The organism is Mycobacterium sp. E1747, from assembly GCF_001667775.1.
Classification (GTDB): domain Bacteria; phylum Actinomycetota; class Actinomycetes; order Mycobacteriales; family Mycobacteriaceae; genus Mycobacterium.
Genome location: NZ_LZJI01000232.1, coordinates 1 through 57,671, shown reverse-complemented (window position 1 = coordinate 57,671; position 57,671 = coordinate 1). Strand labels below are relative to the sequence as shown.

Sequence of the window (57,671 nt, the reverse complement as noted above, 5' to 3'; positions counted from 1 at the left end):
TTGAGCACGCCCGACAGGTGGCCGTCGACGAAGATCCACGTCAGGATGCCCATCGTCGACCCCAGCGTCAGCGCGCTCATCAGCACCGCCTTGACCGGCAACACCACCGACCCGAACGCCAGGAACATCAGCAGCAGCGTGGCGCCCAGCAGCAGCACCAGCATCAGCGGAGCCTTCTCGAACAGGCTGTGGATGCTGTCCTGCTCCAAGGCGGGGGTGCCGCCGACATAGAGGTTGAGGCCCTTCGGCGGATTTATTGCCCGCAGCTCGCTGATCTTCTTGGCGGCGTCGTTCTTATTGACCAGTCCGTTCTGGATCACCCGCACCGAACCGTCCTTGGGCACCGTCGTCCCGTTCGGGCCGGCGACGCAGGGGTTGCCCGCGATCGTGGGGCAGGGTCGCTCCTCCCAGGTCTTATCGGTGAACCCGTTGACCCCGGCGATCCGGTTGCGGATGTCGGCGACCTGCTGGTCGGTGACCTTGCTGTGGTTGGTGCTCTGGATGACGACGGTAAGTTGCTCGGTGCGGTAGCCGGCGAAGAGCTTGTCGAAGTGCTCCTGCGCCTGGCGCACGGGGTTGGTTGGCGGCAGGTACTTCTCGCTCATACCGCCGAACGACAGGTTGCTCAGCGGAATGACCAGCAAAATCATGCCGACGGCGATCGGGATGGCGAACGCCAGCGGCCGCTTCATCACCCAGTTGACCAGCTTGCCCCAGAAGCCGGCCTCGACCTCTTCGCGGGTCTTGGTCTTCTGTAGCCGGTCGGCCAGCCAGTTGAGGTAGGCCCGCGACCACTTCCAGTTCCGCAGGAACGGCACCCGGAACGCGGTCCGCACGCCCAGCGCGTCGACGTGGCGCCCGAGGATACCCAGGCAGGCCGGCAGGAACGTGATCGACAGCAGCGCCGCGAGCCCCACCGCGGCGAAGATCGCGTAGGTGAGCGAGTGCACGAAGCCCTGCGGCAGCACCAGCAGGCTGGCGCTCGACGCGATGATCAGGACCGCCGAGAACGTCACGGTGCGCCCGGCCGTCATCACGGTGCGGCGCACGGCGGTCTCGGTGTCGTAGCCCTCGGCGATCTCCTCCCGGAACCTGCTCACCACGAAGAGCCCGTAGTCGATCGCGATGCCCAGGCCGATCAGCGACACCACCGGCTGGGCGAAATAGTGCACCGGCCCGAAGACGGCGACCAGTCGCAGAATTCCCAGCGAGCCCGCGATGCTGAGCCCACCCACGATCGCCGGTAGGCCCGCGGCGACCGCACCGCCGAACACCAGGAACAGGACCACCGCCACCATCGGGACCGCAAGGACCTCCATGCGGCGCTGGTCGGTGGCGATAGTGCCGGTCAGGGCGTTAGCAATGGGTTCGAGGCCAGCCAGTTGCACCGTGCCGCCGTCGAGGCTCTGCAGGTCGGGCGCGATGGCCTTGTAGTTGTTCAGGATGCTGTCGTCGTCGTCGCCCTTGAGCGGGATGGACACGAAGGTGTGCTTCCGGTCCTCGCTGACCATCCCCTTGATCAACGGGTTGGTGCTGTCGGGCGCGGCCAGCCAGCCGGCCCAGCCGACGACCTGGTCGGCGTGGTCGGTCTTGAACTTGTTGAGCTGGGCGACGGTCTTGTCCCGCCACGCCGCGTCGTCCACGGTCTTGCCGTCCGGGGCGGTGAAGGTGGCGACGATGTGGCTGGTGCGGTCACGGCCGTAGGTCTGGTCGCCCAGCACCGAGGCCTTCACGGATTGGCTGCCTTCGTCGTAGAAGCCGCTCTGTGTGACATGCTTGCCCAGGCTCATCCCGAAAACCCCACCCAGCAGGCACAGAGCTACCGTGACCCCGATCACGATGTACCGATAGCGGTACACAGTTCGACCCCACCAGGCGAACACGCAAGCTCCTTACTGGATCGTTAACGACCCGCGTGGTGTCTTTCGGTTTCCAAGCCAGTGTCACACACGCGCGGTCAACAGAGCGGACAGCGGCCGGAACGGCTGCAGCCATGCTCCCTGGTCAGGCAGCGAATCTAGGCCGATTCGCGGCAACGGCTCCCGGAACACACCGCTGATGTCTTCCAGGTCGACAAAGTCCAAGGTATCCGACGCTAGCGCCCAACTCGCATGTTCGCGAAATCCGATGACTTGGACGGCGACTCCGCTGCGAGCTATCTCCTCCAGCGGTTGACGAAACGCCTGCCCGTCGGCCGACGCCACCACCAGCGCCGCCAGCCCCTGGCTGCGCCGCAGCTCGATGTGGGCGAGCATGTCGCGGTCGACGTCGCTGTCCTCGTCGATCTTCGGCTTGGCGAACACGGCGAACCCCACGTTGCGCAGTGCGTCCACCCAGGGGCGAACGACGTCGGCGCTGCCCGGCGCGATGTTGGTGAACACCGTGGCCTCGGGCTCCACCACGACGCCCGGCCGGCTCGCGCTGACCTCGGCCGTGCGCGCCAGCAGCCAGCGCCCCAGGGCGTCGAACCGCGGGCGCTCCAGCGCGGTGGGCCGCCGGCCGAGGATCGAGCCGAGCCCCATGTCGAGATTAGGCGCGTCCCACACCAGCAACACGCGGCCGCCCGGCGGGGAGAAGCCGCCCAGCGACGCGTCGTCGGACAACACCGCCACCGGTTCGGCTGCCGCGGTCTGTTCTTCCGTCAGGCTCATGGTCATCGCCTACTCATGTCGTAGCCAGATGAATTCGGTGACGGCGCTGCCCGCCTCGTGGGCCTTCGTCTCGTATTTGGTGGTAGGCCGTACCACCGAGATCGGGAGCCTGGCCGCGGGATTGGCACGCCGCAGCCGCGGCTCGGCATCGCCGACGGCGCCGATGTGCTCGGCGTAGCCGGGGTGGTCCGTCGCCGCATGCAGGACACCACCAGGGAGTAACCGGTCGGCGATCAGGCCAACCGTCCCCGGCTGCAAAAACCGGCGCTTGTGGTGGCGGGCCTTCGGCCAGGGGTCGGGGAAGAAGACGCGGACCCCGGTCAGCGAGCGCGGGGGGATCAGCCGCTGCAGCACGTCGACGCCGTTGCCGCGGATCAAGCGGATGTTGGCGACCCCGTCGCGGTCGATTGCGCATAGCAGTTGCGCCAAACCTCGCTTGTAAATCTCCACCGCGATCACATCTATATCGGGCTCGTCCTTGGCCATCGCCAGCGTCGAGATGCCGCTGCCGCAGCCGATCTCGAGCACCAGCGGCGCCTCGCGGCCGAACCAGGCGCGGGTGTCCAGTGCCGGCTCGCCGCCGCCTTCGCCCGACGGGGTACCGACGGACAGGCCCAGCTCGGGCCACCGCCGGTCCCACGTCTGCCGCTGGGCGTCGGAGAGGGCGGAGCGGCGGGAGCGAAACGTTGATGCCGGGAGATACCGCGGGTCGCGACGGTCGTCCGAATCCTCCCGCGGCGCGGCGCGACAAACTGCCGCCCCGGGTTGCACATGCATTTGTCCATGGTGGCGCATAAACGAGTGCTGTAGCCGCCCGTGGTCCAGATTGATACCCAACAGTTGCCTTCAGCTGGTAACAGTCAAACGGTGGCTCGCATCAAAGTGACGCAAGTGCCACCATTCGGTGGGACCCGATCGGCCCCCGGGTCGGATCCATCGAACCGAACGCGAGACATGAGGGGACGATGACGGGACAAGGACACCAGGAGTTCGTCGACGAGTTGGCGCGCTTCGCCGCCGGCCACCCCGACCCCCGCGTGGCGGCGGTCGCCGAGCGAGCCGCCGCGCGCGTGGGCGTGCTCGTTCGCGGGCGCCCCGGCGTGGGGCGTGACACCGTCGCCCGCGCGCTGGCCGGCGCCGGCGCGGCGGCGGGGATCTCGGTGACCACCGCCGATGACGCCGACCTCGTGGTGTACGTGACCACCGAGGTGGTCAAGCCGGAAGACGTCGACGCGATCGCCGCCGCCGGACGCCCGGTGCTGGCGGTGCTGAACAAGGCGGATCTGGCCGGCTCCCTCTCGGGCGGGGACGGGCCGATCGCGGCGGCGCGGACCCGCTGCGCGGAGCTGGCCGCCCGGGTCCGTGCGCCCATGGTGCCGATGTGTGGCCTGCTCGCGGTGGCCGCGCTCGGCGAGCTTGACGACGCGTTGTGGGCGGCGCTGCGGATGCTCGCCGGGCATCCCGGAGCGGCCGAGTGCCTCGACGGCTCGTTCGCCGGGTTCCTGGCGGCCGACAACCCTTTACCGGTCGACGTGCGGCTGCGCTTGCTGGACACCCTGGACCTGTTCGGCATCGCGCTGGGGGTCGCCGCGGCCCGGCAGGGCAGGACGGCCGCCCAGCTGCGGGCTCTGCTGCGCCGGACGAGCGGGATCGACGCCGTCCTGTCCCACATCTCGGTCGCCGGCGCCGAGGCGCGCTATCGGCGGGTGTGCGACGCCGTCGCTGAGCTGGAGGCACTGGCGGTCGGCGACGAGGCGATCGGCGCGTTCCTATGCCACGACGACACCGTGGTCGCGCGGATGGCGGCGGCGGTCGATCTGGCCGAGGCGGCCGGGCTGGACCCGGACATCGCGAGGCCCGCCGACTGGGACCGCGACCCGTCCGCGCACCTGCCGCGGGCGGTGCGCTGGCAGCGGTACAGCCGCACGACCTCCAGCGAGCTGCACCGCTCCTGCGGCGCCGACATCGCGCGGGGATCGATGCGGCTGTGGTCGCGGGCCTGCGGGTCGCTGCCTGGGGACTGGCGGTGAGCGCCGACACGCCCGAAGATCCGGTCGCCCAAGTGGACGCTCTGGTGGCGGGCGTTGGACCGGAGCTGGATCCCCCCGCCGTGCACCGCCGCGACGTGGTGCTGGTGACCGGACCGTGGCTGGCCGGCGTGAGCGCGGTGGCCGCGGCGCTGCGCGAACGACTGCCTGAGCACAAGTTCGTCGAGTCGGCCGAATTGGGGCCCGGCGACGTGCCATTGGCCGTGGTGTTCGTCGTCTCCGCGGCGGCGCATCTGACGCCGTCCGACTGCGCGCTGCTGGACGCCGCGGCCGCGCACACCGACGCGGTGGTGGCGGTGGTGTCGAAGATCGACGTGCACCGAGGCTGGCGCGACGTGCTGGCCGCCGACCGCGAGACGCTGGCCGCCCACGCGCCGCGCTACGCCGGGGTGCCCTGGGTGGGCGCGGCCGCGCTGCCCGACCTCGGCGACCCGATCGTCGACGACCTGGCGGAGACCGTCTCGGCCCGGCTGGCGGACTCGGAACTCACCCGCCGAAACAGGCTGCGGGCCTGGGAATCTCGGCTCACCACCGTCGCGCAGCGGTTCGACCGCCAGGCCGACGGTGCGGGGCGCCGGGCGCGGGTGGACGCCTTACGCGACGAGCGCAGCACCGCTCTGCGGCAGCGGCGCGAGGCGAGGACCGAGCGCACCGTGACGCTGCGCGGTCAGATCCAGCAGGCGCGTGTCCAGCTGTCCCACCTCGCGCGTAACAAGTGTTCGTCGGTGCGCACCGAGCTGCAGGAAGACGCCGCCGGGTGGCCCCGGCGCGACATGCCCGGCTTCGAGGCCCACGCCCGTGGCCGGCTGGACGAGGTGGTCGCCGAGGTGAACGAGGGCACCGCCACCCATCTCGCCGATGTCGCGCAGGTGGTGGGCGTCGCGACGGCCCTGCCGTCCCTCGAGCAGCTGCCGACGGTCGACGTCGCGCCGCCGCCGCTGAAATCGCGACGGCACGAGACCTGGCTGATGATGCTGCTGGGCGCCGGGTTCGGCCTGGGTGTGGCGCTGACCCTGAGCAGGCTGATGAGCGGGCTGGGCGCAAGACTCAGCCCCGCCCTGTCGGCGGTCGCCGAGGTCACGTGCGTGGCGATCGGCCTGGCGGTCACGTGTGTGGTGATCCACATCCGCAGCCTGCTGCGCGACCGGGCGCTGCTCGACCGCTGGGCAGGCGACGTGACCTCCTCGCTGCGGTCGGTGGCCGAGGAGCTGGTCGCCACCCGCGTCCTGGTCGCCGAGTCGGTGCTGAGCAAAGCGGTGCTGGCCCAGGACGAGGTTGAGAACGCCCAGGTGAGCGACCAGGTCAATGCCATCGACCGCGAGCTGCGCGCCCATGCCGTGGCGGCCTCGCGGGACGCCGCCGCGCGCGACCGGGAGCTGCCCACCGTGCTGGCGGCCCTGGACGCGGTGCGTGCAGAACTGGGCGAAGCGGGTATATCTACATCCGACGATTCCGATTTGACCGTGGAAAAAGCCGTGGCGGACGAAGTGACCGAAAAACCAGCCTCTTACAGCGGTGATCCGGACGCTGGGGAATCTTCTGAATCGTTGCTGTGAGAAGGCTTATACCTGCCCGAGGCTTCCCCGACAAGGTGCTCACGATAACCTGTAGCTAACGCCACCATCGAGCAGCTGTGTGGTCGAGCACATACGCAATTGAAGAGATGTACGAGTACGCAGAAGGATTCAGGAGATTTCGATGACCTCAGCGACCATTCCCGGATTGGACACCGCGCCCACCAACCATCAGGGGCTGCTGTCGTGGGTACGGGAGGTCGCCGAGCTCACTCAGCCTGAGCGCGTGGTGTTCACCGACGGCTCGGCCGAAGAGTTCGATCGGCTGGCCGCCGAGCTGGTCGAGGCGGGCACGTTCACGAAGCTGAACGAGAAGAAGCACCCCAATTCCTACCTGGCGTTGTCCGACCCGTCGGATGTCGCGCGGGTCGAGTCGCGGACCTTCATCTGCTCCGAGCGTGAGATCGACGCCGGCCCCACCAACAACTGGATGGACCCGGCCGAGATGCGGTCGCTGATGACCGACTTGTACCGCGGCTGCATGCGGGGCCGCACCATGTACGTGGTGCCGTTCTGCATGGGCCCGCTCGGCGCCGACGACCCCAAGCTGGGCGTGGAGATCACGGATTCCGAATATGTCGTCGTCTCCATGCGCACGATGACCCGGATGGGCAAGGCCGCGCTGGAGAAGATGGGCGACGACGGGTTCTTCGTGAAGGCGCTGCACTCGGTGGGCGCCCCGCTGGAGCCCGGCCAGAAGGACGTGCCGTGGCCCTGCAACGACACCAAATACATCACCCACTTCCCGGAGACCCGCGAGATCTGGAGCTACGGCTCCGGCTACGGCGGCAACGCCCTGCTGGGCAAGAAGTGCTACTCGCTGCGCATTGCCTCGGCGATGGCCCACGACGAGGGCTGGCTGGCCGAGCACATGCTGATCCTCAAGCTGATCTCCCCGGAGAACAAGGCGTATTACTTCGCCGCCGCCTTCCCGTCGGCGTGCGGTAAGACCAACCTTGCGATGCTGCAGCCGACCATCCCGGGCTGGCGCGCCGAGACCCTGGGCGACGACATCGCCTGGATGCGCTTCGGTAAGGACGGCCGGTTGTACGCGGTCAACCCGGAGTTCGGCTTCTTCGGGGTCGCGCCGGGCACCAACTGGAAGTCCAACCCCAACGCGATGCGCACCATCGCCGCGGGCAACACCGTGTTCACCAACGTCGCGCTCACCGACGACGACGAGGTGTGGTGGGAAGGCCTCGAGGGCGAGCCCGACCACCTGATCGACTGGAAGGGCAACGACTGGTACATCCGGGAGACGGAAACCAAAGCGGCCCACCCGAACTCGCGGTACTGCACCCCGATGTCGCAGTGCCCCATCCTGGCGCCGGAGTGGGACGACCCGCAGGGCGTGCCGATCTCGGGGATCTTGTTCGGCGCCCGCCGCAAGACCACGGTGCCGCTGGTGACGCAGGCCCGCGATTGGCAGCACGGCGTCTTCATGGGTGCCACCATGGGCAGCGAGCAGACCGCCGCCGCCGAGGGCAAGGTCGGCACGGTGCGCCGTGACCCGATGGCCATGCTGCCGTTCCTGGGCTACCACGTCGGTGACTACTTCCAGCACTGGCTCGACCTCGGCAAGAACTCCGACGAGTCCAAACTGCCGCAGGTGTTCTTCGTCAACTGGTTCCGCCGCGGTGAGCAGGGCGAGTTCCTGTGGCCGGGCTTCGGTGAGAACAGCCGCGTGCTGAAGTGGATCGTCGACCGCATCGAGCACCAGGCCGGCGGCCAGGACACCCCGATCGGCATCGTGCCGACCGCGGCCGACTTGGACCTGAACGGCCTCGACGTCGGGGCAGAGGACGTCGCGAAGGCGCTCGCGGTCAACCCCGCCGAGTGGCGCGAAGAGCTGCCCTTGATCGAGGAGTGGTTCGAGTTCGTCGGCGACAAGCTGCCCACCGGTGTCAAGGACGAGTTTGAGGCGCTCAAGCAGCGGCTGGCCGACGCCGGCTAGGCCTTCTCGAAGGCGGCCGGTTCCGCCCGGATCCTGTCGATCTGGTCGAGTGCATAATTGACCATTTCTGCGACGGTCATGGCCGCCCCCTTTGCGGCCAATGACTCGTACTCCCGAACGCCGAGGGCGGCGCGCAGGTGTGCGACCGCGCCGTTGATTTCCGGAAACGCGTGCGACGTCAGCGGCGCAGCGGCGAATCCGCTGATGGTGGCCGCCGGCGCGAGATGGCCGAGGCGGTCCAGGTATGCCGCGAGGACCGCCAGCGGACTGCGGATCAATGCAAAACTGCCCGAATCCAAGAAGTTTCGCATCGACACGGTCACCAGGTCGAGGGCATCCGCCGGGTTGCCCTGCGAAACGGCCAGCCGGGACAGCATAAGCGTCTGGTGCGACTCCTGTTGGCGGTTACCGCTTTCGCGCGCGATCGTCAGGCCGCGGGCCAACACGTCGTATGCCTGCGTCGGCTCGGCCTCGGAGTTGGCGTACCCATATGCCAGCAGAGCCTGCGATCGAACGTTCGGGTTGTCCGAGGTCTCGGCGGCCGCCAGGAGCTTTTGCGATGCTGCGACCGCGGCCGTGGTTTCCCCGCTGATGATCAACGCGTAGACCAGGCAGGCGTGCACCAAGGTGTGTGGGTGGGGACGTCGCTCAATAATGTTGCGGCACCAGTCAACCCAGCGTTCCGGCTGCCCGGCGACGATATTACCGACCGCCAGCATCGGCTCGAGCGCCTCCGCAATCTCGTCGTACCTCCCACTGATGATCGCAGCCTTCCCGGCCTCGCAATAGCGGAAGTAATCCTCGATGCGACCGGTGGCGTAGCACTGCACGGCGGCCAGGTACAGGTGCACCAGCCTCGGGTGGTCGACGGCTTTCGCCGGCTCGATGAGTTCCTCCGCCCACTGAACGGGCTCGTACTGCTCGAGGCACAGCCCGAGAACCGTTGCGTACCAAGCGATCGCGATGGCGGTGTCGAGATCGCTGGCATCGGCGGCCCATCGGAATGCGCTGCGCAGGTTCGGTAATTCATCGGTGAACCAGATGTAGGACTCGCGCTGTCGGGCACTGTCCCACAGCCCCATGACGTCGTTTTCCCGGCCGGCGAAGTACCGCGCGTGCGCATCGCGGGTGTCGTGCGCTTCACCCGCAGCGACGAGCTGTTCCTCGGCGAACTGCCGGACGGTCTCCAGCATCGAGAAGCGCGTTCGCGACGTTGAGCGATCGGCCGCCAGCAGCGACTTGCGAACCAGGGCGTGCAGCAGCTCCAGGGTGGTCAGGTCGTCATCGGACCCGGTGACCGCGCAGGCGGCCTGAAGGTCGAAGCCACCCGCGAACACCGAGCAGCGTTGCAGCAGAGCCTTCTCCGAATCGTGGAGCAAATCGTAAGACCACTGGACCATGTGCCGTAAGGTCTGGTGCCGTTCCAGCCCGCGCCGGGACCCGACGAGTAGCCGGAACCGGTCGTCAAGCCGGTCGCGCAGCTCGGTCGGGGACATGGACACCATCCGCGAGGCGGCCAATTCGATGGCCAGGGGTATCCCATCCAAGCGGCGGCAGATCTCGATGACTGCGGCCGCATCGTCGCCACGGGTCAAGGACACACCCCGCGCGAAACCCTGTGCGCGTTCAATGAACAGCGTCGCCGCGGGCGACGCCAACCCGCGACCGCGGTCCAGGGGGGGTACCGTCCACACTTGTTCATCGCCCAGCGACATGCCCTCGCGGCTGGTGGCAAGGATCGTCACGGTCGCCGAGTGCTTGAGGATCTTTTCAATCAGTTCAGCCGCTGCATCCAGGACGTGTTCGCAGTTGTCGAACACCAGCAGCCGCGACCGGCCCGCCAAGGCCATCGCGATGCTGTCCGCCAGACTCATCTCCGGCTGCTGGATGATGCCCAAAACGGCCGCGGCGGCATCGGGCACCGCGGCCGGATCGCTGATGGTTGCCAGCTCGATGAGGAAAGCGCCGTCCACGAAGTCGTTCGCCAGGCGGCTGGCCACCTCGAGCGCGAGTCGTGTCTTGCCGACGCCACCGACTCCGGTCAGCGTGACGAGCCGATGGGCTTTGAGCGCCGTCTGCACCTCGACGATGTCCGCTTCCCGGCCGATGATCGTGGTTGCCGGCGCTTTCAGGTTCCCCAGGACGGCGTCGAAGGCCCGCAGCGGCGGGAAGTCTCTGCTGAGCCCGGGTGCCCACACCTGATGGATGGCAACGGGTTTGGCGATGTCGCGCAGCCGGCGCGCACCCAGGTCGACCAGGTCAACCCCGGTGAGGAGTTCCGCTGTAGCGCCGTCGAGCAGGATCTGGCCGCCGTGTCCGGCCGACGTGACCCGCTCTGCGCGATTCAGAACCGCACCGAAGTAGTCGTTGCCACGCAACTCCGCCTCGCCTGTGGCGATGCCCATCCGCACCGGGAGCCGCAGGCCCCGCTGTGCGGCGACGGCCGCGTCCACGGCGTCCTTCGGGGAGCGGAACGCCGCGCACACCCCGTCCCCGGTGTGCTTGAAAAGCCAACCGCGATGTGCGGCCACGGTTTCCCGCAGCAGGTCGTCATGAGTGGCCAGGGACGCCCGCATCTCGTCGGGGTCGGCCTCCCACCGGCGCGTCGACCCCTCCATGTCGGTGAAAAGGAACGTCACCACGCCCGACGGGGGGCCCGGGGTGGTCTGGCCCTCGGTCAAGCCCATTGACGCACTGTAAGGCAGGTGCACGGCAAGGAGAAGGGCGAACCCGACCACTTGACACCCGTCAAGTTTTTCGGCGGTACAGTCTGCGCATGCAGATTCGCGAGTACCTCGGCACCGGCAAGCCGGCCGTCATTCTTCACCCGTCCGGCACGGTCATCACCTTCGACGAGCTCGAGGCGCGGGCCAACCGGCTGGCCCACTACTTTCGCCGGGCCGGCCTCGTCGAGGGCGACGCCGTCGCGATCCTGATGGAGAACAACGAACACATCCATGCGGTGATGTGGGCGGCGCGGCGCAGCGGCCTGTACTACGTGCCGATCAACACCCACCTGACCGCAGCCGAAGCCGCCTACATCATCGACAACAGCGCGGCCAAGGCGATCATCGGGTCGGCGGCGCTGCGTAAGACGTGCGAGAACCTGGCCGAGCAGCTACCACGCGGCCTGCCCGAGCTGCTGCTGATCGCTGACGAGGACCTCGCGGGCTGGCAGCGCTACCCCGAATGCGTTGCGGGCGAGCCCGACACCCCGATCGACGACGAACGCGAGGGCGACCTGCTGCAGTATTCGTCGGGCACCACCGGCCGGCCCAAGGGCATCAAACGCGAACTGCCACACGTTCCGCCGTCCGAGGCGCCGAGCATGATGTCGGCGCTGGTGAGTTTCTGGATGGACCCGGACTCGATCTACCTCAGCCCGGCGCCGCTGTATCACACCGCACCCTCGGTGTGGTCGATGAGCGCGCAAGCCGGCGGGGTCACCACGGTGGTGTTGGAGAAATTCGACGCTGAAGGCTGCCTCGACGCCATCCAGCGTCACCGCGTCACCCGCGGCCAGTTCGTCCCCGCAATGTTCACCCGCATGCTGAAACTGCCTGAGGCGGTGCGGAGTTCGTACGATCTGTCCAGCCTGCAGCGGGTGATGCACGCGGCGGCACCGTGCCCGGTGGAGATCAAGAAACAGATGATGGACTGGTGGGGTCCGATCATCGACGAGTACTACGCCTCCTCCGAGGCGCACGGGTCGACGTTGATCACCGCCGAAGAGTGGCTGGCGCACCCCGGTTCCGTCGGCAAACCCATGGTGGGTGCCGTGCACATCCTCGACGAGAACGGCAACGAGTTGCCGTCCGGGCAGGCCGGTGAGATCTACTTCGAGGGCGGGAATTCGTTCGAATACCTCAACGACCCCACAAAAACCGCGGCCTCCCGCGACAAGCACGGGTGGGCCACCGTCGGCGACATCGGCTACCTCGACGAGGAGGGCTACCTGTACCTGACCGACCGGCGCCATCACATGATCATCTCGGGCGGGGTGAACATCTATCCCCAGGAGGCGGAGAACCTGTTGGTCACCCACCCGAAGGTGTTGGACGCGGCGGTATTCGGGGTTCCCGATGACGAGATGGGGCAACGCGTGCTGGCCGCCGTGCAGACCGTCGACCCCGACGACGCCACGGACGAGTTCGCCGACGAACTGCTGGCTTGGCTGCGAGACCGCTTGGCGCACTACAAGTGTCCGAAATCGATCGCGTTCGAGACGCAACTGCCGCGCACCGACACCGGCAAGCTCTACAAGAACGGGCTGATCGAGAAATACTCGGTGTGACCCCGATGCTCTCGGTGGTGGACCTGGCGAGCCCGCCGGATGCCGGCCCCGCGTCGCCCCCGGGGGTGATCCTGGCGCACGGCGCCGCTTTCGACCTCGCCCGTTGTGAACCTTGGCTGGACGCAGCGACTTTCACCCTCACCGAGGACCACTACGACGACCGGCGGGCGGTCACCGTCGAGTCGGTGCCCAACGCGCTCGCCGAGCTCACCGCGCGCTGTCACCGTTGGCCGCACGCCAGCAGCGTCTGCGACGACGTGCTACGTGGGGTGGTCCCCGGCGGCCCGGCGCTGGCCGCGGTGGTGACCGAATCGCTGGCCTACTCGACCTTGCAGGCCGGCCCGGAATTCGCGCGCTGGCTGGGCGAACGCGGCCCGGCCCGAGTGCCCGACATCGCCGACCCGGTGCTGGCCGAGCGGGACGGCGACACCCTACGCATCGCATTCAACCGGCCGCAGCGCCACAACGCGTTTTCCACCGACGCCCGCGCCGCGCTGCTGGAGGCGCTGACCATCGCGCAACTGGACCCATCCGTGGCAGGGATCGTGTTGCGCGGCAACGGGCCATCGTTCTGCAGCGGGGGAGACCTCGCCGAGTTCGGCACCTTCGCCGACCCGGCGAGCGCTCATCTGGCCCGTACCCGGCACAGCCCCGCGCTGGCGCTCGACGCGCTCACCGCCCGGCTCGGTCGCGCCTGCCGGGCAGAGGTGCACGGCAGCGTGCTGGGCAGCGGGCTGGAGATGGCGGCATTCTGCGGATTGGTCGCCGCGCGGGAGCATTCGGTGTTCGGGCTGCCCGAACTCCAGCTGGGGCTGATCCCCGGCGCCGGCGGGACGCTGAGCGTCACCCGCCGGATCGGCCGGTGGCGCACCGCCTATCTCGTGCTGTCCGGGCGCACCATCGACACCGGCACCGCGCTGGCCTGGGGCCTGGTGGACGCGACGTACGCCTAACAAGCGGCTAAAACGTTGTCAGAAGCCGGAATACGTCGTGGTGGTGGTCGACGGCAGGTTGGAGACGGCGATCACGCCGATGGCCACGTAGAGGATCACCATGACCACGGCGAACACGGCGCCGGCGACGGCGCCGATGATGGCCCACTTCTTGGCGTTGTCGGCGGCGGCCTGCGCCTCGGCGTACCGTCCCTGCGACCAGAGTCCGGACACCTTGGTGGAGTACACGATCGACACGATCCCGAACGGCAGACAGCACAGCACGGTGCACAGGATGGCCCAGACGAGGTAGTTGTCCGGCTCCTGCTGGCCCGGCCAGCCCGGTTGCGGCGCCTGCCAACCCGGCTGCTGGCCCGGCCAACCCGGTTGCGGCGCCTGCCAACCCGGCTGCTGCCCCGGCCCAGCCGGGGGCGGCCCCTGCCATTCCGGCTGCTGACCCTGCCATTCCGGCGAGCCTTCGTAGGGCCCTGGGGGATAACTCATGGCAGCCGACTTTCCTTCGTCGCAGTAACTTTTACTCCCGCGCCGCTTTGCTGGTGCCAGAAGTCAGGCAAATATACAGCACACCAGGGCGTCAGGCCCGCACATTCTCGGTCTCCTACTCAGATGCCACCGCGCGCGACGAGCTGCGCGGCGATCACGTTGCGCTGAATTTCGTTGGTGCCCTCGCCGACGATCATCAGGGGCGCGTCGCGGAAGTAGCGCTCCACGTCGTATTCGCAGGAGTAGCCGTAGCCGCCGTGAATCCGCACCGCGTTCAGCGCGATCTCCATCGCCACTTCGGAGGCGAACAGTTTGGCCATGCCCGCCTCCATGTCACAGCGCTCGCCGCTGTCGTACCGCTCGGCGGCGTAGCGGGTGAGCTGACGGGCGGCGGTCAACTTGGTCGCCATGTCGGCCAGGTAGTTGCCGACCGACTGATGCTTCCAAATCGGCCGCCCGAAGCTCTCCCGCTGCTGCGCGTAGGCCAGCGCGTCCTCGAGCGCCGCCGTGCCCACACCCAGAGCCCGGGCGGCGACCTGGATACGGCCCGTCTCCAGGCCCTTCATCATCTGCGAAAAGCCTTCGCCCATCCGGCCGCCCAGCACCGCCGACTCCGGCGCCCGGAAGTCGTCGAAGGACAGCTCGCAGGATTCGACGCCTTTGTAGCCCAGCTTGGGCAGGTCCCGTGACACCGTCAGGCCGGGGCCGTGCTGGACGAGCACGATAGAGATGCCCTTATGGCGCGGCGTGGCGCCCGGATCGGTCTTGCACAGCAGTGCGATCAGATCGGATCGCCGGGCGTTGCTGATCCATGTCTTGGCGCCGTTGATGCGCAGGCCGCCGGGCCCGCCGTCGGCGCCCCCAACAGGCACCGCCGTGGTCGTCATGTTCTGCAAGTCCGACCCGCCGCCCGGTTCCGTCAACGCCATCGTGGCCCGCAGCTCGCCGGTCGCCATCGCCGGCAGGTAGGCCCGCTTCTGTTCCTCGGTGCCGAACAGCGTCAGCAGCTTGGCCACCACGGTGTGCCCGCCCATCGCTCCGGCCAGGCTCATCCAGCCGCGCGCCAATTCCTCGGTGACCCGCACGTAGCAGGGCATGGACACCGGCGAACCGCCGTATTCCTCGGGAATCGCCAGGCCGTAGATGCCGATCCGCTTCATCTGCTCGATCCACGCCTCGGGATAGGTGTTGGCGTGTTCGACCTCGCGGACGGTCGGTTTCACGTCGCGGTCGATGAACGCCCGCACCGTGGCGACCAGCATCTCTTCTTCGTCGTTCACTTGCGAGTACCCTATCGAGTCGTGCCGAACGTCGACTTGACGTGCAAAAACGCGCCCGTTCGCAGCACCAGGCCGACGTTGGGGTCTGATCCGCGTTGACCCTCGGTGCCACAGCCTGCCAGCATGTGGCGTTGTGACTAGTGACGGGTATGCGCAGATCCGCGCCGGCGGACCTTACTTCGACGATCTCTGGGTCGGTCAGGTCTTCGACTGGGCGCCGGCGATCACGCTGTCCTCGGGATTGGCCGCAGCGCACCAGGCGATCGTGGGGGATCGGCTGCGGCTCGCCTTAGACGCCGGCCTGTGCGCCGCCGTCACCGGCCTGGCCGGCCCGCTGGCGCATCCGGCGCTGGTCTGCGATGTGGCGATCGGGCAGTCGACGCTGGCCACCCAGCGCGTCAAGGCCAACCTGTTCTACCGTGGGCTCACGTTCCACCGGTTCCCGGTCATCGGGGACTCCCTGCACACCCGCACGGAAGTGGTTGGACTGCGGGCGAACTCACCCAAGCCGGGCCGTGCGCCGACGGGGCTGGCGGCGCTGCGGATGACCACCGTCGACCAGGACGAACGGCTGGTGCTGGACTTCTACCGATGCGGCATGCTGCCCGCCGGCCCGGACTGGCGGCCCGACGAGGCGCCGCACGACGACCTGTCCGCCATCGGGGCCGACGCGCCCGGCCCGGTCGACCCGACCGCGGATTGGGACGGCGAGGCGTTTCGGACCGCGGTGCCCGGACCGCACTTCGACCCGGGCCTGGCCGGCGCGGTGCTGCATAGCACCGGCGACGTGGTCAGCAGCGCGCCGGAGCTCGCCCGGCTCACCCTGAATATCGCTGCCACCCACCATGATTCGCGCGTCGGCGGGCGCCGGCTGGTGTATGGCGGCCATACCATCGGGCTGGCGCTGGCGCAGGCGAGCCGGATGCTGCCCAACCTGGTGACGGTGCTCGGCTGGGAATCCTGCGATCACACCGGTCCCGTCCATGAGGGCGACACCGTCTACAGCGAGTTGCACGTCGAGTCCGCCGAGCCGACCCGGCAGGGCGGCGTGTTGCGGCTGCGGTCGCTGGTCTACGCCGTGAGCGACGCCGCGGGCGAGCCGGACCGTGCGGTGCTGGACTGGCGATTCAGCGCGCTCCAGTTCTAAGACCGCCACGCGCACAATGGCAGACGTGAGCGCGGCGACGTCGACGTGGGGGAGCAGCGGGCTGGCTTACCTGACCGGCCTGCCGGACGGGCCGCCCGACTTCTCCCGGGCGAACGTGCTCTCGCATGCCCAGCGGGTGGCCACCGCCGTCGGCGAGCGATTGGGCGTCGCGATCGACGCCGCCGACCTGCTCGCCGGGCGGGCCGCACTGCTGGGCCTGACCCGCGGCGGCCGGGTCTCCGCCGGGGGCGCAACCCGGTTGCTGGCGGCCGCCGACGGTTGGTGCGCGGTCACGCTGTCGCGCCCCGACGACGTCGCCGCCGTCCCCGCGCTCGTGCAGGCCGATGGCGTGGGGGCGGACCCTTGGCCGGCGTTGCAGCGTTGGGCGACAACGCGTCCGCGCTCGGTGGTCGTCGAGCGCGCGGCCCTGCTCGACATCCCGGCGGCGGCCCTGGGCGAGGCCGCGGCCGCAGCGCCGCTAATCCGGCCGAGGGGCGCCCGCGGGCCGGTGCGCGACGTCGGTGGCCTGCTGATCGCCGACCTGTCCTCGATGTGGGCCGGCCCGCTCTGCGGGCAGTTGCTGGCCCTGGCCGGGGCGAGGGTCGTCAAAGTCGAGAGCCCGCGCCGCCCGGACGGCACCCGCGCCGGCAACCGGGCGTTCTTCGATTGGGTGAACGGTGGAAAGCTTTCGTATTGCGTCGATTTCGACACGCACGCCGACGAGTTGCGCGAGCTGCTCACAGTCGCCGACATCGTCATCGAGGGCTCGCGACCCGCGGCGCTGGTGCGGCGCCGGCTCGGGCCGGACGACATCGAGCCGGGGGAGGGGCGAATCTGGTTGCGCATCAAAGGCTATGCCGACACCAGGCCGGCGTTCGGTGATGACGCCGCGGTGGCCGGCGGCCTGGTCGGCGTCGGCGCCGACGGACCGGTGTTCTGCGCCGATGCCATCGCCGATCCGCTGACGGGGCTGGAGGCGACGCGGGTGGTCGCCGATTCGCTAAGCCGCGGTGGTGGCGAACTCATCGAAGTTTCGATGGCGGCGGTCGCCGCCGGCTATGCGGTGCTGCCGACGCAAGCGTCGGTGTCGAACCGGCCTGCGCCGCCTCCGCGGGTTCCGCCGGCGGGGCGCCCGGCGGCACCGCTGGGCGCCGACAACGAGGCCGTGCGCCGGATGGCGGCCGAAAGGAGTTGCCGGCGATGCTGATTCGGCGCGCGACGCTGCTGGACGGGACGACCACCGATATCCGGCTCGGCGACCAGATCGACGAAATCGGCGACGGCCTGGTCGCCGAGAGTGGCGAGGGCGTGCTCTACGCCGGCGGGGGCACCGTCCTGCCCGGCCTGCACGACCACCACGTGCACGTGCGCTCGGCCGCCTCGGCGTTGGATTCGTTCTTCGTCGGGCCGCCCGGTGTCAGCACCAAAGCCGAACTGACGCAACTGCTGTCGAACGCGACGCCGGGCCCCGACGGTTGGATTCGTGCCATCGGGTACCACGAGTCGGTCGCCGGCGATCTGGACCGGGACGCGCTGGACGCCGTCGTGCGCAGCGTCCCGGTGCGCATCCAACACCGCAGCGGTGTGCTGTGGATCCTCAACTCCGAGGCGCTGGGCCGGATCGGGCTTTCCGAACATCCCGACGGGCGCCTGCGCAGCGCCGACCACGGCTGGTCGGACCTGCTGCAGCGGCGCGAAAGCGACCTGGCGGAGCTGAGCCGGCGAATCACCGCGACCGGCGTCACCGGCGTCACCGACGCCACCCCCGACCTCGACGCCGACGACCTGGCGTCACTCGTGGTGGCGCACCGGCACGGCGAGTTCCGGCCGCGGCCGAGTTTCCTGGCCCCCGGCAAGATCATCCTGCACGACGACCGCCTCGACCTGGATGCCCTGACGGACTGGATCGCCGGCCACCACGGCGCGGGAAGGCCCGTCGCCGTGCATTGCGTGACCGCGCCGCAACTGGTGGTCGCCATCGCCGGCCTGCGGGCGGCCGGCAGTCACCCACACGACCGCATTGAGCACGCCGCCGTCGTGCCACCCGACAACGTGGCCGACCTCGCCGAGCTGGGTGTCACGGTGGTGACGCAACCCAACCTCGTCGCCGAGCGGGGCGATCACTACCTCGCCGACGTCCCCGCGGCCGAGCATCCGCAGCTGTGGCGGGTCGCCTCCCTGCTGGAGGCGACGGTCCCGGTGGCCCTGTCCACCGACATGCCATTCGGCCACGGCGACCCCTGGACGGCGATGCGCGCCGCCGTCTACCGCACCACCCCCAGCGGTGCCGTGCTGAACGCGAACGAATGTGTTTCCGCTCGAGAGGCTTTGACGATGTTTCTCGGCCGGCCGGACCGGCCGGGCCGGCCGCGTACCGTGGCGGTCGGGGAACCCGCGGACCTCTGTGTGTTGAGCGAGCCACCGGCGACCGCGCTGGCCGAGCTGGACGCCGGCATGGTGGCCGCCACCATCATCGGCGGCGAACTCGTCTACTTCTCGATGTGAGCGGGAACGCCCAGCGGCTCGCCGCGCGGTTGGTCGACACCGCGCTTGGCAGGATCCGCGTGCAGGTCAGCCCGGGCACCGGCCCCGCGGTGCTGCTGTGGCCCAGCCTGCTGACGACCGGGGACCTGTGGGCCGGCCAGGCCGCGAGGCTCGGTGCCAGCCACCGCCTGGTGCTGATCGATCCACCCGGTCACGGCGGCAGCGAGCCGCTGCGCTCGGCTTCACGTTCACCGACTGCGCCCGCTGCGTCGTCGACGTGCTGGACGGGCTCGGCATCGACAAGGCCCACTTCGTCGGGAATTCGTGGGGCGGCACGATCGGCGCGACGTTCGCGGCCCGGCATCCCGGCCCCCGCTGACGCGGTCGGCCCTGCGCGCATTCCTCGGCCCGACAACGCTGCGCACGCGGCCGGACGTCGTCGAGGCCGTGCGCGCCAGCCTGCGGGCGGTCAACATCGATTCGGCCCGCTGGGCGGTCCGCAGCGTGGTCCCCGCCCGGCCCGACCCGCACGCGCTGCTGCGAACGATCTCGGCCCCGGTCCTGGTGGTCGCCGGCGCCGAGGACGCCACCTTCCCCGTCGCGCAGACACGGGCCATGGCGGAGTCGATCCCCGACGCGTCGTTTCGGGTGCTCGACGGCATCGCGCACCTCGCGGCGCTGGAAGACCCCGCCCGCGTCAACAACCTGCTGCACGATTTCTTGCTCTGACCACCGCGGTGAGGCCCCGGTAGTCCCGCGGACAATCCGCGGAAATACCCCTGAAACGCGCCGCACGTAGCTTCGGAACCGAAGAGCCGATCGGGAGGCGACATGGGAGGACGATTGAACGAGGCCGGCCGAATGCGCGCCGGCCCATCAGCTGAGCGGTGACCGACGATGGCGCCGGCGCCGACGAAAACCCATTGCCCGTATTGCTCATTGCAATGCGGTATCACGCTCGACGTTTCGGGGAGTCGTATCGAACTCGCTCCCCAAGGCGAGTTCCCCACCAACCGTGGCGGGCTGTGCGCCAAGGGCTGGACCGCGGCTGACCTGCTGGGACATCCGGAACGGCTGACCGGCCCGCAGGTCCGCGACGGACGCGGCTCACCGCTGCGACCGGCGACGTGGAACGAGGCCTTGGAACGGGTTGTGGCGGCGTTCCAGCGGGCGCAGCGCGACCACGGACCGGACGCTGTGGGCTGCTTCGGCGGCGGGGGATTGACCAACGAAAAGGCTTACCAGTTAGGCAAATTCGCGAGGATTGCGCTGCGAACTTCGGCGATCGACTACAACGGCCGGTTCTGCATGTCGTCGGCGGCCGCGGCGACAAACCGCTCGTTCGGTATCGACCGAGGGCTGCCGTTCCCGCTGGCCGATATCGCGCAGGCGGAAGTGATTCTGTTGGTCGGCAGCAACCCCGCCGAGACGATGCCCCCGGCGATGCAGTTCTTCGACGAGGGACGGGCCAGCGGTGCCAAGCACATCGTCGTCGACCCGCGGCGCACCGCGACCGCCGCACGCGCCGACCTGCACCTTCAACCGGTCCCCGGCACCGACCTCGCCCTGGCCAACGGCATGCTGAATGTGATTGCCCGCGAAGGCCTTATCGACGAGCGATATGTCAATGAGCGCACCGCGGGATTCGAGGCGGTGCGCAGGGCGGTCCGCCTCTACTGGCCGGACCGGGTGGAACGGATCACCGGTGTACCCGAGAACGACATCGTTACCGCGGCCCGCATGCTCGCCAAGGCCGATCGAGCGATGATCCTGACCGCCCGCGGTGCCGAGCAACACAGCACCGGCACCGACACGGTGCAGGCCTTCATCAACCTCGCGCTGGCGTTGGGGCTGCCGGGGCGCCCCTACAGCGGCTTCGCGACCATCACTGGCCAGGGCAACGGGCAGGGCGGTCGCGAACACGGGCAGAAATGTGACCAGCTACCGGGATATCGCAGACTCGACGACCCGATCGCTCGGAGCCACGTGGCACGGATATGGGGCATCAACCCGGCCGACCTTCCGTCGTCGGGCCGGTCGGCGTACGAGATGCTCAGCGCTATCGGGTCGGCCGGCGGGGTGCGCGCGCTGTGGGTGCTGGCGTCCAATATCGCGGTGTCGGCTCCAAACGCATTGCACGTGGGCGACAAGTTGAAGGACCTCGACTTCCTTGTGGTGTCCGACATCTTCCTCTCCGAGACCGCCGCCCTCGCAGATGTGGTACTGCCCACCACGCAATGGGCCGAGGAGTCGGGCACCATGACCAACCTGGAGGGCCGCGTGATCCTGCGCCGCGCGGCTGTCGCGCCGCCCGGCGACGTGCGCTCAGATCTTGACGTGATGGCTGATCTCGCCAAGCGCTTAGGTGCACAGGGCTTTTCGGCCGAGCCGCAGGAGGTGTTCGAGGAGCTGTCTCGGGCGAGCCAGGGTGGGAAGGCCGACTACCGCGGAATTAGTTACGAGCGAATTGCCGCCGCCGACGGGGTGTTCTGGCCGTGTCCGTCCGCGATGTACCCCGACACCCCGCGACTGTTCGTGGAGGACTTTCCGACGCCCGACCGGCGGGCACACTTCCACGCCACCGAACACCGCGCCGCCGCCGAATTGCCCGACGATCAATACCCGTACTACCTCACAACCGGCCGGGTGTTGCGGCACTACCAATCCGGCACCCAAACTCGCAGGGTCGCAAAGCTTTCCGAGGGCGCATCGGACCCGGTGGCCGAGCTGCACCCCACGCTGGCCCAGCGCGTCGGAGTCGGCGACGGCGACCAGGTCCGCCTGGCCACTCGCCGGGGCGAGGTCGTGATGACGGCCCGCCTGGACAGCGGCATCCGGCCCGACACCGTCTTCGCGCCGTTCCACTGGGGCGGCGCGTCGTGCATCAACCGGCTGACCAATCCCGCGTTGGACCAAACGTCACGGATGCCGTCGTTCAAGGTTTGTGCGGTCGCGGTATCCGCGGTCGCGACTCCGGTCAATCCGGGCACTTCAAAGGAGGGAGATTACCCGCATGGGTGACGAGAGCACGCCCCGATTCCTACAGGGGGCCTTCACGTTCAACGGCAAGGGCTACGATGCGCCCGCACTGCTCGACGCATCACTGCGCTACGTCGTGCCGGCCGGCGCGATCGCCCAGCCGGTCTATTTCCGCGGCGGCAACAGCACAGACGAGCTGATCACCATCGTGACGATGCGTGACGGCGCCCCGATGCGCTACTTCCCCATCGGTGCCAAAGATGCCGTCCACGTCCCCCTACGCGTGGTCGAGGACCTGCTCGCCGACACCGTCCTCGAGGTGTTCATCGCCGCGCCGGACGGACTGAGCGGCACGGTGTTCGTCGACATCGGCCTGGTCGAGATCTAGCCGCGCCGAGGATCATTCATGACCACACTCTCAGAACCCGAAACCAACGGTCACCGTCCGCAGGCACTGGCCTCCCTGGTGGTGGTCGGTAACGGCATGGCGGGCGCGCGTGCCCTCGAGGAAATCCTCGCCCGGGGCGGCAACGAGCGTTTCTCCATCACCGTGTTCGGCGACGAACCGTATGGCAACTACAACCGGATTCTGCTCTCCAACGTGTTGGCGGGTTCCGACGACGCGGGCGAGATCTACCTCAATCCGCTGGACTGGTACGCCGACAACGACATTGACCTGCGCGCGGCCGTGCGGGTGGTGCGCGTCGATCCCTTCGCGCATCTGGTGCATGCCGACGACGGCACCACCGTGCGCTACGACAAGCTGGTCCTGGCCACGGGCAGCCGGTCGTTCTTCCCGCCGGTGGACGGCATCTGGCTGGACAACAAGACGCTTGCCCCCGGCGTGTTCGGGTTCCGGACCCTCGACGACTGCCAAGCCATGATCGAATTCGCCGAAGGGCGAAGCCGCGCCGCCGTCATCGGGGGCGGGCTGCTGGGCCTGGAGGCCGCGCGCGGCCTGCAGAACCGGGGACTGCAGGTTGGTGTCGTGCAAGGCGGCGCGACGCTGATGAACGCGCAACTCGACGACCAGGGCAGTGGCATCCTGCGGCGCCTCGTCGAGGCGTTGGGCATCGAGGTGCACACCGGCAAGAGCACCACCCGGATGCTCACCGAGGGCGGGCTCCCGTCGGCGATCGAGTTCGACGACGGCAGCCGGCTGCCCTGCGACATGGTGGTGATGGCGGCCGGCATCCGGCCCAACGTCGGGCTGGCCGTGCGCGCTGGTTTGACGGTGGAACGCGCCATCGTCGTCGACGACCATATGCGATCGGTCGACGACGACGACATCTACGTGGTTGGCGAATGCGCGCAGCACCGCGGTCAGGTCTACGGCCTGGTCGCGCCGCTGTGGGAGCAGGCCACTGTGCTTGCCGACCACCTCACCGGCGCTAATCCCCGTGCGGCATACCATGGTTCGCGCACCGCCACCAAGCTCAAGGTCGCCGGGGTGGACGTGGCGGCGATGGGCATCAAGAGCCCCGAACGCGACGACGACGAGTTCGTGCAGTATTCCGAGCCAAGGCGTGGGGTCTACAAGACCGTGGTGGTCCGTGACGACAAGCTGGTGGGTGCCACGCTGGTTGGCGACGTCAGCAAGGTGGCGTTTCTGATGCAGGCCTTCGACCGCGGCCTACCGCTGCCGCCCGAGCGGGTATCGCTGATGTTCGACATCGGCGGCGCGCCCGACGCCGCTACCGGGGCCGCCGAATTGTCCGACGACGCGCAGGTGTGCAACTGCAATGGCGTGAACAAGGCCGCGATCGTGCGGTGCGTCAAGGATGGGCAAACGTCAGTCGAGGGCGTGATGTCGGCTACTCGGGCCGGCAAGGGATGCGGCTCCTGCAAGGGCCTGGTCGGCCAGATCGTCGAGTGGGCCGCGGATGGAGCCGTTTCGCAAGACGACGCGGCGAACTGGTACGTGCCTGCAATCCCTTACGAGAAGCCCGAGCTGATGCGCCGGATCCGTGAGCTCGAGCTGCACTCGGTGTCCTCCGTGTTCGCCGCGCTGGCGCCGGAAGGCCGCGAGGACGCCGGGTCCAAGATGGCGCTTTCTTCGCTGCTGCACATGATGTGGGGCGACGAATTCGTCGACGAACGCGATGGCCGGTTCATCAATGACCGGGTGCACGGCAACATTCAACGCGACGGAACTTTTTCGGTGGTGCCCCAGCTCAAGGGCGGGGTAACCAGCTCCGAGCAGCTGCGCAAGATCGCCGACGTCGCCGACAAGTATCGGATCCCGATGATCAAACTCACCGGCGGCCAGCGTATCGATCTGCTGGGTGTGCGCAAGGAGGACCTGCCTGCGGTCTGGGCCGACCTCGGGATGCCGTCCGGCTACGCCTACGGCAAGAGCTTCCGTACCGTGAAAACCTGTGTGGGAAGCGACTTCTGCCGTTACGGGCTGGGTGATTCGACGGCGTTGGGGATCGCGATCGAGGAGCGCTTCCAAGGCATCCCCAGTCCCGGCAAGATGAAGTTGGCGGTGACCGGCTGCCCGCGCAACTGCGCCGAAGCGCTGTGCAAGGACGTCGGCGTGGTCGCGATCGAAGGCGGGCAGTGGCAGATTTACGTCGGCGGTGCGGCCGGCGCGCACGTCCGCAAAGGGGACCTGCTGACCACCGTCGACACCCCGGACGAGGTCATCACTCTGACGGGCCGCTTCCTGCAGTACTACCGCGAGAACGCCAACTGGCTGGAGCGCACCTACGACTTCGTGCCCCGGGTCGGCATCGACCGGATTCGCGAGATCGTCGTCTCCGACAGCGACGGCATCGCGGCCGACCTGGATGCGAACATGCAGAAGTCGGTCGATTCCTACCGCGATCCGTGGGGCGAGAGCCGAGACCGGGTGATTCCCGGCCAATTCCGTTCGTCGCTGCCGTTGGTCCCGCTGCCACAGGTGCCGGTGCGATGAGTGAGGTCAACCTGGGGTCGGTGGACCAGATACCGGTGGGCGAGGGCCGGACCTTCGTCGTCGACGGCCGGCAGATCGCGGTTTTCCGGTTGCGGGACGGCTCGCTGCGCGCGCTGGACGCCGTGTGCCCGCACCGCGGCGGCCCGCTGGCCGACGGGCTCGCCGACGCCCATGTCGTCATCTGCCCGCTGCACGGCTTCACCTACGACCTGTCGTCGGGGTGCGAGGTCGCCAACGGCGGGGAACCGGTCACCGCCTATCCCGTCCACGCCGACGACGGGATGGTGCACTTGTCCGTCTCCGGCAAAGTTCACGCTTGATTGCTGAACCGTTCCGCTCCCTGACGCGTACACCAAAGGCGGTGGATTAGCCGAACGAAGATCGGGGTATCGGTGGAATGCTGGCGAGCGCGGCACGCGTCAGCGTGCAGGCTGTTGCTGGTGCGTCGTCGCAACGTCCCTTACCGGGACCGAGCATGGGTCGCCCGGTCGGGCAGGACGCGAGGGACGTGAATGCTGGGTCATCTCTACGATCAGGCACTCGGCGGCGAGCGATGTTGGATTCGTCACGACGACGGGGAACTGCGGCCACTTCCGGCGCACCGCTGGTTGGGGGTGCGATGTCCCGACGATGTATGTCCCGGTGATGGATCTGAGGACGCCTTCGACGAAGCCGTCACCCAGATGTGCACCGGGCCGACAATCGAATTGGGTTGCGGCCCTGGCCGATTAGTGGCGCGACTGATTCAGCGGGGGATACCGGCCCTGGGCATCGACCGCTCCGTGACGGCGATCCGGCTGGCGGGCCGCGGCGGCGCACCGGCCCTGTTGGGGGACGTGTTCGACCCGCTGCCCGGCATGGGGCTTTGGCAGACGGTGTTGCTGGTCGACGGCAACGTCGGCCTTGGCGGGGACCCGTGCCGCATCCTGGGACGGGCGGCCGAGCTGCTGGCGCGGGGTGGGCGGTGCGTCGCCGAATTCGACGCCGAGAACATCGGGATCCGGGCGCGCTGGGTTCGGCTGGAGTCCGCGTGCGAGGTCGGCCCCTGGTTTCGGTGGGCGTCGGTGGGCGTGGACAGCGCCGCGGCGCTGGCCGCGCAGGTTGGCCTGACGTTGACCGGTTTCCGGCTGATCGGCGGTCGCGTAATCGCGTGCCTGGCCGCCATGTGAGCGTGTCGCGGCCGGCCTCATCGCCTTTTCAGTGGCTTTTCAGTGGCAATCGCCGCCGCCGCCCGCGCCACGCGGAACCCGCACACGGGCAACCACGGCGCGGGGGCCTTCCCGGCGTCGGATGATGGGTCTACGCAAACGTCAGTTTCGGACCTGGCGCCGGGGGTACGCTGCCCTGACACGACGGCAAGGAGGCCGAGCATGACATCGTGCGCGAAATGGTTGCTGCGGGCGCGTCCCGGTGACTACGCGCTGGCCCTGAGCGTCGCGGGTGCTTCGCTGCCGGTCGTCGGCAAGCACCTCGAGCCCCTGGGCGGCCTCACCGCGATGGGCATCTGGGGCGCCCGGCACGCCCCCGACTTCCTGTCCGGGCTGACCAAGCCGCGGCAGGCGAAGGAAGCCGCCGAATCGCTCCGCCGCGACAACGTCAGCATTCAGGACGTATCCGTCGCGGCCCTGCGGGGCATCGTGTCGGCCGCCGACCTGGAGCTGGAATGGCCTGCGGCGGTGCGGACGCCGCCGATTTGGGACGCGATGCGTCAGCGCCGCTACCTCCACCGTCGTGCGGTCCACTACGGCGACCACCCCGCGCAGGTGCTCGACGTCTGGCGCCGCAAGGACCTGCCCGCGCAGCCCGCGCCGGTGCTGATCTTCGTCCCAGGCGGTGCCTGGGTGCACGGCAAGGCGATGGGTCAGGGCTCGGCACTGATGTCCCGGTTGGCCGAGCAGGGTTGGGTGTGCCTGGCGATCGACTACCGCGTCGCCCCGCACCACCGCTGGCCGCGGCACATCGTCGACGTCAAGACGGCCATTGCGTGGGCGCGTGCCAACGTCGACAAGTTCGGTGGCGACCGGGATTTCGTCGCGGTGGCGGGTTGTTCGGCCGGCGGCCACCTGTCCGCACTGGCGGGGCTCACCCCCGACGACCCGCAGTACCATGCGAAGCTGCCCGAAGGGGCCAACACCTCGGTGGACGCCGTCGTCGGCATCTACGGTCGCTACGACTGGGAGGACAGATCAACCCCCGAGCGCGACCGGTTCGTCGACTTCCTGGAGCGGGTAGTGGTGAAGCGCAGAATGGACCGCCACCCCCAGGTGTTCCGCGACGCGTCGCCGATGGCGCGCGTGCATCGAAATGCGCCGCCATTCTTGGTGATTCACGGCAGCAAGGACAGCGTCATTCCCGTCGAACAGGCGCGCAGCTTCGTGGACCGGATGCGGGCGGTGTCGCATTCGATGGTGGGCTACCTGGAGCTGCCCGGCGCGGGCCACGGCTACGACCTCATCGATGGGGAACGGGCGGGCGCCGCGGCGCACGCGACTTCGCTGTTCCTCAACCAGGTTTACCGCACCAAAACCAACGCGGCCAAAGAGGTTATCTGAACCGCCGACGCTGAGTATGGTCCCTTTATGGGTAAGGGGCAGGGGTGAAACGGCTCAGCGGGTGGGACGCGGTGCTGCTGTACAGCGAGACGCCGAACGTGCACATGCACACGATCAAAGCCGCTGTGGTCGAACTCGATACCGATCGGCATGACTTCGACATCGACGCGTTCCGCGAAGTCATCCGTGGGCGCCTGAAGAAGCTCGAGCCGTTCTGCTATCAACTGGTGGAGATCCCGTTCCAGCTGCACCATCCGATGTGGCGGGAAAACTGCGAGGTCGACCTCTCCTATCACATCCGGCCGATGCGGCTGCCCGAGCCGGGCGGCCGGCGCGAGCTGGACGAGGCCATCGGCCGCATCGCCAGCACGCCGCTGGACCGCAGCCGCCCGCTGTGGGAGATGTACTTCATCGAGGGTCTGGCCAACAACCGGATCGCGGTGGTCGGCAAGATTCACCACGCGCTCGCCGACGGCGTCGCCTCGGCCAACCTGCTGGCCCGCGGCATGGATCTGCAGCGCGGGCCGGAGGGCGGCGCGTACGTGTGCGACCCGCCTCCGACGGTGCGCCAGCTGATGAGTTCGGCCTTCGCCGACCACCTGCGCCACGTCGGGCGGATCCCGGCGACCATCCGCTACACCGCCCAGGGCCTCGGCCGGGTCCGGCGCAGCTCCCGCAAATTGTCCCCGGAGCTGAGCCGGCCATTCGAGCCACCGCCGACCTTCATCAACCACAAGATCACCCCCGAGCGCCGGTTCGCCACCGCCACGCTGTCGCTCGCCGACGTCAAGGAGACCGGTAAGCGCCTCGGGGCGACCATCAACGACATGGTGCTCGCCATGTCGGCCGGGGCGCTTCGGACGTTGCTGTTGCGCTACGACGGCAAGGCCGAACCGCTGCTGGCGTCGGTGCCGATGAGCTTCGACTTCTCGCCGGAGCGGATCTCCGGCAATCGCTTCACCGGTGTGCTGGTGGGCCTGCCGACCGATTCCGACGATCCGCTGGAGCGGGTGCGGTGCAGCCACGAGAACGCGATCGCCGCCAAGGAAAGCAACCAGCTGATGGGGCCGGAGCTGGTCAGCCGCTGGGCGGCCTACATGCCGCCCGCTCCCACCCAGGCCTTCTTCCGGTGGGCGTCCGGCCGCGACGGGCACAACAAGCTCCTCAACCTGAACATCTCCAACGTGCCCGGTCCTCGTGAGCGGGGACGGGTGGGCGGGGCGCTGGTCACCGAGATCTACTCGGTAGGCCCGTTGACCGCCGGCAGCGGCCTGAACATCACGGTGTGGAGCTACGTGGACCAGCTCAACATCTCGGTGCTGTCCGACGGGGCCACGCTCAAGGACCCGCACGAGGTGACCGAGGCCATGGTCGTGGACTTCATCGAAATACGCAGGGCCGCAGGGCTTTCCGAAGAGCTGACGGTCGTCGAGGCCGCGATGGCGCCAGCTTGAAGGCCTGCTGGAAACGGGACTCTCGACTCGCGCCAATGCCATTTCCGCCGACAGTTACGATCTTCTCGGATAAGCAGCGACCCCTACCCGAAGGAGCTGTGCGGCCGTGAGCGAAGAAGTCAGCGAACCCGAAGTCCTGGTCGAACAACGGGACCGGATCCTGATCATCACGATCAACCGGCCCAGGGCCAAGAACGCGGTCAACGCCGCGGTGGCCAACGGCCTGGCCGAGGCCGTCGACCGGCTGGACGGCGACACCGGCCTTTCGGTGGGCATCCTGACCGGCGCCGGCGGATCGTTCTGCGCGGGCATGGACCTCAAGGCCTTTGCACGCGGCGAGCTGCCCATCGTCAAGGGCCGCGGCATGGGCTTCACCGAGCGTCCACCCGCCAAGCCGCTGATCGCGGCCGTCGAGGGCTACGCCCTGGCCGGCGGCACCGAGTTGGCCCTGGCCACCGATCTGATCGTCGCTTCGAAGGATTCGGCCTTCGGCATCCCGGAGGTCAAGCGCGGGCTGGTCGCCGGTGGCGGCGGCCTGCTGCGGCTGCCGCAGCGCATCCCCTCGGCCATCGCCATGGAGCTCGCGCTGACCGGGGACAACCTGCCGGCCGAGCGTGCCCACACCCTGGGGCTGGTCAACGTGCTGGCCGAGCCGGGCAAGGCGCTCGACGAGGCGATCACCCTGGCCGAGAAGATCGCCGCCAACGGCCCGCTGGCGGTGGCCGCCACCAAGCGGATCATCGTCGAGTCTCGCGGCTGGAGCCCCCAGAACATGTTCACCGAGCAGAACAAGCTGCTGGCGCCGGTCTTCGCGTCCAACGACGCCAAAGAGGGCGCGATCGCGTTCGCCGAGAAGCGCCCGCCGCACTGGACGGGCACGTAAGCGCCCGGGTTACACTATGGCTTAGTTTTGTAAACCGTCGGGGAACCGGAAAGATCGAGGATGAGCATTTCGCTGCTGCTCGAGATGGCCGCGTCGAGCAATCCGGACCGCACGGCGGTGGTCTCCGGGGGCCTGCGGCTGACGACGCAGCAGCTCAGCGATCTGGCGGACGGCGGCGCCGGCGTGATCGCGAGATCGGGCGCCAAGCACGTCGCGTACGTGGGCACCGGCGGCGCCATGCTGCCGGTGCTCATCTTCGCCGCCGCGCGGGCCGGGCTGCCCTTCACCCCGATCAACTACCGGTTGTCCGCCGACGGCATCCACGCGCTGATCGAGCGCCTGCCCGAGCCTCTGGTGATCGTCGACGGCCACCACCGGGAGCTGGTCGGCGAGGTTGCCGGCCGGCTGTTGACCACCGACGGCTTCCTGGCGTCCGCGCGGCAAAGCGAGCCCGCGGCGGAATTTCCCGACCCGGACTCGGTCGCGATCGTGCTGTTCACCTCGGGCACCACCTCGCAACCCAAGGCCGTCGAACTGTCGCACAACAACCTGACCAGCTACGTGACCGGCACGGTGGAGTTCGAATCGGCCGCCGAGACCGACGCCGCGTTGATCTGCGTGCCGCCGTATCACATCGCCGGGGTGGGCGCCGCCCTGTCCAACCTGTATGCCGGCCGCAAGATGGTCTACCTGCCGAATTTCGATGCGCAGGAATGGGTTCGGCTGATCAACGCGGAGAACGTGACCACCGCGACCGTGGTGCCCACCATGCTGGACCGCATCGTCGCCGCCCTGGAGACCGACGGCCATGAGCTGCCGTCGCTGCGCAACCTGGCGTACGGAGGTTCCAAGGTGGGGCTGCCGCTGGTCCGCCGGGCTCTCGAACTGCTGCCCGCCGTGGGCTTCGTCAACGCCTACGGCCTGACCGAGACGAGCTCGACGATCGCGGTGCTGACCCCCGACGACCACCGGGCGGCGCAGGACGCGGAGGCGCCCCAGGTCGCCAGGCGGCTGGCGTCGGTCGGCCAGCCGGTACCCGGCGTCGAGATCGAGATTCGCGACGAGGACGGGAACGTGCTCGGACCCGGTGAAACCGGCGAGCTGTTCGTCCGCGGCGAGCAGGTTTCCGGGCGCTACACCGGGATCGGCTCGGTGCTCGACGAAAAGGGTTGGTTCCCAACCAAAGACCTCGCCATGGTGGACGAGGACGGCTATCTTTACATCGGCGGACGCAGCGACGACACCATCATTCGCGGCGGTGAGAACATCGCGCCCGCCGAGCTGGAAGAGGTGCTGGTCGAGCACCCGCACGTCCGGGACGTCGCCGTGGTCGGCGTGGAGGATCCGCAGTGGGGCCAGGCGATCGTCGCGGTGGTGGTGCCCCGCCCCGGTGCCGAACCGGATCCCGAGGATTTGCGCGAGCACGTCCGAAAGAGCTTACGCGGATCGCGAACCCCGGACCGGGTGGTGTTTCGCGACGAGCTGCCCACGACCGCCACCGGCAAGGTTCTTCGCCGGGAGATCATCGAGATGCTAGAAGGGCTACGCGCATGATCAAGAACGGAACCCGCCTGGCCAGCCAGGTGTGTGACACGCAGGTGATCGTCGTCAGGAGCGCCGACAGCCTCGACGACTTGCGTTGTGGCGGTGCGCCGATGGTGCCGATCGGCGCCGAGCGCTCCGGCGAGCTGGACCCGGCTTTCGCCGACGGGAGCGTGATGGGCAAACGCTACGTCGATGAGACCGGCGCCGAAGTGCTGGTGACCAAGCCGGGCGCAGGGAGCCTGAGCGTCGGCCAAACCGCCCTACAGCTCAAGGAAGTCAAGCCGCTGCCGGCCAGCGACTGAGCGGTCACTCCGCGAGATTGTTGCGCAACACGAATTCCTTTGCCTTGATGAGGAATTCGAGCTGCTCGCCCACCTGGCGCAGTGGATCGATGCTGCCGGTCGAGCGGGACAGCACGATGGCGCCCTCCAGCGAGGCGATCGACATCACCGCAAGCGAGGCGGCGCACGGCTCGTCGAAGCCGTCGTGGGTGAACGCTCGGGTCAGCGCGGCGCACCAGCGGCCCAGGATGGCGGCGGCCTCGGCGGAAAGCGTCGCGTCGTCGGCGTCCGAGCCGATCGCCGCGGCCGCCACCGGGCAGCCGGCGGTGAAGCCGCCCTCGGTCAGCAGGCGCTCCCAGAAGTCGACGAACCTGCCCAGCAACACGCGGGCGCCCTGCTCGGCGGCGTCATCGATCATCGCGGTGATCGACTCCCCGGAGTAGCGCAGCGCCTCGATCAGGATCTGATTGCGGCCGTGGGGGAAGTGGTAGTAGACGGAGCCGCGTGGCGCGCCGCTGCGGGCGAGCACCGCGTCGATGGTCACTCCCGCGGCGCCCCGCTCACGCATCACCTCGGCGGCGCTGGCCAACATCTTCTTGCGCGTGCCACCGCGCTTCGTCGGGGTCAGGTCCTGCACTGATTCGCTCGTGGTCGCCACTCTCGTGCCTCCCGTGGCCAAGGTCATGCAGCGTGTGAATGCCGCAGTACCGGCCAGTGCATGCCGCGCGGGCTGAAGCGGAAATTCCGGTGCTTCAGGTCGGGCATCTCGCGGACGAATTGATAGCCGCCGATGTTCAGCTCGATGATCCACATGATTCTCTCCCGGCCTAAGCGCCGACCATGATTATGCTGAGAATCATATAAGACAGCGGTCTAGTAAGCAAGTTTCATTTCCTATATAAAGCCAGACGCACCGGAAACGTCGGAGAGGCGTGTCCGAGTGCGTGATTGACGGATACGTCACAGCCGCGTTTCTATGCCTTATTGCATAATTCACGGTCCGGTTGCGCGCGGGATGCGCCGTGTTAGCACAACGCCGACCGCGCACTCACCGCTGGTCGCGGGAGTGCGCGGTCGGCGAGCGGGGCGTCAGCCCTCGATGGTGTGGCCCATCGGCATGAGCACGCTCTTCTGCTGGGTGAAGTGCTCCACGCCTTCGGGGCCGTTCTCGCGGCCGATGCCGGAGTTCTTGTAGCCACCGAACGGGCAACACGGATCGAATGCGTACCAGTTGATCCCGTACGTCCCGGTGCGGATCTTCTCCGAGACCGCGATGCCGCGCTCGATATCGGTGGTCCACACGCTGCCGGCCAGGCCGTACACCGAGTCGTTGGCGATCTTGATCGCGTCCTCCTCGGTGTCGTAGGGGATGATGCTGAGCACGGGCCCGAAGATCTCCTCCTGGGCGATCGTCATCTTGTTGTCGACGTCGGCGAAGACGGTGGGCTGCACGAAGAAGCCGCTGTCCAGGCCCTCGGGACGGCCTCCGCCGCAGACCAGCCGCGCGCCCTCCTCGATGCCCTTGGCGATGTAGCCCTCGACCCGGGCGCGCTGTTTCTCGGAGATCAGCGAACCGACCTGGGCGGCCGGGTCCGTCGGTAGGCCCACCGGCAGCGTCTGCACGAAAGTGCTTATAGCGTCCACGATTTCGTCATACCGCGAACGCGGCGCCAGGATGCGAGTCTGGGCCACGCAGGCCTGGCCGGTGTTCATGATCCCGGAGAACACCAGCATCGGGATGGCGGAGGGCAGGTCGACGTCGTCGAGGACGATGGCCGCCGACTTGCCGCCGAGTTCCAGGGTGCACGGTTTGAGCATCTCCGCGGCGCGCCGGCCGATCTCCTTGCCGACGGCCGAGCTGCCGGTGAAGGAAAACAGGTCGACGTTCGGGTTGGAGGTCAGTGCCTGCCCGGTCTCGATTCCGCCCGGCACCACCGACAGCACACCCTCGGGTAGCCCGGCCTCGGCGAAGGCCTCCGCCAAAGCGTTTGCGCTCAGCGGGGTTTCGGCGGCCGGCTTGAGCACCACGGTGCAGCCGGCCAGCAGCGCCGGGCCCAGCTTGTTGACGGCCAGGAACAGCGGCACGTTCCACGCGACGATCGCGCCCACCACGCCGATAGGCTCGCGGTGCACGATGCTCTGCCCGTAGCCGCCAGTGCGGATCTCTTTCCACTTGACCTGGTCGGCGGCGGGACCGGCGAAGAAGTTCAGCGCCCCGATCGAGCTCATCCAGTGCATCGTCTCGACGCCCATCGGCGGCTGGCCGGTCTCGGCCGCCAGCAGCTGGGTGAACTGGTCCTTGCGCTCCTCCATCAGCTTGAGCGCGTTGGCGATCACTGCGGCCCGCTCCTTGGGCGGCGTCGTGGGCCAGGGGCCGTTATCGAAGGCGGCGCGGGCCGCGGCCACCGCGGCGTCGACATCGGCGGCGGCGGCCAGCGGCACCTTGCCGACGTACTCGCCGGTGGCCGGGCAACGGACCTCGATCACCTCGTCGGTCGACGGCTCAGTCCACTTGCCGCCGATGAAAAGCTTGTCGTATTCGGTCTTAACGTCGGCCATCTGCGCCGCTCCTCCTCGTTGCCTCCGCGCTGCATCGTCGCCGGCGCGCATGGGCGCCACCCTACCCAAGCCGCCGCGAAACGAGAACACGTTTCACTATTGGGGTTGTAGCAGCAACACCAGATTGCTCACCAGGAACTCCCGCAGCAGCGGCACCGAGGTCAGCCACCATGCCCATCGGGGGTGGTAGCGGGGAAATGCGGCCACCGCCGAACCGGTGCTGGCGGCCCACGTCAGGCCGTCGGCGGCGGACACCGCGAACAACGACGACCCGTAGTTGTTCTTGGCCGGATGCCCGTGTTTGCGGGCGTAGCGCTTGGCTGCGCGCGCCCCGCCGAGGTAGTGGGTCAGGCCCATCTCGTGTCCACCGAACGGGCCCAGCCAGACGGTATAGGAGAGCACGACCAGCCCCCCGGGCTTGGTCACCCGCAGCATTTCGGCGCCGAGCCGCCACGGCCGCGGCACGTGTTCGGCGACGTTGGACGACAGGCAGATGTCCACCGAGTCGTCGGCGAACGGCAGGGCCATGCCGGAGGCGCGCACGAAGTTGCCGGCGCCCGCGGCGGGCGCGGGCCCCGCCGCGTGCATCTCCCTCGGGTCGGGCTCGACGCCCAGGTAGCGGATTCCGGCGTCGGCGAACGCGGCCGAGAAGTAACCGGGCCCGCCGCCGACGTCGAGCAGGCTACGGCCGGCCGGGAGCTCGCCGTGCGTGGCCTGCCACAGATCACTCACCATCGCGGCCGTGTCCGCCGCGAGCGCGCCGTAGAACCGGGCCGGATCCGACTGCTCGAAGCGGAACTCGGACAGCAGCCGCATCGCGCGGCCCAGGGTCGCCCGCCGCGCGAAAACGCGGGTGGGATCCGGGGTCACGGCCACCGGCCAACCCTACGCAGCGCCGGTGACCGTCGCCGCCGGGCTAGGCTGACCAGTGATGTCTGGTCTGCGCTCCGTGCTCCTGCTGTGCTGGCGCGATACCGGGCATCCGCAGGGCGGCGGCAGCGAGGCCTACTTGCAGCGCATCGGCGCGCAGCTGGCCGCGTCCGGCATCGCCGTCACGCTGCGCACTGCCCGTTATCCCGGCGCGCCGCGCCGGGGGGTCGTCGACGGTGTGCGCATCGACCGCGCCGGCGGCCGCTATTCCGTCTACGTTTGGGCCCTGCTCGCGATGGCGGCGGCGCGGCTGGGACTCGGTCCGCTGCGGCGCGTGCGGCCCGACGTGATCGTCGACACCCAGAACGGCCTGCCGTTCCTCGCCCGGCTGGTGTACGGCCGGCGGGTGGTGGTGCTGGTGCACCACTGCCACCGTGAGCAGTGGCCGGTCGCCGGACCGGTGCTCGGGCGGCTCGGCTGGTTCGTCGAGTCGACGCTGTCGCCGCGCCTCAACCGGCGCAATCAATACGTGACGGTGTCGCTGCCGTCGGCGCGCGACCTGGTGACGCTCGGGGTGGACAACACGCGCATCGCGGTGGTGCGCAACGGCCTCGATGAGGCCCCGGCCCGAACACTGTCCGGCCCGCGCGCCGCCGCGCCACGGGTGGTGGTGCTGTCGCGACTGGTGCCGCACAAGCAGATTGAGGACGCGCTGGAGGCTGTCGCGCAGTTGCGGCCGCGGATGCCGGGTCTGCACCTCGACATCGTCGGCGACGGCTGGTGGCGTCAGCGGCTCGTCGACCACGTCGAGCGGCTGGGCATCTCCGGCGCGGTGACCTTCCATGGTCACGTCGACGACGTGACCAAACACCATGTGCTGCAGAGCGCTTGGGTGCAGCTGCTGCCGTCGCGCAAGGAGGGTTGGGGCCTGGCGGTCGTCGAGGCGGCCCAGCACCGGGTGCCGACCATCGGCTACCGATCCTCCGGCGGCCTGTCGGACTCGATCGTCGACGAGGTGACCGGGATCCTGGTGGACACTCACGCCGAGCTGGTGGACCGCCTCGAGGAGGTGCTCTCCGATCCCGTCCTGCGCGACCAGCTCGGTGCCAAGGCCCACACCCGAAGCGGCGAATTCTCGTGGCGGCAAAGCGCCGACGCCATGCGCACGGTCCTCGACGCCGTGCGGACCGGCCACCCGGTCAGCGGGCTGGTCACCGGCCAGGGCTGATCGCCGCGAGCCGCGAGACTTAATCGATGGCGGGGCTTTCCGGCGTGTCGCCGCCGTGGGTTAAGTGTCGCGACAGGGCAATTGGCGGCGAGTGCCGCGCGGGCCGCGAGACTCGCGCGCCGACCAGCGCGCCGGCCCCGCCCACCAGCAGCGCCGCCAGCCACGCCAGGTGCGCGATCAGTGTCGCCGTGCGCGCGCCGGCGGACACCGCGGCGGTGTCGCCGCCGATCCGGTAGAGCGCGATGTCGTCGTCGCGGTAGACCGGCGTCAACGCATCGAGGGTGACCGCCGACGCCCCCATATCGCCGGCGGTGTCCGACTCGACGACCAGCCAGCCCACACCGGCCGGGGCCAGGGCGGCCGGATCGGGCCCGGCCAGCAGCAACTGCTGCACCGCCCGGGCGCGGCTGCCCTCCCCGGGGATGACGGTCCCCGAGATCGCCAGGTCGCCCGTGCTCAGGACATCCGCGCGCACCCAGCGGGGCAACGGATCCAGCACCGGTGCACGTCCCGACCAGCTGTAAAGCCGCATGGTGCCGGCCGGCAACACCGCCACCGTCGCGGGCCGTTGGTTGATCGCGGCGGCCACCGCGGCCCACCCGCGCGGATACTGCACCGGCGACACCTGGCCCCACACGCCCCAGGCGAGGTCGGGCAGCGCGAAGATCAGCGCGAGGCAGCAGACCGGCGCCGTGATCGCCGGCCACAGCCACCTCTGCAGCGTCACCACCGCGCCCGCCCCCGCCAGCGCGTATCCCGGCACGGCCAGCGCCACCCACTTCTGCCCGTCCCGCAGCACCCCGAAGCCGGGCGCGGCGTCAACCACCGCGCCCAGGAGCTGCAGGCCCGGGCCCGTGGCCAGCGCGGCCGGCGCCAGCACGGCCGCCGCCGCCAACGCCAGCAGTGGACGCGCCGCCGGGCGCCGCACCACCGTTGGCAACCCGGCGGCCACGACGCCCAGCAGCACCACGGCCGACGCCACCGCGAACAGGGTGGTCCGCGAAATTGGGACGGCTTCGCCGTTCCAGATCCCGCCGAGGCCGGCCAGGCTGGCTAGCGTGCCCAGCCCCGGCTCGGCGCGCGGCGCGAACGCGGTGACTCCCAAGGTGTTCGCGACCGTGTGGGAGGCTAGCGGCGCGCCCCCGACCGCGGCGGTCAGCCAGGGCAGCGCCGCCACCAGGGCGGCGCCGAGCGTCACCGCGGCGCACAGCCAGCGGGGCCGGCCCGCCCCGGGGGCGGCGACGCACACGAGCCCGACCGTCGCGGCGAGCAACAGGCCGGTCGGCGTCAGCCCGGCGAGCGCGATCCAGAAGGCCAGCCCGAACAACGAGCCGGCGCCCGTCCGCAGCATCAGGGTCGTCGTCGCGATCCAGGGCAGGCAGCCGTAGCCGAGCAGCAGGCTCCAGTGGCCCTGCAGCAGCCGCTCGGCGACATAGGGGTTCCAGATCGCCAAGGTGGTGGCGACGAACTGGCCGGCCATGCCCGCGTCGGGCAGCGCCACCGCGACCAGCCGGGCCGCGCCCCATCCGGCAAGCCAGAGCCCCAGGACCAGCAGCGCCTTGACCACGACGCCCCCGTCGAGCACATGCGAGGCCAGTGCCACCGCGAAGTCTTGGGGTGTCGCCCGCGGCGCCGCCGTCAGTCCAAGCGCGGTATCCGACACATACGAGCGCGGTGTCGACACGGCGTCGCGCAGCAGCAGGTAGCCGGGCTTGAGCAGCGGTCCGACCACCAGCAGCGCCAAGACCAGCGCGTACCCGGGCCGGGTCCAGCGCACGCGGCGGGCTATTCCCGTTCGGGCGGGCTGGTGGGCTCGGGCGGCCCGGAATCGGGCGGCTCTTCGGAGCCCAGGGTGGGCGCTTCGGGATCATCGTGCGCCGTGGGGCGCTGCGTGGGCAGCTTCTCGGTCTCGGCCTCGGCGCCGGGGACCGGCTCCTCGAGGCCGCTGCGGCCGAAGAAGTCCTGGTCGTCCCGGTCCAGGCCGGGATCGGTCAACGCGCTCTCGGTGCGCAGGCTGAACGAGGCCAGCAGGCCGCCGGCGACCAGCGCGATCAGGCCGACCGCCGTGAACGTTATCGGCAGCACCCGCGACCACAGCGACAGCCGGTCGCGCTCATCGCGGGCAGCGTTGACCTGCGATTCGACGGTGTCCTGGTTGGAGGTGACCTTGTAGTCGGCCAGCGTCAGTTCCGGCTTGAGCGGATCGCGGGCGAAGTAGTGGTTGGCGTGCTCGGTCTCCTTGACGATGGTGCCGGACACCGGGTCCACCCAGAAGGTGCGCTGCGCGGCGTAATAACGGGTCATGGTGATCTGCTCGTTCGGGTCGCCGCCCTGGATGCCCCACATCGACGCCGACGTGGTCTGCTTGGCGTCCTCGCTGCCCGCCATCAGCGACGGATACGCCACGGGGCCCACCAGCTTGCCGTCGGCGTTGTAGCCGATGTTCTGGGTGAACTTGTAGGTGGTCAGGCCGTTGACGTCTTCCTGGCTGTCGTAGTTGACGTCGAACGGCTTCTGCGCGATCGGATCGAAGAAGGGGTACGTCTTCTTTTCGGTGTGGAATGGGAACCGGTAGGCCAGGCCGTCGTGCCGCAACGGCATCGCGGTGGGCGGGTTCTCGTCGTTGAAGGCGCGCGGCTTTTGAACCGAGCCGCCGGTGTGGGTGTCGTCGGACACGGCCACCGCCGTCTTGCGGTTGAGGGTGACGGTGTCGACGATCGCTAGCAGCAGGCCGCTGTCCTTCTGCTTGTCGGTGCGCCGCACCGAGCTGCCGACCTGCAGGGTGACCACGTCGGTGTTCGCCGGCGATTCGACGCTGATCTGTTGCTGGGACACCAGCGGGACGTTTTGGTTGACGACGACGTGATCCGTCGACAACGACGCGGCGTCGAGCGCGGTTCCGGTGCCGTCGCTGATCAGCGTGGCGTCGATGTCGAGCGGAACCTTCGTGATCCGGCTGGTGGTGTAGGTCGACAACAGCAGCGCGGCGATCAGCAGGGCGGCGCCCAGTCCGATGATCCCGCATGCGGCGAACCGCAACATGACTGCTCGGTTCACGTTGCTGTGCCCTCCTAGTGCTCTCGCTATGCGCCGTAGGCCGCGACCCCGCCCCGACCTGAGCAAGCACCGAGGCAAACCCGTTTGACACTAACAGCAGAACGTAAGGGCCCGACTTACGAACCTGTTGCTGTTCGGGTCTAGCCACTCGTTCCTCAACGCCGCAGATGCAAACTGTGGTGGTGACCGATGGCCAACAGGTGGGCGGGATTCGCAGCTTCCTGCCCGCGGTGGAGGGGATGCGCGCGTGCGCGGCCATGGGCGTGGTGGTTACGCACGTCGCTTTCCAGACCGGGCACTCCAGCGGTGTCTCCGGGCGGCTGTTCGGCCGCTTCGATCTGGCGGTCGCGGTGTTCTTCGCGTTGTCGGGCTTCCTGTTGTGGCGCGCACACGCCGCCGCGGCGCGCGGCCTGCGGCCTCGGCCCCGCACGGGTCATTACCTGCGGTCGCGGGCCGTGCGCATCATGCCCGCCTACGTGGTGGCGGTCGTCGTGATCCTGTCGCTGCTGCCCGACGCCGACCACGCCAGCCCGACCGTGTGGTTGGCCAACCTGACCCTGACCCAGATCTACGTGCCCCTCACCCTGACCGGCGGGCTGACCCAGATGTGGAGCCTTTCCGTCGAGGTCAGCTTCTATCTGGCCCTGCCGCTCCTGGCGCTGTTGGCCCGGCGCCTGCCGGTCGGCGCGCGGGTTCCGGTGATCGCCGCGCTGGCGGCGCTCAGCTGGGCATGGGGCTGGGTGCCCATCCATTCCGGGGCCGGGACCAACCCGCTCAACTGGCCGCCGGCGTTCTTCTCCTGGTTCGCCGCGGGCATGCTGCTGGCGGAATGGGTGCACAACCCGATCGGCCTGCCCGCGCGCTTGGCGCGGCGCCGTGTCGTGATGGCCGTCATCGCCGCGGTGGCGTATCTGGTGGCGGCCTCCCCGTTGGCCGGCCCCGAAGGCCTGATCCCGGGCACCGCCACCCAGTTCGCGGTGAAAACAGCGGCGGGCTCGCTGGTGGCCTTCGCCTTGGTCGCCCCCCTGGTGCTGGACCGGATCGATACGCCGCACCGGCTGCTGGGCAGCACCGTCATGGTGACGCTGGGACGCTGGTCCTACGGCCTGTTCGTGTGGCACCTGGCCGCGTTGGCCATGGTGTTCCCGGTACTCGGGACGTTCGCCTTCACCGGCCGGATGCCCTCGGTGTTGGTGCTGACCCTGATCTTCGGATGGGCGATCGCGGCGGTCAGCTACGGGCTGGTCGAGTCGCCCTGCCGAGAAGCGTTGCGGCGCTGGGAGAAACGCGAGAGGCCGGCCGAGGCTGACGAAGTCGCCGACGCCGAGGCGGACGCGATCGCGCCCTAGCCGGTGCGATCCATCCACTCCTCGAGCGTGTCCGCGGACGGCAGGCGGACGGCGCGGTCGATCTTCTTGAACAGGTCGGCCCCGTACTCGACGGTGGATCGGACGAGATTGCCCAACGCCTCGACGTGAATGCCGTCGGTCAGCAGGTAAGCGTTCTCGCCGACAACGCTCACCTGGCCAGGCAGGGCGGTCTCGCGCACAAACGCCTTGGGCCAATGGGTTTCGCGATTCCAGTCGTTGACCAGTTCCATCAGCCGCGGCCGCTCGGTCGCGTCGTAGTGCCCGGCGGGGCTGATCGAGATCTCGAAGATGTCCCGACGCAGGCCGTTGATCCGCAGGTTCACGTGCAGTCTGCCGCGCGCGTAGCTGGGCAGCATCATGAACTCCTCGCCGTCGTCGCTGCGGAAGAAGCGCAATTGGCGCGATCGCAGATAGCGTTCGATCAGCTCGGTGCTCAGGGGCTCGATCTGCATGCCCCGATCGTCGGGCCACGGCCTTGGAGGATTCTTGGGGCCCGTCAGCCCGCCGCCGCCCGGATTCACACCACGGAGTCGGGCGGCACCCACAATCACGTAGGCGCGGGCCACCCGGCTCGTCGAGGCGTCGAGGCGACCTGGGTGCCGATCGGCGGGACCGGCTCACTCATAGGCGCCCTGCCGCTCGAAGATGCGGCGGGGGTTGTCGACCAGCATGGTATTCAGTTGATCGTCGGTGACGCCGCGCTCCTGGAGTGCGGGGATGACGTCGTTGTGGATGTGCAGGTAGTGCCAGTTCGGCGCCAGCTGCGGCACCAACTCTTCGGGCAGCGCGTCGAAGTAGCAGTTGGCATCGTGGGAGAGCACCATTTTGTCGGCATGCCCACGCTCGCACATCTGCGCCACGATCTTGACCCGTTCTTCGAATGGTGAGATCACGTCGAGCCCGAACCGGTCCATGCCGAGATACGAACCGGGGGCGATGAGCTCTTCGAGGTACCCGATGTCGGTGCTGTCACCGGAGTGCCCGATGATCACTCGGCTCAGGTCGACGCCCTCCTCTTCGAAGATGCGCTGCTGTTCGAGTCCGCGGCGCAACCCGGCGTGGGTGTGCGTGGAGATCGGCACCCCGGTGCGCTTGTGCGCCTGGGCGACGGCGCGTAGCACCCGCTCGACGCCTGGGGTGATGCCCGGCTCGTCGGTGGCGCACTTGAGGATCCCGGCCTTGACGCCGGTGTCGGCGATGCCCTGCTCGATGTCGCGGACGAACATGTCGGTCATGATCTCCGGGCCGCCCAGCATGCCGCCGGGGCCCTCGTAGTGGAACCGGAACGGAATGTCGTTGTAGGTGTAAAGACCGGTCGCCACAACGATATTCAGCTCGGTCGCCGCCGCGACGCGCGCGATGCGCGGGATGTAGCGGCCCAGCCCGATCACGGTCAGGTCGACGATGGTGTCGACCCCGCGGGACTTCAGCTCGTTGAGTCGATCGATGGCGTCGGCAATCCGGCGTTCCTCGTCGCCCCAAGCTTCGGGATAGTTCTGGGCAATCTCGGTGGTCATGATGAACACGTGCTCATGCATGAGGGTCACGCCGAGCTCGGCGGTATCGATTGCGCCGCGGGCGGTATTGAGTGCTGACACTCCACTGATGCTAGGTCGCCTCGGCGGTCGGACAAAAGTGCCGATTTGTTCCGGTCCGGCCCAACGGCCGTGCCGTGCGGGTACCGTCACCCTCGTCTTTGGCCGACCCCAGGGAGCCCCGCCATGTTGCTCAATCCCAACAACCTGCAGCGCCAATACCCGGAGCGTCGTTCCGCGGACATGATGGCCGCCACGGTCGACTTCTTCGAATCGCGCGGTAAGGCGCGGCTGAAGCATGACGACCACGAACGGGTTTGGTACTCCGAGTTTTTGGACCACATCGGGCGCGAGAGGATCTTCGCGTCGCTGCTGACCCCGTCGGAGTACGGCGCCGACGGCTGCCGCTGGGACACCTACCGGATCAGCGCGTTCGCCGAGATCGTGGGCTTCTATGGCCTCAACTACTGGTACCCCTTCCAGGTCACGGCGCTGGGTCTGGGCCCGATCTGGATGAGCGACAACACGGACGCCAAGCGCAAGGCCGCCGCTCAGCTGGAGGCGGGCGAGGTCTTCGCCTTCGGCCTGTCGGAGCAGACGCACGGCGCCGACGTCTACCAGACCGACATGATCCTCACGTCGTCCGGCGAGGCTGGTCTCGGCGGCTGGACCGCGAGCGGCGAGAAGTACTACATCGGCAACGCCAACGTGGCGCGGATGGTCTCCACGTTCGGCAAGATCGCCGGCACGGACGAGTACGTGTTCTTCGTCGCCGACTCCCAACACGATCGGTACGACCTGATCAAGAACGTGGTGAACTCGCAGAACTTCGTCGCCAACTACGCGCTGCGCGACTACCCGGTCACCGAGGCCGACATCCTGCACCGTGGCCAAGGGGCGTTCCACGCCGCGCTCAACACCGTCAACGTGTGCAAGTACAACCTGGGCTGGGGCGCGGTAGGCATGTGCACCCACGCCCTGTACGAGGCGGTCACCCACGCCTCCAACCGGGTCCTGTACGGCACCGTCGTGACCGACTTCAGTCATGTCCGGCGCCTGCTCACCGACGCCTACCTGCGGCTGGTGGCAATGCGGCTGGTATGCACCCGGGCCTGTGACTACATGCGCAGCGCGTCCGCCGACGACCGGCGTTACCTGCTGTACAGCCCGCTCACCAAGGCCAAAGTCACCAGCGAAGGGGAGCGGGTGATTACCGCCCTGTGGGATGTGATCGCCGCCAAGGGTGTCGAGAAGGACACCATCTTCGAGGCCATGATCCGCGAAATCGGTTTGCTGCCAAGGCTTGAGGGCACCGTGCACATCAACATCGGGCTGCTGGCCAAGTTCATGCCCAACTACTTGTTCGCGCCGAACGGCGACTTGCCGTTGATCGGCCGCCGCGACGACGCGGTTGACGACGCGTTCCTGTTCGCACAGGGACCGACCGGGGGTTTGGGCAAGGTACGCTTCCATGACTGGCACGCGCCGTTCGACGCCTTCGGCCACCTGGCCAATGTCGCGTTGCTGCGCAAGCAGGTCGACGTGCTCGCCGACATGCTGGCCAGCGCCACCCCCGACGCCGCGCAGCAAAGCGACGTCGACTTCGCGTTCGCCATGGGCCAGTTGTTCGCGACGGTGCCCTACGCGCAGCTCATCCTCGAGGAGGCCACGCTGTCGGATGTGGACGAGACGCTGATCGACGAGATCTTCGCCGTGCTGGTCCGCGACTTCAACTGCTACGCCGTGGAATTGAGCGACAAGCCCGCGACCACCGACGACCAGGCCCGCATGGCGACGCGGATGATCCGCCGCCCCGTCCACGACCCCACCCGCTACGCCCAGGTCTGGAAGGAACACATCCAGCCGCTCAACGGCGCGTATCAGATGCGGCCGTAGGCCAGGCCATTCGCCGAGCGTCACGCCAGCGTGGCATCCACCGTCGACCCTCACGCCAGCGTGACGCTCGCCGCATAAGACTGCCGCGGCCAGACCTCTTGACTGTGACACAGATCACCGTAATATGACCAGTGGTCATTCAACGCGAGGGGGCCGCATTGCCAACGGTGACTTGGGCTCGGGTGGACCCCGGCCGGCGTGCCGCGATCATCGACGCCGCGGAGCAGGAGTTCGGGGCGCACGGTTTCTCCCGGGGCAGCCTCAACGTCATCGCGCGGCGGGCTGGCGTCGCGAAGGGCAGTCTCTTTCAATACTTCGCGGACAAGCGCGACCTGTTTGCGTTCATTGCCGACATCGGCAGCCAGCGGGTCCGCGCGTACATGGAAGACCGCATCCGCGAGCTCGACCCGAGCCGGCCGTTCTTCGACTTCCTGACCGACTGGCTCGACGCGTGGGTGGCCTACTTCGCCGACCACCCGCACGAACGGGCGCTGCACGCCGCGGCGACCCTGGAAGTCGACACCGAGGCCCGCGTCAGCGTGCAGAACGTCATCCACCGGCACTACCTGGAAGTGATGCGGCCGCTGGTTCGCGACGCGAAGGCGCGCGGCGATCTGCGCGCGGACTCCGACACCGACGCGCTGTTGTCGTTGCTGCTCTTGATCTTTCCGCACCTGGCGCTGGCGCCGTACATGCGCGGCCTGGACCCGGTTCTCGGGCTGGACGAACCCACCCCCGAGCAACCGGCACTGGCCGTGCGCCGGCTCGTGGGGGTGCTGGCGGCCGCCTTCGCGGCGTCCCCGCGCCCACCCGTCCACTCAGCCCCGCAACAATCCGAGGAGGTCACATGACACGCACGCATTCGGGCTCGATGGTCAAGGGCGGGCTCGACTGGGACAGCTTGCCGCTGCGCTTGTTCGCCGGCGGCAACGCGAAGTTCTGGAACCCGGCCGACATCGACTTTTCCCGCGACCGCGCCGACTGGGAGCAGCTAACCGACGACGAACGCCACTACGCCACCCGGCTCTGCGCGGAGTTCATCGCCGGTGAGGAAGCGGTAACCGAGGACATCCAGCCGTTCATGTCGGCGATGCGCGCCGAGGGCCGGCTGGGCGACGAGATGTACCTGACGCAGTTCGCGTTCGAGGAGGCCAAGCACGTCCAGGTGTTCCGCATGTGGCTGGACGCCGTCGGCGTCACCGGCGACCTGCACGAATACCTCGACGACATCCCCACCTACCGGACGGTCTTCTACGAGGAGCTGCCTGACTGCCTCAACGCCTTGTCGGTCGACCCGTCCCCGGCCGCCCAGGTGCGGGCCTCGGTCACCTACAACCACATGGTCGAGGGCATGCTGGCGCTGACGGGCTACTTCGGCTGGCACAAGATCTGCGTGGAGCGCGGCATCCTGCCCGGCATGCAGGAGTTGGTGCGGCGCATCGGTGACGACGAGCGGCGCCACATGGCGTGGGGCACGTTCACCTGCCGCCGTCACGTCGCCGCCGACGACGCCAACTGGGGCGTCTTCGAGACGCGGATGAACGAGCTGATGCCGCTCGGGCTGCGCCTGATCGAAGAGGGCTTCTCCCTTTACGATCCGATGCCGTTCGGCCTCTCGGTGGATGAATTCATGGGGTACGCGGCCGACAAGGGCATGCGGCGCTTCGGCACCATCTCCAGCGCCCGCGGGCGGCCGCTGGAAGAGATCGACCTCGACTACTCGCCGCTGCAGCTCGAGGACACCTTCGCCGACGAGGACGAGAAGGCCCTGGCCGCCGCGTCCGCCTGAGCTATTCGACCTTGCTGCCGCCGGCGGTGTCCACCGCGTCGCCGTCGCCGATGGTGGCGACCCGCTGCGCCCGGCTACGCCGCGCTTGCGATCGCCACTACCCGACCCACACGGTCTTGGCGTTGACGAACGCGCGGATGCCGAGGCCGGCGAGTTCGCGGCCGTAACCGGAACGCTTGACCCCGCCGAAGCCCAGCTCGGGGTAGGACACCGTCATGCCGTTGATGAAGACCTGGCCGGCCTCGATGTCGTCGATGAAGCGCTGCTGCTCGGCCTCATCGTTGGTCCAGGCGTTGGACCCCAACCCGAACGTGGTGGCGTTGGCGATCTCGATCGCCTCGTCGATGTCCTTAGCCCGGTACATCGACGCCACCGGACCGAACACCTCTTCGGTGTAGAGCGCCATGTCCTTGGTGATGTCGGTGACCACCGTCGGCGGGTAGAACCAGCCCGGTCCGTCGATGGGCTTGCCGCCGAGCCGGATCGTGGCGCCCGCCGCGGCCGCGTCGTCGACCTGCTTGACGATGTCGTCGCGGCCGGACTCGGTGGCCAGCGGGCCCACGTCGGTCTCCGGGTCGGTCGGGTCCCCGACCTTGAGCGCAGCCATCCGCTCGGTGAACTTATCGACGAACTCGTCGTAGATGTCGGTGTGAACGATGAACCGCTTCGCGGCGATGCAGGATTGGCCGTTGTTCTGGACGCGCGCGGTGACCGCGGTCTTGGCGGCCTCGTCCAGGTTCGCCGACGGCATGACGATGAACGGGTCGCTGCCGCCGAGCTCGAGCACGGTGGGTTTGATCTCGTCGCCGGCGATGGCCGCGACCGACTGCCCGGCCGGCTCACTGCCGGTCAGGGTGGCGGCCGCGACGCGGGGGTCGCGCAGGATGCGCTCCACGGCGCTCGATGAGACCAGCAGTGTCTGGAAGCAGCCGTCCGGGAAGCCGCCGCGGGCGATGACGTCGGCCAGGTAGAGCGCGGACTGCGGCACGTTCGAGGCGTGCTTGAGGATGCCGACGTTGCCGGCCATCAGCGCCGGCGCGGCGAACCGGACGGCCTGCCACAGCGGGAAGTTCCACGGCATGATGGCCAGCACCACGCCGAGCGGTTGGTAGCGGGTGTAGGCCCGCTTGGCGCCGACCGCTTGCGCATCCGCGGGTTCGTCGGCCAACAGCTGCTCGGCGTTCTGGGCGTAATACCGAAAGCCCTTGGCGCACTTGAGCGCCTCGGCTTTGGCCGAGGCCAGCGTCTTGCCCATCTCGCACGTCATCATCGCGGCGACGTCGTCGGCCTCCTTCTCCAAGAGGTCGGCGGTCGCGTTTGCCCACTGCGCGCGCTGGGCAAAGGTGGTGTTATGGCGGTAGTCCTGGAACCGGGCGTAGGCGCGGGCGATGGTCGCGTCGACTTCTTGGTCGGTTGCCGGGGTGAAGGTCTTCACCGTCTCGCCGGTGGCCGGGTTGATCGTGGCGATGGGCACGCTGCAATCCTTCGCTTCGGGGTTGGTAAGAGGTCCAACACCCAGCCTGCCACTATCGTTCCCTCAAGGGAGGTGCCGGATGAGTAAAGCCGCCGAGTTGATGGTCAAGTGCCTGGAAAACGAGGGTGTTTCCGTGGTCTTCGGCCTGCCGGGGGAGGAGAACATCCGCTTCGTGCAGGCGCTGGCCTCCTCCAGCATCCGCTACGTGCTCACCCGGCACGAGCAGGCCGCGGCCTTCATGGCCGAGATGTACGGGCGCGTCACCGGGCGAGCGGCGGTGGTGTCGAGCACCCTGGGCCCCGGCGCCATCAACATGCAGCTGGGGGTGGCCGACGCCACCACCAACAGCACCCCGTTGGTCGCGATCTCCGCTCAGGTGGGGCACGACCGGGAGTTCAAGGAGTCGCACCAGTACGTCGACCTGGTGTCGATGTTCGCGCCCATCACGCGGTGGGCCGCCGGGGTGCCGACCGCCCGCGCCATCCCCGAGATGTTCCGCAAGGCGTTTAAAGTCGCCGAGACCGAGCGCCCGGCGGCGGTGTACTTGGCAGTGCCGGAGCACATCGACGCCGATGAGACCGACTATGACCTGACGCCTTTGCCGCGCAACGTCGTTCGCGCCGACGCACCCGCACCCGGACAAGTGGAGCGCGCGGTCGACATTCTGCGCCAGGCCAAGCGGCCGGTGGTGCTGGCCGGGCACGGCGCCGCCCGCGGCAACGCCACCGCGGCCCTGGTGCGGTTTTCCGAGGAACTCGGCATTCCCGTCGCCAACACCTTCCACGGCAAGGGTGTGATGCCCGATGACCACCCCAACAGCATCGGAACGCTGGGGTTCATGCGGCACGACTACGTGAATTTCGGCTTCGACAATGCCGACGTGGTGATCGCCGTCGGCTACGAGTTGCAGGAGTTCGACCCCGTCCGGATCAACCCGCAGGCGGACAAGAAGATCATCCACATCCACCGGTTCCCGGCCGAGGTCGACGCCCACTATTCGGTGGACGTCGGGATCATCGGCGACATCAGCGCTTCGTTGGATGCGCTGACGGACGGGCTGGACGGCCACGCCTACGAGGCGGACCCGGAGGTTCCCGGGCACGGCCTGCTCGCCGAGGAATTCGGCCGTGGCCAAGAAGATTCACGCTATCCGCTGGCCCCGGCCCGGATCGTCGCCGACACCCGCGCGGCGCTGGGCCGCGGCGACGTGGTCCTGGTCGACACCGGCGCCACGAAGATGTGGATGGCCAGGCTCTACCCGACGTACGAGTGCAACACCTGCCTGGTATCAAATGGCTTGTCCACCATGGGGTTTGCGCTGCCGGGCGCGCTGGGTGTCAAGCTGGCACGGCCCGAGTCGAAGGTGCTGGCGGTCGTCGGTGACGGCGCGTTCCTGATGAACTCCCAGGAGATCGAGACCGCCGTCCGCGAGCGGATACCGCTGGTGGTGCTGATCTGGGAGGACGGCGGTTACGGCCTGATCGAGTGGAAGATGGACCTCGAACTCGGCGCGCACTACTACGTGAAGTTCGGCAACCCCGATGTGGTGAAGTACGCGGAAAGCTTTGGCGCCAAGGGGTATCGGATCTCCCATGCCGAGGAATTGTTGCCGACGCTGCGGGCCGCCCTCGACGATGACGGCGTGTCGGTGATCTCCTGCCCCGTTGACTACTCCGAGAATCTGCGGTTGACCGACCGGCTCGGCGAGCTGGACGAGACGCTGTGATTTACGGGTACATCCAAGCCAACGGCGGGCATACGCCGGTGTTCTGCGGCAGCCGCAACCCCGGTGGCTGTCCTTGGATGATCAGCGCGGGCAGGCCGGAGTCGGGCGCGAAATAGTTAGGTGTGGCAGACGTTGCGGTCCCAATCCGGCATCCGGCGCATCTGGCCCACGTTCGGGCACCACATCTGGCTGCAGATGTGGGAGGTGTAGCAACCCGGCGGTCCCTCCGGCGGTGCGCATTCCGGCGGCTAATTACCGCCGTTGTTCGTGGAGCAGACGGCGTGGGCGATACCGGGACCGAGCATCAAATCCGCAGGCCACAGTGAGCCGGACAGCGCCAGCACGGTTGCCAAACCCGCAAGTCCTGGTCTCATTCTCGGATCCTTCGCGGTGGCCGCCGCTGTTGCGAGGGGATTTAGTCCTCACATCATCGCTAGTGGGGCCTTCGGCGCGCGGGCCGGAAGGCCCTATCGATCGGGTTCCCGGGCGCGGAGCCTTAGGACATGCGGCGGGTCCGGCACGTTCACATGCGCCTGGGTGGTGCCGCCGTCGCGGCGGCCCTGTACGCCGTGGCTTCGGCGGGGACGGCGAGCGCCGGCTACCCCGGCGTTCCGGAGTGGTACTCGCAGGCCCAAGAGCACCTGGCGAATACGGCCAACTTCATGCAGGCGGCGGTCAACGCGATCGAAGCCAACGACATCAACGCCCTACGGTCGGCATGCTCGGCGGTCCACGATGAACAAACCATCGGCCTTCAGGCCCACCTGCCCACGCCGGATCCGGCGTTGACTGCTGCCCTGCAGTCCGAGATCAATGACTTCCACACGGCCACGCACCTGTGCATGTCACTGGGGCCTAACAGCACCCCAGAGGATCTGGAACGAGCAGACGCCTTCGTGCACCAGGCAATCGAAGACCTGAGGTTGGTCAACGACATCCTGGTCGCGGACCTCAGTTGAGGTTCTAGCCGAAAATATTCAAATCTTTTGCGCGAGTGTGCGTGGGTGGCGATTTTCGGCGGTCCAAGACAGCTCTCCGGCGCCAGCGGGAATCCTGATCAGCATCGCCGGAATGGTGTGCCAGCTCGTCGGTTAGTCGGGACCAGACGCGTTCAGTCGCTCGTAATTTTGCGAGTCATACGGGTGGGTGCGCCGAGCTGGCGGCTTAGACGTGGGGCAGCCAGCGGGTGCCTCGTTGCGAGATCACGAAACCTCGGCCTTGGGAGTCTTTGCACGCGGTGGCGCCCGAGCCGTCGACCCCACAAAATGTCCCGCCAGCGGCTAAGGCTTGTAGCGGTGGGAGCGGCTTGAGCGGGTGTCCTTGAACCGACCCGTCACTGTATGGAGTTGTTGTGGCTGCTCGAATGCCGCTGTCTGTCGACACCGAAGTGAAGGGGTTCTTGTCACTATCCGGTACGCCGGGGATATTGCCGATGCATTCGACGCTACCGGTGCGGAAGTTGCACGGAATCCCTTCGGGTGTCAGGAAATAGATGGCGGTAGTGGGATCGCGTTGAGGGTTTGGCAGCTCGATTCCGTAGTCGAACACGTTGAGGCGCGGGTAGCCGGACGGGTCGGGAAATACCGGGTCGGCGTGTGACTGGGTACATGCCGACATTGTGGCCAGGCTGATGACTGAGGCGGCTGCGGTGAGCATTCGACGGATGGTTGGCATCGGCTTGAGCCCCTTTCAGCTTCCCGGGGTGACCGTGAAAGTTGTTGTATAGGTCTTCGGATCGTAGACACCGACCCCGTAGGTGCTGACGCGCATGGTGACAACGTCTTTGCCGTTACTTGTCGTATGTCGGTAAATGTAGGCCCGTAAGGGATGTCTGGTAGCTGCCCGACGAGCGGCGTCGGTGACGCATTGAGCAGGCCTTGGGGCGTGCTGGCGACGGCACCTTGGATCGGCTTGTCAGCGGCCGCGCCGACGATCATGAAGCCTTTCCCTTGGGGAAGGGCCACGATCTGGCTTTCGCGATTGCCGTTGAGTGCACCGTTGAAAGTTCCCTTAGGTTGCAACGTATTTCCCCAGTTGCCGTTCTGGTTGATCGGTGCAGATTCCCACAACCCGCGCTGCCCGTTTTGGTTGTTTCCCATGATGACCATCTTCCCGGTGTTCGGGTCGAATGCGCCGCTAGCTTGAGAAATGCCGTGAAGTGTGAACAGCACTTTGTCGGGGTGAGCGAGGTCGACCACCACGGTGTCGGGCACAGAGAATTGCGTGTTGGGCTGGCCGTCGGGCCCTTTGTACGGGACAAGACCGTAGAAGCCGTAGTGCTCACCGTTGGGGCCGACTGCGGTTCCGGTCGGCAACGGACGCGTGCCTTCCGGGTGCGGTATCGGGTTCGGACCGTTGATGCCAGGTGTATCGCCATCGGGGGGAACCAGGATGTTGGGGTAACCGTGAGCGCCGTCGCCACCAAGCGCGATTCCCGTTCCGGGAATTGACAAGTCCAAGTCATCTTGGTCTCTCGTGTTCAGGCCTTCAAGCAGGGGCGGCGTGCCAGGACCGTCAATCCTCGGACCAGTGCCGCCGCCGTTAAGAGGTGGTCCGCCGGGGCCGAAATGGGCATCAGCCCAGATCCCGGCCGGGTCGTAGCCGTCCCTGACGAGGTCAGCTTGCGCCGCGTGCAGCGTGCCGGTGTACACGCCACGAATCAACCGCATCTGCACTAGGGCATCGCGAACGTCGTCTGCCTCATCGGCTTTGGCGTCCTCAATCAAGGTCAACAGCGCATGGCGGCTCTTTGCATCGAGGGTCGGGTCTTCAAGGTCTTTCTGCGCCGCGACGACGACTTTGTCAAGCATCTCCAACTGGTGATTGAGCGTGCGGATTTCAGTCATGCCTCGTTTCTGTGCCTCCGCCAAAGCAGCGGCGATGTTCTCCAAATCCGACCCGATCTTGGGCAGCCGTTCAGATTGCCAGCCGAGCGCTTTAGTCACGCGTTCCACTTCAGCGGAGTCGTTGATCGGATGATCGCCGTCTTGGTGGTTCCAGGCGGCATCGAATCGGTTCTTGGCCTGATCAAAGTCCTCACTGGCCGCAGCTGTGCACCGACCCGCGTCGTGGAATGCCTGGGCAAGACGGTCGATCTGCCAGGGGCTACCCGCCTGCAGGCTCCGATTTATCTCCCAGGGGTTTCCCCAGCCTTCGCGATCAGCTCCGCGATATCTAGCACTCCACCGCCCCCGCACGAACGTCAGCGCAGTACAACAGCCCTATAAACCTACCCCGCCGAAGTGGTCGTCAACGACGGTTTCTGTGGACGTCGCCGCGCGGCACGCTGTCGTACGTTCGTCGAGAAGTCCACCACGTCACCGACTACGCGACATCGCGGCGCACCGACATCGACAACCTCACCTTCGCCTGCGGACCCCACCGCCGCATGCTCAAACCCCGCGGCTGCACCACCCGCAAAAACACCACAGGCGACACCCAATGGATCCCACCCCCACACCACGACCGCGGCCAACCCCGCACCAACACCTTCCACCACCGGAGAAAAACCCCTCCGCGACGGCGATGACGACGACGACGCGGCATAGCCCGGGCCGCGCTTCGCTAACGTTTTCGTTCGTGTCGTTGTGGCTGTCGTTGAGACCGTGGTGGCTGCAGTGGCCGCTGTACACCCTGATGGTGATGGTGGGCCTGACACCGATCGTGATGCTGGGCGACTACCCCAGCGAGCCGTCCCGGTCGCACTGGACCAGCGCACCGTGGTGGATCACCGTCGCGATCGTCGCACTGGTGATCGGCCTGGCCACTGCGCTCGGCTCGGTGCGCCGCATGGCGGGGCTGCGCCCCGCGCTCGGAACACTGTCATTCTCTGAATGTCGTCAAGTGTCCAAGGCGATGCGTTCAGGCGCTCTTCCCAATGACCCGGCAATGCGTCGGGCGGCGAGGCAACTGATCGAGCGAACGCGCGACTCCGTCGCGAGCTCTGCCAAACTGATGATCACCGTGTGTTGGATCCTCGTGGCGGTGCAAGTCGTCGGCTTCATCGGTGACGCAAAACATTTCACGTTGCGAGGCCTGTTGCTGTCGGTGGCATTCGCATATCTCGCCGGCTACTACTGGTACTACCCACGTCTGCTCGACGCGCGTCTCCAACTGCTCGACCGGCCCACGCCCGGCTAGCCCCGTCCCGTTCCGGAATCTGTCGTCAGCGCCATTGGGCGGACGTACCCGCCGATCAGCTCCCGATGCCACCACGCTCGCTCGCGGCGCAGCTCGGCGGGCGTGGTGAAGCGGTACTCGTAGAGCCGCGCGCGCACATAGCGTGGCGGCGCATCCGGAAACGGGTTGTGCCGCAACAATCGCAGCGCGGGCCGATCGTTGCGCAGCAGCCGCTGCAGGAACGGCGTCAGCCACGGCTGCGCGTAGGCGGGGGAGATGGCGGCGAACCACATCAGCCAGTCCAGCCGCAGGTGATAGGGCGCCCACTGGCGCGGAATTCGGCGCACGGCGCCGGGCTTGCCCTTGAATTCGTATTCCTTCCAGACCGTCTGCTCGGTGAGGTGCGTTTCGTCGGTGCCTTCGATCACCACCTCGCGACGGACGCGTCCGATGCTGCCGAATGCGCCGTAGGTGTTGACCAAATGAAAAGAATTGAATGACATATTCATTCGCTGCCGCGAAGATAACATGTTGCGCGCCGGCCAGTAGCTCATGAACAACATCGCCGCCGCGAACGCGATCACCAGCGCGGTGAACCATATCGGCGTCACCGGGAACGCCGGATGAAGGTGCGAGCTGAACCATGAGTCGTCGATTGCGCTGCACGCCAAGAGGATTGTCACCCAGTTGAGCCAGGCGAAGTTGCCCGACGTCACCAGCCACAGCTGGGTGACGACGATGATCGCCGCGGCGACGCTGGACACCGGTTGGGGCGCGAACAACCCGAATGGCACGATCAGCTGGGAGAAGTGGTTGCCCGCCACCTCGATTCGATGCAGCGGCTTCGGCAGGTGGTGGAAGAACCAGCTCAATGGCCCAGGCATCGGCTGCGTTTCGTGGTGGTAGTACAGACACGTCAGGTCCCGCCAGCAGGGGTCGCCGCGCATCTTGATCAACCCCGCGCCGAACTCGACCCGGAACAACAGCAACCGGGCCATCCACAATGTCAACACCGGCGGCGCCACTTGGGAGTTGCCGAGAAAAATCATCAGAAAGCCGGTTTCCAGCAGCAGCGATTCCCAGCCGAACGCATACCAGCTCTGCCCCACGTTGACGATCGACAGGTAGAGCACCCACAGCGTCAGCCACATCAACATCGCGGCCCACAGCGGCGCCGCGTCGGCCGCACCGGCCACGATCGCCGCCGACAGCGCCGCCCCGAACCAGGACACCGTCGAGAACAGGCGATCGGAGTAGCGCAGATGAAAGAGGCTGGGAGTCCGCCAAAACGACTGCCCGGCCAAAAATCGCGGGACCGGCTGCATTCCGTGTTCCCCGATGAGCGCTTGGAACTGCGCCGCGGCCGCGACGAACGCGAGCAGGTAGATCACCGCGGCGCCCCGCTCGAGCACCTCTCTGCCGAGCCAATATTCGGGTGCGGAAAACCAGCCCATGGTCGTAACTCCTCGGACGGTGGTGGTCACACAAACCCGCATATCCAGTCAATCAGCCGGTAAACGGTTAGCCAATAGCCGCGACGGCTATCCCTCGCGGGGCTTACGCGCACGCTCGGGCAGCGTCACCGCTGAGGCGGCGAGCGCCGCGAGCGAAATCAGCGCCAGCAGCTGGACATTCGCGGAATGCCCGGCGTAACCGTCCACCGATCGCCAGGGATGCCGCGAAAGCACCGCCCCAGACAGAATCAGACCGCCCGCGCTCAGCACCATCGCGCCGCCGTCCAAGCGCCGGCGGCGCAGCGCATATCGCAGCCCCAGGGCCACACCCACCATGACGACGCCGGCCGCCCCGGCGACCACCGCCGCGGCGGCCACCGCCGCGACCGCGGCCCACATCCCCGGGTTCCACGGCCGGGGCGGCGCACCGTCGGTCCGCCGGCTCTTCGTGCGCCACAGCGCGAGCATGGCCAGCAGCGGCAGCAAGGCCAGCCCCACCGCCAGCCCCGCCCGGTACTGCGCGTTGGACGGGAAAGTCAGCGTGATGGTGCCGGGATCCCCGGGGGGCACCACCCAGCCCTGCTGCCAGCCGTTGACGGCAACCGGCGTCAGCCGAGTCCCGCCGCTGGTGCGCGCGACCCAACCGGGGTTGACGCTTTCGGGGACGACCAGCACCCGCGAAGTGGACGACGGCGGCGCCTGCACCTCGCGGCGGTCCGGACCCCACGTGCGCCACACCGGAACGGCGACCGCGGCGGGCGCGAGCGGGGCGGCGGCCCGGGAAGTCAGCTCTGCGCCGTCGACGACGAACTGAGCGCCCGGGCTGATCAGCAGCTCCTGCTGGCCCGCAGGCAGCGCGACCGGATCGGGGTCGCACGCGCGCGCGGCAATGGGCTCGTCATCGAGCAGCGCTCCGACGGTGGTGCGGATCGACGTGTGCAGGAACCGGCCCGCGACCGCGACGACCGGGCCGTGGTCGCAGTCGACCGTGATCTCGCGGCCGCGGTTGCGGGCGGCGTCGGCGGGCGCGATCGGGTTGCCGTCGGCACCGAGCGCCGCCACCTCGGCCAGACCCGGCGGTTTGAGCTGATCGAAACCGAGCGCGTTGCGATCGATGACGTCGCCCCAATTCAGCAGGCTCACGGTGACGCTGTCGGTCACCCGCGGGTTCAGCGAAAGAGTCTGCGGTTCACCGGCTTTCAACGAGCGCACCTGCGGCCCGTCGCCGAGGTTGACCGCCACCATCGTCGGGTGGGCGGGCAGCGCCGAGGCGCTGGGCGCCAGCCGCAGCCCGGTGACCTCGGTGGGTCGCGGCAGGGTGAGCGTCACCGTGGGCGAGGTCTTGTGCTGCACCACCCGCTGCGGCGCCGTCCACGCGGTGGCCGGGTCGCCGTCGGTAGCCGCAAACGTCGACCCGAGAACGTCGACCATGTCGGCGTCGCCGCGGGCCCGGGTGGTGCCCGGCTCGGCGATCAGGTCGGCCAGCTTGGGTCCCTGGCGCGGCCGCACCCACACCGTCGGCGTCACCGACGTCGGTGCCGGAACGGTCAGCGTCCGGCTGAGGTTGACCGGTTCCTCGGGCGCCAGGGCCATCGACGGCGCGCAGCGCACGCCATCGGGCGCCGTCGCGCAACCCGGCCTGCCGAGCAGCTCCGAACCCAGGTCCCAGCCGGTGATCGCGGAGCCTGGCGGCGGCCCGGGAACCCGCACGGTGTGCCGCAGCTCGACCGGGTGGGCGAATCCGGACGCGTCGTATTGGGTGACCGAGAGGTCGGTGATGCCGAATTGCACGCCGGGCGATCCGTCGTCGGTGCCCGCGGCGGTGATCCGCACCCATGGCGTCTCGCCGTAGGGCAGGGCGGAGGCGAGCGGCTTGCCGGGCTCGTCGAACCGCAGGGTGGTGCTGCCGGTCGCGGTCTCGATCAGGATGCGGCGCACCTGGGCGCCGACGGCGGTGGCGCTGGGCGTCAGGGTGAGCGCGGCGTTGGTCACCGGATGGTCGAAATCGACCTGCAGCCACTGGCCGACGGCGGCCTGCAGCGAGTTGGACACCCACGCCGTCGCCGGGTCGCCGTCGATGGCGGCGACGGGGGACGTCGCCGGTGCGACGTCTGGCATCGCCGTGGAATCCGACGACGAGCTCGACACCGTGATCCGGCCCCCGGTCCACGCGCCGACGACCGGCTCGGCGCCGGGGACGGGATAGTCGGGCACCCGGTTGTAGGTATGCCGTTCGTCGCCCGGGGCCCGCACGGCCGACGAGTGCTGGTCCACCCGGCCGTAGTCGGTCTCGCGGGCGACCGGGGTATCGGTGACGGTCACCGCTGGCGCGGGGAGGTTGGCGGCACGCGCGTCGGCGGACATCAGCACCGGACCCAACGGCGGCTGGCCCTGCAGCCGGCGGCGCTCGTCGAGGCGCAGCAGTACCTCCGGCCCGCCGTCGACCCGGGGCAGCCGATCCACGTCGGCGAAGTACGGGGCCCCCGAACCGCCGGTGACCCGGTACACCTCGACGGCCGGATATCGGGGTCGCAGGCCGCTGTCGGCGACGAAACCCGCGAGGGTGCCGGGACCCACCGGCTCACCGAACTGCGCCACCTTCTGCAGCCCGGGGGAACCGTCGACGGCGCGGTGTACCAGGATGGGCCGCGCCGAGCGCGACGTGTCCGGATCCAGGTCGTTGCGCAGCACCACATACGAAATACCTTGGCGGGCAAGCGTATCCGCGAGCCCCGCCGACGGGCGCCCGGCGGCGAAGAGGCGCTGCACCGAATCCAGCGCCCGGATGGTTTGCGGCGGCGTCAGCGGGATGGAGTCGCGAACGCCCCACGGGCTGCCGCCGAGCACCTGCAGCGGCTCGTCGTGGCTGGTGCCCCACACCTGGGTCGCGAACGGCGCCCCCGGTGCCACCAGCACCCGGCCGGGCGCCGGAGTGCCCGCGTTGTGCCGGTCCAGCCAGTCGGCGGTTTCCTGCCAATACCGGGGTATCGCGGTGAAGGTGCCGGGCGGGGTCAGCCGGCCGGTCCACGCCAGGGAGGTGCTCACCAGCAGCGCCGTCAGCACGACGATCGCGACGGCCACCCGCCTGTCGCGCTCGGGGTGGGCGAACGCG

Annotated in this window: 45 protein-coding genes and 2 pseudogenes (1 of these 47 running past the window's edge); 28 read left to right on the top strand and 19 right to left on the bottom strand. The window is 68.4% G+C overall.

All coding sequences use genetic code 11. From position 1 onward, the window contains the following. The 3 genes in view from A5695_RS25100 to trmB are tightly spaced (at most 60 nt apart) and all read right to left on the bottom strand, a layout consistent with a single transcriptional unit that may run on beyond the window. On the bottom strand, positions 1 to 1,883 hold the 5' portion of the coding sequence (locus tag A5695_RS25100; RefSeq protein WP_068088935.1) for an MMPL family transporter. The gene continues 955 nt to the left of window position 1, outside the view; 1,883 of the gene's 2,838 nt are visible here — the first part of the coding sequence; the start codon lies at positions 1,881 to 1,883; its stop codon lies beyond the left edge, outside the window. Positions 1,884 to 1,943: 60 nt separating this feature from the next. Then, positions 1,944 to 2,651 (bottom strand): NYN domain-containing protein, encoded by a 708-nt coding sequence (locus tag A5695_RS25095; RefSeq protein ID WP_068088989.1) that lies wholly within the window; start codon positions 2,649 to 2,651, stop codon positions 1,944 to 1,946. A 9-nt stretch (positions 2,652 to 2,660) separates the two neighbouring features. Next, positions 2,661 to 3,446: a tRNA (guanosine(46)-N7)-methyltransferase TrmB gene (gene trmB / locus A5695_RS25090; protein WP_197515616.1), complete on the bottom strand. Its 786-nt coding sequence runs from the start codon at positions 3,444 to 3,446 to the stop codon at positions 2,661 to 2,663. 170 nt (positions 3,447 to 3,616) lie between these two features. Between trmB and A5695_RS25085 the strand changes: the two genes are divergently transcribed. The 3 genes from A5695_RS25085 (at position 3,617) to A5695_RS25075 (ending at position 8,227) form a co-directional block, all read left to right on the top strand. Next, positions 3,617 to 4,681 carry a hypothetical protein gene (locus tag A5695_RS25085; RefSeq protein ID WP_068088929.1) on the top strand — a complete coding sequence of 355 codons (1,065 nt, stop codon included), beginning with the start codon at positions 3,617 to 3,619 and terminating at the stop codon, positions 4,679 to 4,681. Then, the gene (locus A5695_RS25080; RefSeq protein ID WP_197515615.1) at positions 4,678 to 6,255 is read left to right on the top strand and encodes a hypothetical protein; all 1,578 of its coding nucleotides are present in this window, start codon (positions 4,678 to 4,680) and stop codon (positions 6,253 to 6,255) included. The genes A5695_RS25085 and A5695_RS25080 overlap by 4 nt, the downstream gene beginning before the upstream one ends. 142 nt (positions 6,256 to 6,397) lie before the next feature. Beyond that, the gene (locus A5695_RS25075) at positions 6,398 to 8,227 is read left to right on the top strand and encodes a phosphoenolpyruvate carboxykinase (GTP) (protein WP_068088925.1); all 1,830 of its coding nucleotides are present in this window, start codon (positions 6,398 to 6,400) and stop codon (positions 8,225 to 8,227) included. Here the strand turns inward: A5695_RS25075 and A5695_RS25070 are convergent. Next, positions 8,224 to 10,914, bottom strand: a complete 2,691-nt coding sequence (locus A5695_RS25070) for an adenylate/guanylate cyclase domain-containing protein (protein ID WP_068088922.1) — start codon at positions 10,912 to 10,914, stop codon at positions 8,224 to 8,226. The genes A5695_RS25075 and A5695_RS25070 overlap by 4 nt on opposite strands. Before the next feature lie 89 nt (positions 10,915 to 11,003). Between A5695_RS25070 and fadD4 the strand changes: the two genes are divergently transcribed. Together fadD4 and A5695_RS25060 are read left to right on the top strand one after the other, a co-directional pair. Further along, on the top strand, positions 11,004 to 12,521 hold the full coding sequence (gene fadD4, locus A5695_RS25065) for a fatty-acid--CoA ligase FadD4 (RefSeq protein ID WP_068088919.1): 1,518 nt from the start codon (positions 11,004 to 11,006) through the stop codon (positions 12,519 to 12,521). A gap of 5 nt (positions 12,522 to 12,526) precedes the next feature. Then, positions 12,527 to 13,474, top strand: a complete 948-nt coding sequence (locus A5695_RS25060; RefSeq protein WP_068088985.1) for an enoyl-CoA hydratase/isomerase family protein — start codon at positions 12,527 to 12,529, stop codon at positions 13,472 to 13,474. Between the two features lie 18 nt (positions 13,475 to 13,492). Here the strand turns inward: A5695_RS25060 and A5695_RS25055 are convergent, their stop codons facing one another. Both A5695_RS25055 and A5695_RS25050 read right to left on the bottom strand, forming a co-directional pair. Continuing rightward, positions 13,493 to 13,957 (bottom strand): CD225/dispanin family protein, encoded by a 465-nt coding sequence (locus A5695_RS25055; protein WP_068088916.1) that lies wholly within the window; start codon positions 13,955 to 13,957, stop codon positions 13,493 to 13,495. A 119-nt stretch (positions 13,958 to 14,076) separates the two neighbouring features. After that, complete coding sequence (locus tag A5695_RS25050) at positions 14,077 to 15,237, bottom strand: acyl-CoA dehydrogenase family protein (protein ID WP_082946291.1); 1,161 nt, start codon at positions 15,235 to 15,237, stop codon at positions 14,077 to 14,079. A gap of 133 nt (positions 15,238 to 15,370) precedes the next feature. Between A5695_RS25050 and A5695_RS25045 the strand changes: the two genes are divergently transcribed. The 14 genes and pseudogenes from A5695_RS25045 to A5695_RS24980 all read left to right on the top strand — a co-directional run bounded on the left by A5695_RS25045 (position 15,371) and on the right by A5695_RS24980 (position 31,503). Further along, positions 15,371 to 16,384: a MaoC family dehydratase gene (locus A5695_RS25045; RefSeq protein WP_068088912.1), complete on the top strand. Its 1,014-nt coding sequence runs from the start codon at positions 15,371 to 15,373 to the stop codon at positions 16,382 to 16,384. Between the two features lie 16 nt (positions 16,385 to 16,400). Further along, positions 16,401 to 17,591, top strand: a complete 1,191-nt coding sequence (locus A5695_RS25040; protein WP_068088910.1) for a CoA transferase — start codon at positions 16,401 to 16,403, stop codon at positions 17,589 to 17,591. Beyond that, positions 17,585 to 18,889, top strand: coding sequence for an amidohydrolase family protein (locus A5695_RS25035; RefSeq protein WP_068088909.1), 1,305 nt, complete (start codon positions 17,585 to 17,587; stop codon positions 18,887 to 18,889). Before A5695_RS25040 ends, A5695_RS25035 begins: the two co-directional genes overlap by 7 nt. A gap of 53 nt (positions 18,890 to 18,942) precedes the next feature. Beyond that, a pseudogene (locus A5695_RS25030) lies at positions 18,943 to 19,597 on the top strand (alpha/beta fold hydrolase). A 168-nt stretch (positions 19,598 to 19,765) separates the two neighbouring features. After that, positions 19,766 to 21,889, top strand: coding sequence for a molybdopterin oxidoreductase family protein (locus A5695_RS25025; RefSeq protein ID WP_068088907.1), 2,124 nt, complete (start codon positions 19,766 to 19,768; stop codon positions 21,887 to 21,889). Continuing rightward, positions 21,882 to 22,235, top strand: coding sequence for a molybdopterin oxidoreductase (locus A5695_RS29265; RefSeq protein WP_068088904.1), 354 nt, complete (start codon positions 21,882 to 21,884; stop codon positions 22,233 to 22,235). Before A5695_RS25025 ends, A5695_RS29265 begins: the two co-directional genes overlap by 8 nt. An 18-nt stretch (positions 22,236 to 22,253) precedes the next feature. After that, positions 22,254 to 24,767, top strand: a complete 2,514-nt coding sequence (nirB, locus tag A5695_RS25015) for a nitrite reductase large subunit NirB (RefSeq protein ID WP_068088900.1) — start codon at positions 22,254 to 22,256, stop codon at positions 24,765 to 24,767. Then, positions 24,764 to 25,087 carry a Rieske 2Fe-2S domain-containing protein gene (locus A5695_RS25010; protein ID WP_068088897.1) on the top strand — a complete coding sequence of 108 codons (324 nt, stop codon included), beginning with the start codon at positions 24,764 to 24,766 and terminating at the stop codon, positions 25,085 to 25,087. Before nirB ends, A5695_RS25010 begins: the two co-directional genes overlap by 4 nt. A gap of 192 nt (positions 25,088 to 25,279) precedes the next feature. After that, positions 25,280 to 25,936, top strand: a complete 657-nt coding sequence (locus tag A5695_RS25005; protein WP_068088894.1) for an SAM-dependent methyltransferase — start codon at positions 25,280 to 25,282, stop codon at positions 25,934 to 25,936. A gap of 201 nt (positions 25,937 to 26,137) precedes the next feature. After that, the gene (locus tag A5695_RS25000; protein WP_068088891.1) at positions 26,138 to 27,319 is read left to right on the top strand and encodes an alpha/beta hydrolase; all 1,182 of its coding nucleotides are present in this window, start codon (positions 26,138 to 26,140) and stop codon (positions 27,317 to 27,319) included. Between the two features lie 44 nt (positions 27,320 to 27,363). Further along, positions 27,364 to 28,773: a wax ester/triacylglycerol synthase family O-acyltransferase gene (locus A5695_RS24995; RefSeq protein ID WP_068088889.1), complete on the top strand. Its 1,410-nt coding sequence runs from the start codon at positions 27,364 to 27,366 to the stop codon at positions 28,771 to 28,773. A gap of 106 nt (positions 28,774 to 28,879) precedes the next feature. Continuing rightward, the gene (locus A5695_RS24990; RefSeq protein WP_068088884.1) at positions 28,880 to 29,656 is read left to right on the top strand and encodes a crotonase/enoyl-CoA hydratase family protein; all 777 of its coding nucleotides are present in this window, start codon (positions 28,880 to 28,882) and stop codon (positions 29,654 to 29,656) included. 60 nt (positions 29,657 to 29,716) lie between these two features. Beyond that, positions 29,717 to 31,210, top strand: a complete 1,494-nt coding sequence (locus A5695_RS24985) for a class I adenylate-forming enzyme family protein (RefSeq protein WP_068088881.1) — start codon at positions 29,717 to 29,719, stop codon at positions 31,208 to 31,210. After that, positions 31,207 to 31,503, top strand: a complete 297-nt coding sequence (locus A5695_RS24980; RefSeq protein WP_068088877.1) for a hypothetical protein — start codon at positions 31,207 to 31,209, stop codon at positions 31,501 to 31,503. The genes A5695_RS24985 and A5695_RS24980 overlap by 4 nt, the downstream gene beginning before the upstream one ends. A gap of 4 nt (positions 31,504 to 31,507) precedes the next feature. Here the strand turns inward: A5695_RS24980 and A5695_RS24975 are convergent, their stop codons facing one another. The 4 genes from A5695_RS24975 to A5695_RS24965 all read right to left on the bottom strand — a co-directional run bounded on the left by A5695_RS24975 (position 31,508) and on the right by A5695_RS24965 (position 34,857). Beyond that, positions 31,508 to 32,074 carry a TetR/AcrR family transcriptional regulator gene (locus A5695_RS24975; RefSeq protein ID WP_068088979.1) on the bottom strand — a complete coding sequence of 189 codons (567 nt, stop codon included), beginning with the start codon at positions 32,072 to 32,074 and terminating at the stop codon, positions 31,508 to 31,510. Positions 32,075 to 32,163: 89 nt separating this feature from the next. Next, on the bottom strand, positions 32,164 to 32,295 hold the full coding sequence (locus A5695_RS30085) for a hypothetical protein (protein WP_255398697.1): 132 nt from the start codon (positions 32,293 to 32,295) through the stop codon (positions 32,164 to 32,166). Between the two features lie 276 nt (positions 32,296 to 32,571). After that, a complete protein-coding gene (locus A5695_RS24970) occupies positions 32,572 to 34,041 on the bottom strand; it encodes an aldehyde dehydrogenase (RefSeq protein ID WP_068088874.1) in 1,470 nt (489 codons plus the stop codon). Positions 34,042 to 34,137: 96 nt separating this feature from the next. Next, entirely contained in the window at positions 34,138 to 34,857 is a 720-nt protein-coding gene (locus A5695_RS24965; protein ID WP_156749835.1) for a class I SAM-dependent methyltransferase, read from the bottom strand. 115 nt (positions 34,858 to 34,972) lie between these two features. On the opposite strand from A5695_RS24965, the gene A5695_RS24960 reads away from it, so the two are divergent. Then, the gene (locus A5695_RS24960; protein WP_068088868.1) at positions 34,973 to 36,139 is read left to right on the top strand and encodes a glycosyltransferase family 4 protein; all 1,167 of its coding nucleotides are present in this window, start codon (positions 34,973 to 34,975) and stop codon (positions 36,137 to 36,139) included. 19 nt (positions 36,140 to 36,158) lie between these two features. Here A5695_RS24960 and A5695_RS24955 read toward each other — a convergent pair whose 3' ends face one another. Both A5695_RS24955 and A5695_RS24950 read right to left on the bottom strand, forming a co-directional pair. After that, on the bottom strand, positions 36,159 to 37,916 hold the full coding sequence (locus A5695_RS24955) for a hypothetical protein (RefSeq protein ID WP_082946290.1): 1,758 nt from the start codon (positions 37,914 to 37,916) through the stop codon (positions 36,159 to 36,161). Positions 37,917 to 37,924: 8 nt separating this feature from the next. Continuing rightward, positions 37,925 to 39,196, bottom strand: a complete 1,272-nt coding sequence (locus A5695_RS24950) for a DUF3068 domain-containing protein (RefSeq protein ID WP_197515614.1) — start codon at positions 39,194 to 39,196, stop codon at positions 37,925 to 37,927. A 167-nt stretch (positions 39,197 to 39,363) separates the two neighbouring features. On the opposite strand from A5695_RS24950, the gene A5695_RS24945 reads away from it, so the two are divergent. Then, entirely contained in the window at positions 39,364 to 40,545 is a 1,182-nt protein-coding gene (locus A5695_RS24945; protein WP_156749834.1) for an acyltransferase, read from the top strand. Here the strand turns inward: A5695_RS24945 and A5695_RS24940 are convergent. Both A5695_RS24940 and A5695_RS24935 read right to left on the bottom strand, forming a co-directional pair. Beyond that, complete coding sequence (locus tag A5695_RS24940) at positions 40,542 to 41,018, bottom strand: YbjN domain-containing protein (protein ID WP_068088973.1); 477 nt, start codon at positions 41,016 to 41,018, stop codon at positions 40,542 to 40,544. The genes A5695_RS24945 and A5695_RS24940 overlap by 4 nt on opposite strands. Before the next feature lie 165 nt (positions 41,019 to 41,183). Continuing rightward, the gene (locus A5695_RS24935; RefSeq protein ID WP_068088861.1) at positions 41,184 to 42,164 is read right to left on the bottom strand and encodes a phosphotriesterase; all 981 of its coding nucleotides are present in this window, start codon (positions 42,162 to 42,164) and stop codon (positions 41,184 to 41,186) included. 123 nt (positions 42,165 to 42,287) lie between these two features. Between A5695_RS24935 and A5695_RS24930 the strand changes: the two genes are divergently transcribed. From A5695_RS24930 to A5695_RS24920, 3 genes are all read left to right on the top strand, one after another. After that, positions 42,288 to 43,997: an acyl-CoA dehydrogenase family protein gene (locus A5695_RS24930; RefSeq protein WP_068088858.1), complete on the top strand. Its 1,710-nt coding sequence runs from the start codon at positions 42,288 to 42,290 to the stop codon at positions 43,995 to 43,997. A gap of 158 nt (positions 43,998 to 44,155) precedes the next feature. Continuing rightward, positions 44,156 to 44,848 (top strand): TetR/AcrR family transcriptional regulator, encoded by a 693-nt coding sequence (locus A5695_RS24925; protein WP_068088968.1) that lies wholly within the window; start codon positions 44,156 to 44,158, stop codon positions 44,846 to 44,848. Next, entirely contained in the window at positions 44,845 to 45,786 is a 942-nt protein-coding gene (locus tag A5695_RS24920) for a R2-like ligand-binding oxidase (protein WP_068088855.1), read from the top strand. The genes A5695_RS24925 and A5695_RS24920 overlap by 4 nt, the downstream gene beginning before the upstream one ends. 97 nt (positions 45,787 to 45,883) lie before the next feature. Here A5695_RS24920 and A5695_RS24915 read toward each other — a convergent pair whose 3' ends face one another. After that, positions 45,884 to 47,260, bottom strand: coding sequence for an NADP-dependent succinic semialdehyde dehydrogenase (locus tag A5695_RS24915; protein ID WP_068088846.1), 1,377 nt, complete (start codon positions 47,258 to 47,260; stop codon positions 45,884 to 45,886). Between the two features lie 79 nt (positions 47,261 to 47,339). Here A5695_RS24915 and A5695_RS24910 point away from each other — a divergent pair, with 79 nt between their 5' ends. Next, positions 47,340 to 48,986: an acetolactate synthase large subunit gene (locus tag A5695_RS24910; protein WP_068088843.1), complete on the top strand. Its 1,647-nt coding sequence runs from the start codon at positions 47,340 to 47,342 to the stop codon at positions 48,984 to 48,986. Positions 48,987 to 49,234: 248 nt separating this feature from the next. On the opposite strand, the gene A5695_RS30080 is transcribed toward A5695_RS24910, so the two are convergent. Next, positions 49,235 to 49,360: a hypothetical protein gene (locus A5695_RS30080; RefSeq protein ID WP_255398696.1), complete on the bottom strand. Its 126-nt coding sequence runs from the start codon at positions 49,358 to 49,360 to the stop codon at positions 49,235 to 49,237. Between the two features lie 129 nt (positions 49,361 to 49,489). Here A5695_RS30080 and A5695_RS24905 point away from each other — a divergent pair, with 129 nt between their 5' ends. Then, on the top strand, positions 49,490 to 49,945 hold the full coding sequence (locus A5695_RS24905; RefSeq protein WP_068088840.1) for a hypothetical protein: 456 nt from the start codon (positions 49,490 to 49,492) through the stop codon (positions 49,943 to 49,945). A gap of 522 nt (positions 49,946 to 50,467) precedes the next feature. On the opposite strand, the gene A5695_RS28080 is transcribed toward A5695_RS24905, so the two are convergent. Beyond that, positions 50,468 to 51,931: a hypothetical protein gene (locus A5695_RS28080; RefSeq protein WP_231974967.1), complete on the bottom strand. Its 1,464-nt coding sequence runs from the start codon at positions 51,929 to 51,931 to the stop codon at positions 50,468 to 50,470. Positions 51,932 to 52,254: 323 nt separating this feature from the next. Between A5695_RS28080 and A5695_RS29930 the strand changes: the two are divergent. Beyond that, a pseudogene (locus tag A5695_RS29930) lies at positions 52,255 to 52,534 on the top strand (hypothetical protein); the annotation flags it as partial. A 31-nt stretch (positions 52,535 to 52,565) separates the two neighbouring features. Next, positions 52,566 to 53,126, top strand: a complete 561-nt coding sequence (locus A5695_RS24895) for a hypothetical protein (RefSeq protein WP_068088834.1) — start codon at positions 52,566 to 52,568, stop codon at positions 53,124 to 53,126. Here A5695_RS24895 and A5695_RS24890 read toward each other — a convergent pair. Together A5695_RS24890 and A5695_RS24885 are read right to left on the bottom strand one after the other, a co-directional pair. Continuing rightward, on the bottom strand, positions 53,123 to 54,559 hold the full coding sequence (locus A5695_RS24890; RefSeq protein ID WP_068088831.1) for a lipase maturation factor family protein: 1,437 nt from the start codon (positions 54,557 to 54,559) through the stop codon (positions 53,123 to 53,125). The genes A5695_RS24895 and A5695_RS24890 overlap by 4 nt on opposite strands. Before the next feature lie 87 nt (positions 54,560 to 54,646). Then, on the bottom strand, positions 54,647 to 57,671 hold a 3,025-nt coding region (locus A5695_RS24885; protein WP_068088827.1), incomplete at its 5' end, for an alpha-(1->3)-arabinofuranosyltransferase family protein.

What these genes read in the sequence shown, in the direction of transcription:
- A5695_RS25095 (WP_068088989.1), bottom strand. Translation starts at nt 2,651, where the DNA reads ATGAGCCTGACGGAAGAACAGACCGCGGCAGCCGAACCGGTGGCGGTG.
- trmB (WP_197515616.1), bottom strand. Translation starts at nt 3,446, where the DNA reads ATGCGCCACCATGGACAAATGCATGTGCAACCCGGGGCGGCAGTTTGT.
- A5695_RS25085 (WP_068088929.1), top strand. Translation starts at nt 3,617, where the DNA reads ATGACGGGACAAGGACACCAGGAGTTCGTCGACGAGTTGGCGCGCTTC.
- A5695_RS25075 (WP_068088925.1), top strand. Translation starts at nt 6,398, where the DNA reads ATGACCTCAGCGACCATTCCCGGATTGGACACCGCGCCCACCAACCAT.
- A5695_RS25070 (WP_068088922.1), bottom strand. Translation starts at nt 10,914, where the DNA reads ATGGGCTTGACCGAGGGCCAGACCACCCCGGGCCCCCCGTCGGGCGTG.
- fadD4 (WP_068088919.1), top strand. Translation starts at nt 11,004, where the DNA reads ATGCAGATTCGCGAGTACCTCGGCACCGGCAAGCCGGCCGTCATTCTT.
- A5695_RS25060 (WP_068088985.1), top strand. Translation starts at nt 12,527, where the DNA reads ATGCTCTCGGTGGTGGACCTGGCGAGCCCGCCGGATGCCGGCCCCGCG.
- A5695_RS25055 (WP_068088916.1), bottom strand. Translation starts at nt 13,957, where the DNA reads ATGAGTTATCCCCCAGGGCCCTACGAAGGCTCGCCGGAATGGCAGGGT.
- A5695_RS25040 (WP_068088910.1), top strand. Translation starts at nt 16,401, where the DNA reads ATGGCAGACGTGAGCGCGGCGACGTCGACGTGGGGGAGCAGCGGGCTG.
- A5695_RS25035 (WP_068088909.1), top strand. Translation starts at nt 17,585, where the DNA reads ATGCTGATTCGGCGCGCGACGCTGCTGGACGGGACGACCACCGATATC.
- A5695_RS25025 (WP_068088907.1), top strand. Translation starts at nt 19,766, where the DNA reads ATGGCGCCGGCGCCGACGAAAACCCATTGCCCGTATTGCTCATTGCAA.
- A5695_RS29265 (WP_068088904.1), top strand. Translation starts at nt 21,882, where the DNA reads ATGGGTGACGAGAGCACGCCCCGATTCCTACAGGGGGCCTTCACGTTC.
- nirB (WP_068088900.1), top strand. Translation starts at nt 22,254, where the DNA reads ATGACCACACTCTCAGAACCCGAAACCAACGGTCACCGTCCGCAGGCA.
- A5695_RS25010 (WP_068088897.1), top strand. Translation starts at nt 24,764, where the DNA reads ATGAGTGAGGTCAACCTGGGGTCGGTGGACCAGATACCGGTGGGCGAG.
- A5695_RS25005 (WP_068088894.1), top strand. Translation starts at nt 25,280, where the DNA reads ATGCTGGGTCATCTCTACGATCAGGCACTCGGCGGCGAGCGATGTTGG.
- A5695_RS25000 (WP_068088891.1), top strand. Translation starts at nt 26,138, where the DNA reads ATGACATCGTGCGCGAAATGGTTGCTGCGGGCGCGTCCCGGTGACTAC.
- A5695_RS24985 (WP_068088881.1), top strand. Translation starts at nt 29,717, where the DNA reads ATGAGCATTTCGCTGCTGCTCGAGATGGCCGCGTCGAGCAATCCGGAC.
- A5695_RS24980 (WP_068088877.1), top strand. Translation starts at nt 31,207, where the DNA reads ATGATCAAGAACGGAACCCGCCTGGCCAGCCAGGTGTGTGACACGCAG.
- A5695_RS24975 (WP_068088979.1), bottom strand. Translation starts at nt 32,074, where the DNA reads ATGTTGGCCAGCGCCGCCGAGGTGATGCGTGAGCGGGGCGCCGCGGGA.
- A5695_RS30085 (WP_255398697.1), bottom strand. Translation starts at nt 32,295, where the DNA reads ATGTGGATCATCGAGCTGAACATCGGCGGCTATCAATTCGTCCGCGAG.
- A5695_RS24970 (WP_068088874.1), bottom strand. Translation starts at nt 34,041, where the DNA reads ATGGCCGACGTTAAGACCGAATACGACAAGCTTTTCATCGGCGGCAAG.
- A5695_RS24965 (WP_156749835.1), bottom strand. Translation starts at nt 34,857, where the DNA reads ATGCGGCTGCTGTCCGAGTTCCGCTTCGAGCAGTCGGATCCGGCCCGG.
- A5695_RS24960 (WP_068088868.1), top strand. Translation starts at nt 34,973, where the DNA reads ATGTCTGGTCTGCGCTCCGTGCTCCTGCTGTGCTGGCGCGATACCGGG.
- A5695_RS24945 (WP_156749834.1), top strand. Translation starts at nt 39,364, where the DNA reads ATGCAAACTGTGGTGGTGACCGATGGCCAACAGGTGGGCGGGATTCGC.
- A5695_RS24940 (WP_068088973.1), bottom strand. Translation starts at nt 41,018, where the DNA reads ATGCAGATCGAGCCCCTGAGCACCGAGCTGATCGAACGCTATCTGCGA.
- A5695_RS24930 (WP_068088858.1), top strand. Translation starts at nt 42,288, where the DNA reads ATGTTGCTCAATCCCAACAACCTGCAGCGCCAATACCCGGAGCGTCGT.
- A5695_RS24920 (WP_068088855.1), top strand. Translation starts at nt 44,845, where the DNA reads ATGACACGCACGCATTCGGGCTCGATGGTCAAGGGCGGGCTCGACTGG.
- A5695_RS24910 (WP_068088843.1), top strand. Translation starts at nt 47,340, where the DNA reads ATGAGTAAAGCCGCCGAGTTGATGGTCAAGTGCCTGGAAAACGAGGGT.
- A5695_RS30080 (WP_255398696.1), bottom strand. Translation starts at nt 49,360, where the DNA reads ATGAGACCAGGACTTGCGGGTTTGGCAACCGTGCTGGCGCTGTCCGGC.
- A5695_RS24905 (WP_068088840.1), top strand. Translation starts at nt 49,490, where the DNA reads ATGCGGCGGGTCCGGCACGTTCACATGCGCCTGGGTGGTGCCGCCGTC.
- A5695_RS24890 (WP_068088831.1), bottom strand. Translation starts at nt 54,559, where the DNA reads ATGGGCTGGTTTTCCGCACCCGAATATTGGCTCGGCAGAGAGGTGCTC.